The sequence below is a fragment of the Nocardia niigatensis NBRC 100131 genome (assembly GCF_000308655.1).
Classification (GTDB): Bacteria; Actinomycetota; Actinomycetes; order Mycobacteriales; family Mycobacteriaceae; genus Nocardia; species Nocardia niigatensis.
Genome location: NZ_BAGC01000002.1, coordinates 111,448 through 164,672, shown reverse-complemented (window position 1 = coordinate 164,672; position 53,225 = coordinate 111,448). Strand labels below are relative to the sequence as shown.

At 66.6% G+C, this 53,225-nt stretch carries 71 protein-coding genes, 1 tRNA gene, 1 other RNA gene and 1 pseudogene (2 of these 74 only partly in view); 13 read left to right on the top strand and 61 right to left on the bottom strand.

Annotated elements, in window-relative coordinates; translation table 11 throughout:
• Together ON33_RS01340 and ffs are read right to left on the bottom strand one after the other, a co-directional pair.
• On the bottom strand, window positions 1-559 hold the 5' end (the start) of the coding sequence (locus tag ON33_RS01340; protein WP_040853851.1) for an aspartate aminotransferase type Ic. Its footprint begins 731 nt before the window's first position; the window shows 559 of its 1,290 coding nt (coding positions 1-559); the start codon lies at window positions 557-559; its stop codon lies beyond the left edge, outside the window.
• Between the two features lie 138 nt (window positions 560-697).
• An RNA gene (gene ffs / locus ON33_RS38970) (signal recognition particle sRNA small type) lies at window positions 698-792 on the bottom strand.
• Between the two features lie 99 nt (window positions 793-891).
• Between ffs and ON33_RS37860 the strand changes: the two genes are divergently transcribed.
• The 3 genes from ON33_RS37860 to ON33_RS01325 all read left to right on the top strand — a co-directional run bounded on the left by ON33_RS37860 (window position 892) and on the right by ON33_RS01325 (window position 3,686).
• On the top strand, window positions 892-1,986 hold the full coding sequence (locus ON33_RS37860) for a hypothetical protein (protein ID WP_051151516.1): 1,095 nt from the start codon (window positions 892-894) through the stop codon (window positions 1,984-1,986).
• Between the two features lie 54 nt (window positions 1,987-2,040).
• Window positions 2,041-2,129: transfer RNA gene (locus ON33_RS01330), tRNA-Ser, on the top strand.
• 132 nt (window positions 2,130-2,261) lie between these two features.
• On the top strand, window positions 2,262-3,686 hold the full coding sequence (locus ON33_RS01325; RefSeq protein WP_083868509.1) for a tyrosine-type recombinase/integrase: 1,425 nt from the start codon (window positions 2,262-2,264) through the stop codon (window positions 3,684-3,686).
• A gap of 65 nt (window positions 3,687-3,751) precedes the next feature.
• Here ON33_RS01325 and ON33_RS39245 read toward each other — a convergent pair whose 3' ends face one another.
• The 3 genes and pseudogenes from ON33_RS39245 to ON33_RS44320 form a co-directional block, all read right to left on the bottom strand.
• The gene (locus ON33_RS39245; RefSeq protein ID WP_083868508.1) at window positions 3,752-4,081 is read right to left on the bottom strand and encodes a PCC domain-containing protein; all 330 of its coding nucleotides are present in this window, start codon (window positions 4,079-4,081) and stop codon (window positions 3,752-3,754) included.
• A 3-nt stretch (window positions 4,082-4,084) separates the two neighbouring features.
• Window positions 4,085-4,603 carry a hypothetical protein gene (locus tag ON33_RS01315; RefSeq protein ID WP_245550250.1) on the bottom strand — a complete coding sequence of 173 codons (519 nt, stop codon included), beginning with the start codon at window positions 4,601-4,603 and terminating at the stop codon, window positions 4,085-4,087.
• Between the two features lie 33 nt (window positions 4,604-4,636).
• Window positions 4,637-4,798, bottom strand: a pseudogene (locus ON33_RS44320) (helix-turn-helix domain-containing protein); the annotation flags it as partial.
• A gap of 147 nt (window positions 4,799-4,945) precedes the next feature.
• On the opposite strand from ON33_RS44320, the gene ON33_RS01310 reads away from it, so the two are divergent.
• Both ON33_RS01310 and ON33_RS01305 read left to right on the top strand, forming a co-directional pair.
• Entirely contained in the window at window positions 4,946-5,257 is a 312-nt protein-coding gene (locus tag ON33_RS01310) for a hypothetical protein (RefSeq protein WP_040853847.1), read from the top strand.
• Between the two features lie 194 nt (window positions 5,258-5,451).
• The gene (locus ON33_RS01305) at window positions 5,452-6,105 is read left to right on the top strand and encodes a hypothetical protein (RefSeq protein ID WP_157184375.1); all 654 of its coding nucleotides are present in this window, start codon (window positions 5,452-5,454) and stop codon (window positions 6,103-6,105) included.
• Between the two features lie 165 nt (window positions 6,106-6,270).
• On the opposite strand, the gene ON33_RS37855 is transcribed toward ON33_RS01305, so the two are convergent.
• The 30 genes from ON33_RS37855 to ON33_RS01140 form a co-directional block, all read right to left on the bottom strand.
• On the bottom strand, window positions 6,271-8,073 hold the full coding sequence (locus ON33_RS37855) for a hypothetical protein (protein WP_051151514.1): 1,803 nt from the start codon (window positions 8,071-8,073) through the stop codon (window positions 6,271-6,273).
• A gap of 50 nt (window positions 8,074-8,123) precedes the next feature.
• On the bottom strand, window positions 8,124-8,747 hold the full coding sequence (locus tag ON33_RS01280; protein ID WP_157184374.1) for a hypothetical protein: 624 nt from the start codon (window positions 8,745-8,747) through the stop codon (window positions 8,124-8,126).
• A 44-nt stretch (window positions 8,748-8,791) separates the two neighbouring features.
• Window positions 8,792-9,220: a phage fiber-tail adaptor protein gene (locus ON33_RS01275; protein ID WP_040853831.1), complete on the bottom strand. Its 429-nt coding sequence runs from the start codon at window positions 9,218-9,220 to the stop codon at window positions 8,792-8,794.
• Between the two features lie 3 nt (window positions 9,221-9,223).
• Window positions 9,224-9,586: a hypothetical protein gene (locus ON33_RS01270; RefSeq protein WP_157184373.1), complete on the bottom strand. Its 363-nt coding sequence runs from the start codon at window positions 9,584-9,586 to the stop codon at window positions 9,224-9,226.
• Window positions 9,583-9,888, bottom strand: coding sequence for a hypothetical protein (locus tag ON33_RS01265; protein WP_040853827.1), 306 nt, complete (start codon window positions 9,886-9,888; stop codon window positions 9,583-9,585). The genes ON33_RS01270 and ON33_RS01265 overlap by 4 nt, the downstream gene beginning before the upstream one ends.
• Window positions 9,885-10,760 (bottom strand): GH25 family lysozyme, encoded by an 876-nt coding sequence (locus ON33_RS01260; protein WP_051151512.1) that lies wholly within the window; start codon window positions 10,758-10,760, stop codon window positions 9,885-9,887. Before ON33_RS01260 ends, ON33_RS01265 begins: the two co-directional genes overlap by 4 nt.
• On the bottom strand, window positions 10,757-11,122 hold the full coding sequence (locus ON33_RS01255; protein ID WP_040853826.1) for a hypothetical protein: 366 nt from the start codon (window positions 11,120-11,122) through the stop codon (window positions 10,757-10,759). The genes ON33_RS01260 and ON33_RS01255 overlap by 4 nt, the downstream gene beginning before the upstream one ends.
• A 31-nt stretch (window positions 11,123-11,153) precedes the next feature.
• A complete protein-coding gene (locus ON33_RS01250; RefSeq protein ID WP_040853825.1) occupies window positions 11,154-12,572 on the bottom strand; it encodes a hypothetical protein in 1,419 nt (472 codons plus the stop codon).
• Complete coding sequence (locus tag ON33_RS01245; protein WP_040853824.1) at window positions 12,573-13,475, bottom strand: hypothetical protein; 903 nt, start codon at window positions 13,473-13,475, stop codon at window positions 12,573-12,575.
• 25 nt (window positions 13,476-13,500) lie between these two features.
• Window positions 13,501-15,174 (bottom strand): Gp37-like protein, encoded by a 1,674-nt coding sequence (locus tag ON33_RS01240; RefSeq protein ID WP_157184372.1) that lies wholly within the window; start codon window positions 15,172-15,174, stop codon window positions 13,501-13,503.
• On the bottom strand, window positions 15,171-16,172 hold the full coding sequence (locus ON33_RS01235; protein ID WP_040853822.1) for a hypothetical protein: 1,002 nt from the start codon (window positions 16,170-16,172) through the stop codon (window positions 15,171-15,173). The genes ON33_RS01240 and ON33_RS01235 overlap by 4 nt, the downstream gene beginning before the upstream one ends.
• Entirely contained in the window at window positions 16,169-21,124 is a 4,956-nt protein-coding gene (locus tag ON33_RS01230) for a phage tail tape measure protein (RefSeq protein ID WP_157184371.1), read from the bottom strand. Before ON33_RS01230 ends, ON33_RS01235 begins: the two co-directional genes overlap by 4 nt.
• Window positions 21,121-21,459 carry a hypothetical protein gene (locus ON33_RS01225; RefSeq protein ID WP_040853817.1) on the bottom strand — a complete coding sequence of 113 codons (339 nt, stop codon included), beginning with the start codon at window positions 21,457-21,459 and terminating at the stop codon, window positions 21,121-21,123. The genes ON33_RS01230 and ON33_RS01225 overlap by 4 nt, the downstream gene beginning before the upstream one ends.
• A gap of 56 nt (window positions 21,460-21,515) precedes the next feature.
• Window positions 21,516-21,947, bottom strand: a complete 432-nt coding sequence (locus tag ON33_RS01220) for a hypothetical protein (protein ID WP_040853816.1) — start codon at window positions 21,945-21,947, stop codon at window positions 21,516-21,518.
• An 82-nt stretch (window positions 21,948-22,029) separates the two neighbouring features.
• On the bottom strand, window positions 22,030-22,998 hold the full coding sequence (locus ON33_RS01215) for a hypothetical protein (RefSeq protein WP_040853814.1): 969 nt from the start codon (window positions 22,996-22,998) through the stop codon (window positions 22,030-22,032).
• Between the two features lie 9 nt (window positions 22,999-23,007).
• A complete protein-coding gene (locus tag ON33_RS01210) occupies window positions 23,008-23,478 on the bottom strand; it encodes a hypothetical protein (RefSeq protein WP_040853813.1) in 471 nt (156 codons plus the stop codon).
• Between the two features lie 4 nt (window positions 23,479-23,482).
• Window positions 23,483-23,854: a hypothetical protein gene (locus ON33_RS01205; protein ID WP_040853811.1), complete on the bottom strand. Its 372-nt coding sequence runs from the start codon at window positions 23,852-23,854 to the stop codon at window positions 23,483-23,485.
• Window positions 23,855-24,268 carry a hypothetical protein gene (locus ON33_RS01200; RefSeq protein ID WP_040853810.1) on the bottom strand — a complete coding sequence of 138 codons (414 nt, stop codon included), beginning with the start codon at window positions 24,266-24,268 and terminating at the stop codon, window positions 23,855-23,857.
• Window positions 24,265-24,756 carry a hypothetical protein gene (locus ON33_RS01195; protein ID WP_040853809.1) on the bottom strand — a complete coding sequence of 164 codons (492 nt, stop codon included), beginning with the start codon at window positions 24,754-24,756 and terminating at the stop codon, window positions 24,265-24,267. Before ON33_RS01195 ends, ON33_RS01200 begins: the two co-directional genes overlap by 4 nt.
• A gap of 4 nt (window positions 24,757-24,760) precedes the next feature.
• The gene (locus ON33_RS01190) at window positions 24,761-25,057 is read right to left on the bottom strand and encodes a hypothetical protein (protein WP_157184370.1); all 297 of its coding nucleotides are present in this window, start codon (window positions 25,055-25,057) and stop codon (window positions 24,761-24,763) included.
• A 47-nt stretch (window positions 25,058-25,104) separates the two neighbouring features.
• Window positions 25,105-26,070, bottom strand: a complete 966-nt coding sequence (locus tag ON33_RS01185) for a phage major capsid protein (protein WP_040853806.1) — start codon at window positions 26,068-26,070, stop codon at window positions 25,105-25,107.
• Between the two features lie 15 nt (window positions 26,071-26,085).
• Complete coding sequence (locus ON33_RS01180; RefSeq protein WP_051151511.1) at window positions 26,086-26,412, bottom strand: capsid cement protein; 327 nt, start codon at window positions 26,410-26,412, stop codon at window positions 26,086-26,088.
• A 46-nt stretch (window positions 26,413-26,458) separates the two neighbouring features.
• Entirely contained in the window at window positions 26,459-27,685 is a 1,227-nt protein-coding gene (locus tag ON33_RS01175) for a head maturation protease, ClpP-related (protein WP_373281002.1), read from the bottom strand.
• Between the two features lie 2 nt (window positions 27,686-27,687).
• Window positions 27,688-29,076, bottom strand: coding sequence for a phage portal protein family protein (locus ON33_RS01170; RefSeq protein ID WP_063710919.1), 1,389 nt, complete (start codon window positions 29,074-29,076; stop codon window positions 27,688-27,690).
• 15 nt (window positions 29,077-29,091) lie between these two features.
• A complete protein-coding gene (locus tag ON33_RS01165) occupies window positions 29,092-30,648 on the bottom strand; it encodes a hypothetical protein (RefSeq protein ID WP_157184368.1) in 1,557 nt (518 codons plus the stop codon).
• Window positions 30,623-30,952: a hypothetical protein gene (locus ON33_RS01160; RefSeq protein WP_051151509.1), complete on the bottom strand. Its 330-nt coding sequence runs from the start codon at window positions 30,950-30,952 to the stop codon at window positions 30,623-30,625. Before ON33_RS01160 ends, ON33_RS01165 begins: the two co-directional genes overlap by 26 nt.
• 152 nt (window positions 30,953-31,104) lie before the next feature.
• Window positions 31,105-31,425, bottom strand: coding sequence for a hypothetical protein (locus ON33_RS01155; RefSeq protein ID WP_040853802.1), 321 nt, complete (start codon window positions 31,423-31,425; stop codon window positions 31,105-31,107).
• 31 nt (window positions 31,426-31,456) lie between these two features.
• Complete coding sequence (locus tag ON33_RS01150) at window positions 31,457-32,137, bottom strand: hypothetical protein (RefSeq protein ID WP_040853801.1); 681 nt, start codon at window positions 32,135-32,137, stop codon at window positions 31,457-31,459.
• The gene (locus ON33_RS01145) at window positions 32,134-32,508 is read right to left on the bottom strand and encodes a DUF1003 domain-containing protein (RefSeq protein ID WP_051151508.1); all 375 of its coding nucleotides are present in this window, start codon (window positions 32,506-32,508) and stop codon (window positions 32,134-32,136) included. Before ON33_RS01145 ends, ON33_RS01150 begins: the two co-directional genes overlap by 4 nt.
• A 2-nt stretch (window positions 32,509-32,510) precedes the next feature.
• The gene (locus ON33_RS01140) at window positions 32,511-32,747 is read right to left on the bottom strand and encodes a hypothetical protein (protein ID WP_218001346.1); all 237 of its coding nucleotides are present in this window, start codon (window positions 32,745-32,747) and stop codon (window positions 32,511-32,513) included.
• A gap of 362 nt (window positions 32,748-33,109) precedes the next feature.
• Between ON33_RS01140 and ON33_RS01135 the strand changes: the two genes are divergently transcribed.
• The 3 genes from ON33_RS01135 (at window position 33,110) to ON33_RS01125 (ending at window position 34,659) form a co-directional block, all read left to right on the top strand.
• The gene (locus ON33_RS01135) at window positions 33,110-33,526 is read left to right on the top strand and encodes a hypothetical protein (protein ID WP_040853799.1); all 417 of its coding nucleotides are present in this window, start codon (window positions 33,110-33,112) and stop codon (window positions 33,524-33,526) included.
• A gap of 196 nt (window positions 33,527-33,722) precedes the next feature.
• Window positions 33,723-34,136 (top strand): helix-turn-helix transcriptional regulator, encoded by a 414-nt coding sequence (locus ON33_RS01130; RefSeq protein ID WP_040853798.1) that lies wholly within the window; start codon window positions 33,723-33,725, stop codon window positions 34,134-34,136.
• Between the two features lie 118 nt (window positions 34,137-34,254).
• A complete protein-coding gene (locus ON33_RS01125; protein ID WP_040853796.1) occupies window positions 34,255-34,659 on the top strand; it encodes a hypothetical protein in 405 nt (134 codons plus the stop codon).
• A 51-nt stretch (window positions 34,660-34,710) separates the two neighbouring features.
• Here ON33_RS01125 and ON33_RS01120 read toward each other — a convergent pair whose 3' ends face one another.
• The 23 genes from ON33_RS01120 to ON33_RS01020 form a co-directional block, all read right to left on the bottom strand.
• Window positions 34,711-34,983 carry a hypothetical protein gene (locus ON33_RS01120; protein ID WP_040853795.1) on the bottom strand — a complete coding sequence of 91 codons (273 nt, stop codon included), beginning with the start codon at window positions 34,981-34,983 and terminating at the stop codon, window positions 34,711-34,713.
• Window positions 34,984-35,200: 217 nt separating this feature from the next.
• The gene (locus ON33_RS37850; RefSeq protein ID WP_083868506.1) at window positions 35,201-36,103 is read right to left on the bottom strand and encodes a putative toxin-antitoxin system toxin component, PIN family; all 903 of its coding nucleotides are present in this window, start codon (window positions 36,101-36,103) and stop codon (window positions 35,201-35,203) included.
• Window positions 36,100-36,321 carry a hypothetical protein gene (locus tag ON33_RS01110; RefSeq protein ID WP_040853794.1) on the bottom strand — a complete coding sequence of 74 codons (222 nt, stop codon included), beginning with the start codon at window positions 36,319-36,321 and terminating at the stop codon, window positions 36,100-36,102. Before ON33_RS01110 ends, ON33_RS37850 begins: the two co-directional genes overlap by 4 nt.
• 264 nt (window positions 36,322-36,585) lie before the next feature.
• The gene (locus ON33_RS01105) at window positions 36,586-37,221 is read right to left on the bottom strand and encodes a hypothetical protein (protein ID WP_157184367.1); all 636 of its coding nucleotides are present in this window, start codon (window positions 37,219-37,221) and stop codon (window positions 36,586-36,588) included.
• 278 nt (window positions 37,222-37,499) lie between these two features.
• Window positions 37,500-37,670: a hypothetical protein gene (locus ON33_RS40850; protein WP_157184366.1), complete on the bottom strand. Its 171-nt coding sequence runs from the start codon at window positions 37,668-37,670 to the stop codon at window positions 37,500-37,502.
• Entirely contained in the window at window positions 37,670-38,134 is a 465-nt protein-coding gene (locus tag ON33_RS01100) for a hypothetical protein (protein ID WP_040853791.1), read from the bottom strand. Before ON33_RS01100 ends, ON33_RS40850 begins: the two co-directional genes overlap by 1 nt.
• Window positions 38,131-38,382 carry a hypothetical protein gene (locus ON33_RS01095; protein WP_040853789.1) on the bottom strand — a complete coding sequence of 84 codons (252 nt, stop codon included), beginning with the start codon at window positions 38,380-38,382 and terminating at the stop codon, window positions 38,131-38,133. Before ON33_RS01095 ends, ON33_RS01100 begins: the two co-directional genes overlap by 4 nt.
• Before the next feature lie 13 nt (window positions 38,383-38,395).
• Complete coding sequence (locus ON33_RS01090) at window positions 38,396-38,905, bottom strand: RusA family crossover junction endodeoxyribonuclease (protein WP_063710918.1); 510 nt, start codon at window positions 38,903-38,905, stop codon at window positions 38,396-38,398.
• 151 nt (window positions 38,906-39,056) lie between these two features.
• Window positions 39,057-39,836: a hypothetical protein gene (locus ON33_RS01085; RefSeq protein ID WP_040853788.1), complete on the bottom strand. Its 780-nt coding sequence runs from the start codon at window positions 39,834-39,836 to the stop codon at window positions 39,057-39,059.
• Complete coding sequence (locus ON33_RS37845) at window positions 39,829-40,965, bottom strand: hypothetical protein (RefSeq protein ID WP_051151506.1); 1,137 nt, start codon at window positions 40,963-40,965, stop codon at window positions 39,829-39,831. The genes ON33_RS01085 and ON33_RS37845 overlap by 8 nt, the downstream gene beginning before the upstream one ends.
• Window positions 40,965-41,144 carry a DUF6011 domain-containing protein gene (locus ON33_RS01075; protein WP_040853786.1) on the bottom strand — a complete coding sequence of 60 codons (180 nt, stop codon included), beginning with the start codon at window positions 41,142-41,144 and terminating at the stop codon, window positions 40,965-40,967. The genes ON33_RS37845 and ON33_RS01075 overlap by 1 nt, the downstream gene beginning before the upstream one ends.
• A gap of 263 nt (window positions 41,145-41,407) precedes the next feature.
• Entirely contained in the window at window positions 41,408-41,788 is a 381-nt protein-coding gene (locus ON33_RS01070) for a hypothetical protein (RefSeq protein ID WP_040853785.1), read from the bottom strand.
• A complete protein-coding gene (locus tag ON33_RS01065) occupies window positions 41,785-42,330 on the bottom strand; it encodes a hypothetical protein (protein ID WP_245550249.1) in 546 nt (181 codons plus the stop codon). Before ON33_RS01065 ends, ON33_RS01070 begins: the two co-directional genes overlap by 4 nt.
• A 136-nt stretch (window positions 42,331-42,466) precedes the next feature.
• On the bottom strand, window positions 42,467-42,994 hold the full coding sequence (locus tag ON33_RS01060) for a WhiB family transcriptional regulator (RefSeq protein WP_083868505.1): 528 nt from the start codon (window positions 42,992-42,994) through the stop codon (window positions 42,467-42,469).
• Window positions 42,991-43,287, bottom strand: a complete 297-nt coding sequence (locus tag ON33_RS01055; RefSeq protein ID WP_157184365.1) for a hypothetical protein — start codon at window positions 43,285-43,287, stop codon at window positions 42,991-42,993. The genes ON33_RS01060 and ON33_RS01055 overlap by 4 nt, the downstream gene beginning before the upstream one ends.
• Window positions 43,284-43,472 carry a hypothetical protein gene (locus tag ON33_RS01050; RefSeq protein ID WP_040853781.1) on the bottom strand — a complete coding sequence of 63 codons (189 nt, stop codon included), beginning with the start codon at window positions 43,470-43,472 and terminating at the stop codon, window positions 43,284-43,286. The genes ON33_RS01055 and ON33_RS01050 overlap by 4 nt, the downstream gene beginning before the upstream one ends.
• Window positions 43,469-43,879 carry a hypothetical protein gene (locus ON33_RS01045; RefSeq protein ID WP_157184364.1) on the bottom strand — a complete coding sequence of 137 codons (411 nt, stop codon included), beginning with the start codon at window positions 43,877-43,879 and terminating at the stop codon, window positions 43,469-43,471. The genes ON33_RS01050 and ON33_RS01045 overlap by 4 nt, the downstream gene beginning before the upstream one ends.
• On the bottom strand, window positions 43,876-44,070 hold the full coding sequence (locus ON33_RS01040; RefSeq protein ID WP_040853779.1) for a hypothetical protein: 195 nt from the start codon (window positions 44,068-44,070) through the stop codon (window positions 43,876-43,878). The genes ON33_RS01045 and ON33_RS01040 overlap by 4 nt, the downstream gene beginning before the upstream one ends.
• Before the next feature lie 66 nt (window positions 44,071-44,136).
• A complete protein-coding gene (locus tag ON33_RS01035) occupies window positions 44,137-44,487 on the bottom strand; it encodes an SDR family oxidoreductase (protein WP_040853778.1) in 351 nt (116 codons plus the stop codon).
• Complete coding sequence (locus ON33_RS40845) at window positions 44,484-44,624, bottom strand: hypothetical protein (protein WP_157184363.1); 141 nt, start codon at window positions 44,622-44,624, stop codon at window positions 44,484-44,486. Before ON33_RS40845 ends, ON33_RS01035 begins: the two co-directional genes overlap by 4 nt.
• Before the next feature lie 94 nt (window positions 44,625-44,718).
• On the bottom strand, window positions 44,719-44,928 hold the full coding sequence (locus ON33_RS01030) for a hypothetical protein (RefSeq protein WP_040853777.1): 210 nt from the start codon (window positions 44,926-44,928) through the stop codon (window positions 44,719-44,721).
• A 241-nt stretch (window positions 44,929-45,169) separates the two neighbouring features.
• On the bottom strand, window positions 45,170-45,451 hold the full coding sequence (locus ON33_RS40470) for a hypothetical protein (protein WP_040853776.1): 282 nt from the start codon (window positions 45,449-45,451) through the stop codon (window positions 45,170-45,172).
• Window positions 45,448-45,690 (bottom strand): XRE family transcriptional regulator, encoded by a 243-nt coding sequence (locus ON33_RS01020; RefSeq protein ID WP_157184362.1) that lies wholly within the window; start codon window positions 45,688-45,690, stop codon window positions 45,448-45,450. The genes ON33_RS40470 and ON33_RS01020 overlap by 4 nt, the downstream gene beginning before the upstream one ends.
• A gap of 116 nt (window positions 45,691-45,806) precedes the next feature.
• Between ON33_RS01020 and ON33_RS01015 the strand changes: the two genes are divergently transcribed.
• Complete coding sequence (locus ON33_RS01015) at window positions 45,807-46,178, top strand: helix-turn-helix domain-containing protein (RefSeq protein ID WP_157184361.1); 372 nt, start codon at window positions 45,807-45,809, stop codon at window positions 46,176-46,178.
• A gap of 23 nt (window positions 46,179-46,201) precedes the next feature.
• On the opposite strand, the gene ON33_RS40840 is transcribed toward ON33_RS01015, so the two are convergent.
• Entirely contained in the window at window positions 46,202-46,552 is a 351-nt protein-coding gene (locus ON33_RS40840; RefSeq protein WP_157184360.1) for a hypothetical protein, read from the bottom strand.
• Between the two features lie 848 nt (window positions 46,553-47,400).
• On the bottom strand, window positions 47,401-48,810 hold the full coding sequence (locus ON33_RS01005) for a WS/DGAT domain-containing protein (RefSeq protein WP_040853772.1): 1,410 nt from the start codon (window positions 48,808-48,810) through the stop codon (window positions 47,401-47,403).
• 97 nt (window positions 48,811-48,907) lie between these two features.
• On the opposite strand from ON33_RS01005, the gene qcrB reads away from it, so the two are divergent.
• Entirely contained in the window at window positions 48,908-50,662 is a 1,755-nt protein-coding gene (qcrB, locus tag ON33_RS01000; protein WP_083868519.1) for a cytochrome bc1 complex cytochrome b subunit, read from the top strand.
• A 59-nt stretch (window positions 50,663-50,721) separates the two neighbouring features.
• Here qcrB and ON33_RS00995 read toward each other — a convergent pair whose 3' ends face one another.
• The gene (locus ON33_RS00995) at window positions 50,722-50,931 is read right to left on the bottom strand and encodes a DUF397 domain-containing protein (protein ID WP_040853771.1); all 210 of its coding nucleotides are present in this window, start codon (window positions 50,929-50,931) and stop codon (window positions 50,722-50,724) included.
• A 393-nt stretch (window positions 50,932-51,324) separates the two neighbouring features.
• Here ON33_RS00995 and ON33_RS00990 point away from each other — a divergent pair, with 393 nt between their 5' ends.
• From ON33_RS00990 to ON33_RS43875, 3 genes are all read left to right on the top strand, one after another.
• Window positions 51,325-51,822 carry a DUF309 domain-containing protein gene (locus ON33_RS00990; protein WP_040853967.1) on the top strand — a complete coding sequence of 166 codons (498 nt, stop codon included), beginning with the start codon at window positions 51,325-51,327 and terminating at the stop codon, window positions 51,820-51,822.
• A 98-nt stretch (window positions 51,823-51,920) separates the two neighbouring features.
• Window positions 51,921-52,880: a tRNA glutamyl-Q(34) synthetase GluQRS gene (gene gluQRS, locus ON33_RS00985; protein ID WP_051151505.1), complete on the top strand. Its 960-nt coding sequence runs from the start codon at window positions 51,921-51,923 to the stop codon at window positions 52,878-52,880.
• A 51-nt stretch (window positions 52,881-52,931) separates the two neighbouring features.
• Window positions 52,932-53,225, top strand: partial view of an RDD family protein gene (locus ON33_RS43875; RefSeq protein WP_040853770.1) — the 5' end (the start) only. It continues 483 nt past the right edge of the window; the window shows 294 of its 777 coding nt (coding positions 1-294); its start codon is at window positions 52,932-52,934; the stop codon falls past the right edge of the window.

Below are 53,225 nucleotides of genomic sequence, written 5' to 3'. Positions count from 1 at the left end.
CCCACAGGCCCTTGATGCTAGGGTCCGAGGCCACCAGCTCCGCGATCAGATGGGTGTCCGGGCCGTCGCCCTTCATCGGGATCGGGATCATCTCGAAGCCGAGCGACTCGGTGATGGCGAAATGCCGGTCGTAGCCCGGTACCGGGCACAGGAACTTGAGCACCGGCTCGTCGGCCCAGCGGCGCTCGGAATCCGCGGTGCCGTGCAGCATGGCGAACACCAGCAGGTCGTGCATGATCTCCAGGCTGGCGTTGTTGCCGGCGAGCAGGTTCGATACCGGGATGCCGAGCAGCTCACCGAAGATCGCGCGCAGCTCCGGCAGGCCGTGCAGGCCACCGTAATTGCGCACATCGGTGCCGTTGCCGTCGCGGTAGTCGGCGGCGCCCGGCAGCTCGAGGAGATCCCGCGAGAGATCCAGCTGCTCGGGCGAGGGCTTACCCCTCGTAATGTCCAGCGTCAGCTTCTCGGTCTTGAGCTTCGCGTAGTTCGCGGTCTGCGTCTCATGTTCCGTCACGAGTTCCGCATGGCTCATCAAACCGAATTGCGTCTGCCGAGGCATCTGACAGCCTTTCCAATGGCGTGGGATGTTTGTCCAGGGTTGCGCGCACCGCGAACCCAACCGCCCACGTTACTAGCAGGCCGCTCCGATTCGGCAGGGATATATACAGTTCCGCCGCCGACACACGAGCCCGAAAATGAAAGGGGACCCAGCGCACCCGGCAGAGCCCGTTGACCCTTGCTGCCTTCCGGCCCTGGGGGAGTTCACAGGATGCGCGCCGCGCTGGATCCGTCGGCCAGTGTAGCGGCTCACCGCGCCCCGTGCGGCGCGGGGTCGATACGATGCCTGCGATAAGCGGGGTCGCCCGCGAAATTCCGGAGGGGAAAGACGACATGACGAGTTCCGATCCAGGACCGGGCGGGGCGCACGACCCGCAGAAACACCAGGAGACCGCGCAGTGGTGGGCCACCCCGCCCGCCGGCACCGACGCCGGTCAACCGGTCCAGGGCGCGGACCCGACCATGCTCAACTACAACGCCGGCGCCATGCCGGCGTACACGCCGCCCGCCCAGCCGCTTTCGTCCGGCCAGCCCTCCGGCGGCTTCCCGCAGCAGTCGGTGCCGGGCTTCCCACAGCAGCCGAACTCCGGGGGCTACCCGCAACAGTCGGTGCCGGGCTACCCGCAGCAGCCGAACTCCGGGGGCTACCCGCAGCAGCCGATGTCCGGCGGCTATCCGCAGCAGCAGTACACCCCACCACCGCCCACGGCCCCGCCCGGCTACGGCTACCAGGCGCAACCGCCACGCCCGGGCGGCAACAAGAACGGCTGGATCATCGGCGGCGTCATCGGCCTGGTGGTGCTCGTCGGCGTCATCATCGGCGCGGTCGCCCTCTCCGGCAGTGACGGTCCCTCGCCGCGCGGCGGTGACGACAAGAAGAAGAACGCCGGCAAGTACACGATGGACGGCGTCACCAACGGCTGCAGCGTGATCGACACCTCGGTGCTCAACAAGTGGGTCTCCACCTCCAAGGGCACCCCCGAGCACTCCGAGACCAAGCCCACCGACTACTCCGGCGGGCGCTTCGAATGCCGGGCCGGCAATGAAGAGGCCAGCAAGACCGACAAGTACACCACCAACACCGCCGACCTCACCCTCGACGTGTCCTTCCTGAGCGGTGCGTCGACGGCCTACAACAAGCCCGAATACGACACCTGGAAGACGTCCGACACCGGCACCACCGGCAGCGGCCGCACCGCGGGCGACGTGAACGGCATCGGAGAGGCCGGCTACTGGGCGGCCAAGGTCGACGACTGGACCTACTGGACCACCACCGACTACACGGTCGCGGTCAAGGACGACAACGCCTCGGTCAAGGTCAACATCAGCCTCCGCATGGCCAAGGGCCAGGACGTCAGCAAGGACGAGATCGCCCAGGTCTGCAAGGAGCAGGCCCGGAAGGCCCTCAACAATGTGAAGAAGAAGTAGCCGCCGACCACGGCATTTGCTTCCACCAGGGGGGCACCCGGTATATTGCTCGGCGGAGGATTCGCCTAGTGGCCTATGGCGCTCGCCTGGAACGCGGGTTGGGTTAACAGCCCTCAGGGGTTCAAATCCCCTATCCTCCGCCAGGATCAGCCCTGGCCGGGTCTGGTTTTCGCCAGATCCGGCCGGGGCTCGTCCACACCAGCGGTCCACACTCGGGACATCTGAGGGGATGTCGGCGGGGCTCCACGGAACCCCAACCCGAGAGAGCCCGCCATATGTCTTCGCTTCGCATGCGAATCAGCCAGGGCAAGCCCTGCTATCAACTTCGCTTCCGCCACAACGGCAAACAGACCTCCGAGACCTTCGAGGACCCGACCGCCGCGGCCCGCTGGCAAGAAATCCTCGACGCGGTCGGACCGGATGAATTCCTGAGACTGCTCGACAGCGAGCGGGGTGCCAAGGGCACCGGTGCGCCGCCACTTTCGGTCGCGGGTGAGGAATACATCACCAATCTCACGGGGATCGAGAACGGCACGCGCAAGCGGTACCGCGCATTCATGCGTAACGACGTGCTCCCGTTCTTCGGAGATATCCCGTCCTCGGCGCTCGGCGAGCTCGGGGTCGCCCGGTGGGTCAACTGGCTACAGCTGGAAGTCGGGAACAGTGCGAAGACCATCGCGAATAAGCATGGTTTCCTGTTCGCGTTGTGCGCGTCGCTGGTCAAGAAATCCATCCTGACCACAAACCCGTGCACCGATACCCAGTTGCCGGAGATCACGGCGGCCGAGATGTGTTTCTTGGACGCCGACGAGTTCGCCGCGCTGTGGCAGGAGATTCCCGAGCGCTGGCGACTGCTCGTGAAATTCATGGTCGCCGCCGGCACTCGGTGGGGCGAGACGACCGCGCTGCGCGTCGGCGACGTCAACCCTGTGCAGAACACCGTGCATGTGCACCGGGCGTGGAAGTACACCGGCGGTAAGCGGATCCTCGGCGCGCCGAAGACCAAGCGGTCGAATCGATACCTGAACCTCGACGCGGGCCTCGTCGCCGAGCTGCCGCTCGATGGGCGCAAGCGCTCGGAGTTCCTGTTCGTGAACGACAACGGTGATCCGATCCAGATCACGAGCTTCTACAAGGGCGTGTGGGTGCCCACGCTCGACACGATCCACCGCGACGCCCGAGATCCCCTGCACGGGAAACGGCCTCGGATTCACGACCTTCGCCACACCTGCGCGTCGTGGATGCTGATCGGCGGTGCGCCGCCGCACGTCGTTCAGGCGCACCTGGGGCACGAGAGCATCACGACCACGGTCGACCGGTACGGGCATTTCGATCGCCGGTCGGCGACCGCCGCCGCGGCCATGGTCGCCGCCAAGCTGCCCGGCGCGAGCGCGCCGGCGCCCGGCGGTCCGGCGCCCGACGAGCCGAAGCCCGTGACGCGCTTCCGGTTCCCAGGCCTCATCGAGGCGCGCACACTCGCCGCGTGGCTGACCGAGCGGATCGATGTGCATGTCGAGTACGAGCGGGTCGCGAGCACCGGCGAGCGTGGCCAGTGGCAGGACTGGATGTTCTCGTGGCGCGATGGGCCGACCGATGACGAGGTACGAGAGTTGATTTCGGAGGTCGTCGAGTCCTCGCCCTACGGCGGGGCCGCGGATATCCGGCTGCTGCGGGTTCGCACCCTGTTCCGTGTGAAGTAGGGCCAGAACGAGAACGAGGGCCGCCCCGGCGGGGGCGGCCCTCGTCGCGTCTGAATCCTGATGTGTCAGGCCGGAATCACATATGCCCGGCCGAACCACTCGCCGATGACAGCGGCATGCAGGTGTCCGGCGACCGCGCGGTCGCCCTGCACGGCCATCGTGGCGTGCAGGTGTACCTTGCCGTCGCGCACCTCGCCGCAGCCGTGCATTTCGGCAGGAAGAACGTACCGGTTGACGATGTCCGCGCTCGCGTCGTGCGCCGGCATCGTGGAGATGGTGAATTCGTCAGCGGCGCCGATGAGGGACACGATCGCGGCATCGGTGATGCCGGCCTCGCGAATCTGTGCCTCGAGCTCGCTGATCAGCTCGCCGTTCTTGATCTCGAAAACCTGCATCTCTCAACGCCTTCCGATGTGGGGAGCCATACGCGCCAGCATCGTAGCCGCGCACCAGCGGGCCCCGGCATCGTTCGGCGCAATCGCCTCGGTGGCGAAGCGTTGCGCGGCGAGCTGCACGGCGGGCAGCCGGGCCGGGTCTGCGACATAGGCGGCGGCCGTGGCGTGGTCGACGCCGAGGACGCGAGCGGCGACCGCGGCGAGGTAGAGGTCGCGCACGGCCTCGTCGTGCTCCAGCACGGTCGCGACGTGCTGCCCGAGCGATTGCCCGGGAGCCTTGGCGACGATCCCGAGAGCGTTCACGCGGGTAATGGCACTGGATTCGCCGACGGACCACCGGGCCAGCTTGTGCCACACCGGACGGTCGACGGCCGCGGCGATGGCATGGTCGAGTGCGTTCGATGTCTGGACGGAGGCCAGCGGGCCCGGGTCGCCGCCGGACAGCGATGCGCCGAGGTCGCCGATCAACGACCCGTTGGTAGCAGCGAGGGCGACGGCACCCAGAAACATCCGACGATTCACATCGTCATCATGCCCGCCGGACAGACCTACGCCTAGAACTCGTTCATATTCACCAATGACGCTCTTGGTCACAGGTTTTCGGCCGGTCTCGACCAGGCTGATATACGACCTGGACAGATAGCACCTCAACGCGAACGCGTCGAGGCTGAGCCCCGCCTCCCGACGCAGCTCCCTGAGTTGATGCCCCCTGATCACGGCGACTCCCGGAAGAAGTAGACGCGAGTAGACCCCGGCGGTCGCCGGATGTGCAGGACGCTACTCCTACGTCGAGCCGCCGGGGTGTTGATGGCCCCCTTTCGAATTCCCTGGCGGCCCGGCGTCCGATCGGGGACAGGAATAGCCATGCGGATACAACCAACGGCATTGGGCTGGCTTGACATTGGCGTGACGGAAACGCCGGATTGGGATCGGCCTCAGATTCGACGACTAGCCCGACATCTCGGCTACCGTCTGGAGTGGGCGCCGGAGGTTCTGACGATCCCGCTCTGCGATGTGGTGCGCGAGGCTGACGTGGACGCTCTGATCATTCCGCGCCCGGAACACCTCGACCCGCTCATGCTGAACGCGCTCTTGTCGCTTGTGGACGTCGAGTGTGTGCTGCCGCGGATGAGCTTCGCTCGCTGGGCGCTCGCGCAGCAGGGGAGTCGGAAATGACCGGTCTCGGACCGGCTTTCGTGATCAGACTCGCGCATTGGTCCTGAGGTTCGCGAGTCGGGTGAAGAGCAATGTCGGTGCCACTCCGACCGACATCGCGTGCCAGCCCGACCAGGACGGCTAACAGTGCGCGATTTTCGCGGGATACCTGATCTGCAATGTTCGTGCCCGCACCCACGGCTGATAGGGACAACATGACGCACAACCACCCGGACAGGTCCGGGCTCGACCCGGAATCTCTCGCCGCGCTGCCCACCCGGCCGCGCGGGCCGTCCACGGCAGACTTCAAGTCCAGGTTCGGCGGCGGTGACGGGCCCGGGCTATCCGGCGGCGTGGCGGGCGTGCACGAGGCCGTGACGATGCCGATGGCACCGGTGACGCCTGCCGCGCTGGCCACGCCGGGATCAGTTGCGCCCGAGAAGAAGAAGGGCAACCCGGTCGTCGGTTTTCTCGTGCTCGCCGTACTCGTCGCCGTGCCGATCATTGCGTTCACCAGCTGCGGATCGGACAACCACGCCTCGCACTCGGCCGAAGCGACTATGCCCGCGGCGAAGGCCGCGCCGTCGATGAGCGCGGTCCCGGATCCGTTGGACCGGGACGCCACACCCTCACCGGGGTTGTCGTGCGCGGATGTCGGCGGCGTATTTGAGAAGCACGGAACCGATGGGCGCGGTAGTTGCATATCGGCCGACCCTCGGCCCGAATGCCACGTGCGTACCGACGCGCAGCCTCCGAATTACCTTGCGGAGGTGACGCTTTCGCCGCCGTTTCCGAACGGGACGGTCAGCTATCCATTCCTGATCGGAATGGCCAGCAACGCGAACTGTTGGAAAGTGCCCGCGAACTGACAGTCGGGCACGGGAGGCAACGCAAAACAGCCGCCCCCGTAGGTAGCGGGGGCGGCTGTTTTGTCCGCTAGTGCGGAGTACGGGAGGACGGTATCACGCGCGGCCGTACGTGCTGAGCATGTAGAAGGCCAGGATCATTTGCAGGAGCCACATTTTCGCCTCCTCTCAGCTGGGTACGCGGTAGGCGGATGGCACGACGTAGATCAGCAGGTCGGGGGGCACGACGATGCCGACGAGCTCGCCGACCGCGGTGTCGGATCCGGTCCCGGTGTCGAAGCCGTGCACGCCCGGAGTCCCGGCATCGATGGCGCTGCCGGTGTCGGTGGCCGGGATCTGGACCGCGACAATCGATGCGTCCAGGCCGCTGCCGGTATCCGGTGCTCGGACGGCGAGGGACTGCACGTCCGAACCGGTGCCGGTGTCGGCGGCAGGGGTCTTGGCCGAGACCGTCGCCGATTCCGCGGCGCTGCCGGTGTCGGCTGAGGTCGGCCCTGACAGCTGGGTGTCAACGCCGGTGCCGGTGTCGGTGACCGGCACGGCCAGCTGTGCCGCGTCGGTACCCGCGCCGGTGTCGGGGGCGGGCAGGAGCTCGGTGAGGGTGATCGATTCCGTGGCCGATCCGGTGTCGGCCGACGGCGCACCGATGCTCTGGCTTCCAGTGCCCGAACCGGTGTCGGCGGCGGGGATCTGCGCGGCCCCGACCGCCGAGTCGGCCCCGGCCCCGGTATCGGAAGCGGGGGTTGCGATCGTGGCCGCGTCGGCACCACTGCCGGTGTCGCCCGATGCCAGGCGCACAGCTTGGGCGTCGGCGCCGCTGCCGGTGTCGGAGCTGGCGGTGATCGCGACGACGGTGGCCGCCTCGGCGCCTGATCCGGTCTCGGCCGCCGGGATCACGGCCAGGGTGGCCGCGTCGGTGCCGGTGCCTGTGTCGGCCGTGGCGATCTGCGCGGCGGCGAGTGCCGAATCCGCGCCAGCGCCGGTCTCGCCGGAAGCAGGGACGGCGACGGTTTGTGCGTCCGTGCCGCCGCCGGTCTCCGCGGCGGGGATGGTCGCAGTGATGCTGCTGGCCTCCGCGGCGCTGCCGGTGTCCGATGAGGTCGGCCCCGACAGCTGGGTGTCGACGCCGCTGCCGGTGTCGGCGGTGGACACCCTGGCGCTCTGAGCCTCGGCTCCGGCCCCGGTATCGGCGGCTGGGATTGCGATCGTGGCCGTGTCGGCGCCACTGCCGGTCTCGGCGGCGGGAATGGTGGCGACGACGGCGACGCTGCCCTCGGTGCCGGTGCCGGCGTCGGGTGCGTTCGGTCCCGCGGTCGCGGTATCGCTGCCGCTACCGGTGTCGGAATCGGGGATCGCGGAACCGGCCGGCGTCAGGATGCCGATGAAGGCGATAGCGGGCAGGAAGACGTAGTTGGAGCTCGGCAGGGTGCCGGTGACGCTCATGCTGCCCGTGCTGACAGACCCGTTGGTGTCAGTGAGGGCGATCGCGTACGAGCTCGTGTTGGTCGCGCCGTGGATGGTGTCGGCGGGGCTGAATGTGGACCAGGCGCTGACGCTGGACAGCGAGGAGTCGCCGATACCCCACGCGCACAGGCGCCAGCCGCCGCTCGTGGTGTCGCTGACCGATGGTGTCGCGATCGTCGAGGCTTGGCCGCCCAGGGTGTAGTTGGTGACCTGGAACGGGCTATTTGTGGACGCGCCGCTGTAGGCGGTGCAGGTGAGAAGCGTTGCGCCGCTGAACGACATGGACAGACCGCCCGACCATGGCGCGGTCGCCACTACCAGGCGCAACGTGCCGTATGGGGCCGTCTGGGTTTGATTACAGGCGGTGGTCCATCCCGTGGGGACCGTGATCGTCGTGGCCGATGGTGCGATGGCGACAACGACGAGAAGATCGCCGGTGGTCGATCCGGTGGGGGCGGTGGCCGTGGACGTGCCCGTCGTGGCTGTTCCGCGTAGTGCGATCGCCATATGACCACCACCTCAATCTGTCACCGAAACCTACTGTGCGAGAGACTGATTCAGCTCTCGGTGATGGTGCACTGCGCCGTCCAGGACGCGCCGGACGTCTTGGTGCCCAACGAGGCGATCTTGTGGTTGATCATCACCACACCGGTCGCGACGGAGGCCAGAGTGCCACCGGCCGTGATGCCGCCCGACCCGTCGCCCAAGCACCATTCGTTCCACGCGAAGTTCGCATTACCGCTGCCGAACGTGCAGTAGCAGGTGATGAGCCCGTTGGACTGGGTGGGGTAGGAGGTGTCGGCCTGCTGGTAGTAGGCGGTGGTCGTGCTGCCGTTGCCGCCGAGTGCGGTGTCGCCGACGAGGGCCGCGGTGGACGAACTGCCTACGCCCACAATGGCATCGGTGTGGTTGAAGGCGTTGCCGCCCGCCCCTTCGAACAGCTGCGTGAGCAGGTTGAGCCCCGCGGTGGTCATGAGGTTGCCGACCTCGTGCGCCCAATCGTCGGGCTGCACGCCGTGGCGGGCGAAGTCCTCCCAGATCGGCTCGACGCCGCCGTTGAGGTCGTGCTGGACCTGGCGCACGGTCTCGGCGTGGAACTTCGCGACCGTCATCTCGGTCTGCCAGCGGTCGACCTCGATCGGGCGGCCGTCCATGTGCAGCCAGCTGTGTGCTACGGGCATGACAAATTCTCCTGTTTCATTGCGTGACAAAGTGATTCAGCGGCTCAGCGCTGCTGTACGACGACATTCACCGACTGGTCGTCGGTGCGGCCGGCGCTCGAGGTGATGCGGTTGGTGACCAGAGCGGTTCCGACCGAGAAGGCGGTGATCCACGTCTTCGTGGTGGTGGGCGTCGCCGACTGGCTCGACAAGCCCAGCGATTGGCTCCCGGGGATCCACAGCGATGAGGCGATCGTCTCGCCGCCGGTCAGCCACTGCGACCAATCCAGCTGCCACGGGCGCACATCGCTCGGCGACATGGTGATGGTCGGGATCTGGTCCGCGGTGAGCGGGGCGACCGGCGCACCGAACGGGAGCCGCCAGCCGTAGAGCTGATAATCGGCGAGCTGGGAATCGTCGATCCACATCGGCGTCGACACGGTCATGCGGCCCAGCGCGTCGAACACGTCACGGACCACGGCGATAGCGGTCATGGGCTATGTCGAATCGCGCAGTGCCGCACGGTAGGGCGTCGTGTCCGCCCCGAGTGCGTCCAGATGGCGCAGGGTGTCGCCGCAGACGCTGGCCAGCGCGTCGAGTTTGCGCTCGACTCCGGCGAGCTGGGTTTTGACCTCCCGCAGCTCGCCCCGCAGCACCCGGTTGTCCTCTTGGAGGGCCTTTGCCAGGCCGCTGTGCATACCCGAGACGATCTGCGCCTCGGTGGCGTGCTGGACGTCGACCTGCGCGTCATCGAGGCGGCGATGGCGAAGCGCGGCGATGGCCTGGCCACCGACACCCGACAGGATGGCGCCGCCTGCACCACCCGCGCCCAGGTCGAACAGGGTGGTCCACACGCTCACTGTGGACCCCCGGCCGGTAGCTCGTGGGCGAGGGCGCCGGCGGCGTGTTCGACCTGCTGCACGACTGGCGCGGCTTGCGTGACGGCGGTATCGATGTCGTCGACCAGCGGCTCGTTCGCCACGAGGTACACATATGCCGGTTTCGCGATGCCGAGCACGCCGATCAGCACCGACGCGCCGACCGCGACGCCGTGATACTGGTCGGACACGAGTGTCAGAAGCGACACGATAGCCGTTGTCGCGGTGACCAATTCACCGAGACCGGCGGTGACGGCCTTGTAGTACGGGGCGATTTTGATCACGGCTTCTGTCCCTTCAATTCCGCGACGTCGGCCGCGATCTGGCGCACCATCGACAGCACGACACCTTCCTCGGTGATCAGTTCTGCCTCGCCGTCGACCGGGCTGAGGTTCTGGCCGGCTGGGTTCTTGCCCAGCTGCTGCCAGCCCGTCCCGCCGGGCCCGCGGAGCTGGTCCCAGATATCGCGCACCTTGGTGAGCAGTTCGGTCTGTTCGGCATCGGAAAGGGCCATGAATCCTCCTCTGGGTTGGCCAGTGAGCAGCGCGACCAGATCGGCCGTGCTGCCGCGAAAAGCGTTAGCGTCCAACGTGGTTCCATTGGTGAGCGCGCAGTCGGTGAACTGCCACATCACCGGCGATCCACCGCCGTACGGGTTCCATCCCTCGCCGGAGTCGCCGCCGGCCTGCTGGTAGAGGACCGACGCGTATCCGGCCGAGGAACTCGGGTACGCGGATGCGATCAGGCCCGGCACCTGCGAGAGGTCGGGGCTCCCGATCTGCTCCCAATACCATTGGGGCAGATAGGAAAGCACCACCGTGATTCCGACGGCATTGAAGGCCCGGACCAGGTCCCAGTAGTCGGTGAGAGTGCCCGAGTTGGCCTCGAAGTCGATCATCACCACGTTGCCGCCGCCGTTGGCCGCGAACTTCGCCACCTGCGCCGCTGGCGCACAGGAGGCGATCGCGTAGTGGTAGCCGATGATCGGCATTCCGCACGCGTCGGCCTGCGCCTTGTATCCGGCCCAATCGGGATCGGCGAAGTAGTCGCCCTCGGAGACTTTCATCTCGCACCAGGCGAAGCCCTCGCGCTGGATCTCGGCGAGGCTCAGGCCCGGGCCCTGATTGTTCGATATGTCGAACCCGTAGAGCGTCATTGGGTCGCCGCGGTGAGGAACTGCTCGGCGATCGAGGTGAACGCGCTGCCGAGGGTGGTGCCGATGAGGGTGCCCAGTGCCGCGCCCGCGGTGCTGCCGAGGCCGGTGCCGACCGGGCCGCCGATCGCGGTGCCCAGCGCCGCGCCGGCCGCGGTGCCCAGCGTGGTGCCGATACCGGCCGCGCCGGTGGTGATCGCGCCGGAGCGCAGGGCGTCCTCGGCGCTGGTGACGATTGCCTGCGCCAGGGCCTCGATCGCAGGCTCAGCCGGGACGATGGACAGATGCAGCTCCGGTGCCCACTGGTCGAGCGCGGCCTGGACCGCGGCGAACATCTGCTGTTCCAGGTTGGTGAGATCGCTCATGGGAGTGCCCTTTCTATGATGTTTCGTGCGGTCAGGCGGCGCTGACGAGCGCGCCCTCGAAATAGGTCAGGTAGCCGGATCCGGCGCTGGCGGAGCCGGTGAGGCTGCCGGAGTGGGTGACAAAGAGTGCGGGCGAAATCTGGTCGCCCGCTTGCAGATAGACGACGTTCGCGGTCTGCACGTCGCTGGTGTAGGTGTTGTCCGAGCCGCCGCCGTTGGGGATCACCATGCCGCAGCGGACCACGCTCGATGACGAGCTGCCCGATGGCCGCAGATACAGCCCGGCCGCGCCGGTCAACTGCGTCGCAGCCGAGAACGCGCCCGCGAAAGTCACTGTGTACCAACCGGTTTTCTGGATGGTGACGATTCCGCGCCCGGCGTCGGTGAGCGTGACATTCGCGTATTGGCGGATGGCGTCGAAGGTGCCTGCGCCGACTGGTGTCCATCCGCTGCTGCCCGGGAACGCCGTGGCGGCGTTGCTCTGGTAGATCGACCATCCGGTGCCGATCGTGGGCGGTGACGATACGTCCGCGGCGGCGAAACTCTGGATGTCCCAACCGGTCCAGGCGGATCCGAAGATGTCGACGGTCTGCTGGCTGAGCATGCCTACGGAGCGGTTCGACGAGCCGACCGTCAACTGCCCCGCGCTGTCGAGGTGCGCCAGCAGGGTCGCGCCATTGAGGGTCGCGGTGTACTGCTGGCCTGAGGCGGTGAGGGTGAGAGTGTTACCGACCGCGAGGCTGATCGCGATATTGGCCCCTGGCCAGTCGTGGAAGGTGAACGCACTGCCATTCCACGACCCGTATCCGAGATAGGCGTGATTGCTGAATACGTTGAGGTAGACAAAACTCGACATGTCCGCTGCGGCGCGCACGATCAGCGACGTCATCGCCTGCGTCGATCCGGTGGTGCCAGCGACCATGGTGACGGAGTGGTCGTCGGTGAGCATCGTGGTCGTGTTGACCGCGTACCGGGTGCCCGAGCCGTAGGCGTTATTCGGTTGGATACCGGCTACGTTGTTGCCCTCGGCCCACAGCGCGGTCGACATTCCGCCCAGAGTCCAGCCGGGCCCGATGTTGCCGAGCTGGGTGCCGGGGAACGTGACGGTGACCGATGCGCCGCCGACCTGGGACTGTTGCTGCTGGGTTTGCAGTGCGCTGATGGCCGCGGAGTTGGCGGCGATGTTGTTCTGGATGCCGCCGACGGTGCCGGCCACCTTGGTCGGGTCGCTGCTGCCGCCGGTGATGCCCGAGGCGATGGTGCCCGCGTTCTGGAGCGCCGTCGATGCCTGGTTTTCCAGGTTCGTCGCCCATGCTTGCAGGCCCGCGAAAGGATGCAGGTCCACACCGAACACGTTGATGTCGACCCCGGCGACCGCTGAGAGCACCCGGGCGAGCACCAGCTCGCCGAGCGCTGTCCCCGCGGCGGCCATGAATTGTGAGCTGGGCATTTATACCGCGTCGAGGTACACGCGAAGCTCGCCGAGGGTTTGGGTAGTCGTCCAAGCGGCCGAACCGTACTGCCGGACAGCCGATACGACCAGCTTCATCGCCGGTGTCTGCGCGGGCGATCCGGTCGGCACCACCACGACCGCCGGACTCGTATCGGTGGGTGCCATCGCCACGCCATAGAGCGGGGTGATGCTCACGTGCACTGGATTCGACGTGCCGGCCACCGATGGGTCGGGCCCGCGGCCGTAGGCGACCTGGGTGCCGGAGCTGGCGATTGTGGCATCGGCGGTCGTCGCAAGTCCCATCATCACCTGCGCGTCGATCCGCATGCCGGTCGCGCCGATCACCTCGAGATCGCCGTTCACCCTCGGCCGGTACCGGAAGGTCTGCGCGGGGATGGTGAAGTCGCAGATGATGCCGGAGGCCTGCGCCGAGGTCATCGACAGCGCGGTGAAGTTCGAACCCGGCACCACGAACAGCGGGACCGGCGGATAGATCGTCGCCCATGCACACAGCCCGGACGTCGAGTTGTACACCGGCACTTGACCATTGGCGGGGCTGTTGCTGAAGCTCGACGAGTTCAGGATGCTGCCCGCCGCACCCGCCGCGCCCGGACTGCCGACGGGCAGGCCAAGGGCGAGGTTGTAGGTCGAGGAGACACCGGGCGCGCCCGGGTCGGTCTCGGTGAGGATCGCCGTGGGCGTCGCACCTGCGGACAGGGCGGTCACGCTGCATGTCAGCTGCGGCGGCATCCCTGGCTGGCCATTGAGCCCCAACGGCATGTTGCTGCTGCCGCCCAGCGGCGTAATCATGATCGTGAGGATGCCGGTCTCGAGGAAGCTGTCGAAGTCGCGGCAGTTGATCTGCGCGTTGATGGTGTAGCTGCCATCGGGATTCTGCATGAAGCTGGTAATCGCCGTGTCCTCTCTAGTTCTGCGCCAACATGGCTGCGTTCAAAGCCTTTTGGGCGCCGTCGATGAACCGGAACGCGCGCACCATGGGCATCTCCTGGCCCTTCCCGTCGCCGACGGAAGCAACGATGGACGCGCGGGTCGTGCGATCGTCCTTACCGACGACCTTGGAGACGTAATCGGTGTAGAGGCGACCGCGTCTGATCACACTGACCGGTGTGTAGATGCCGTAATCGCGCCCGTAGACGTACTGGCGCTGATCGGTGATGGTCAGCTCTATCGCGCGGAAACCTCTTGTGTCGTACAGCCCTTGGGCACCGGCGACCAGAGTCGACGGTGTGAATGCCTGCGAGCCGGCGGCGATGAGCTTCTCGGGCCGCGCGAACTTGCCGAGCTCGTGCTGGCGGGCGAAATCAGGGAAGGGCTCGAACGCGAGCACCGTGTCGTCGAACACACCGCTCAAAATGTCGGGGGCAATGCCGGATGCACCCAGCACGGCCAGCAATTCCGAAAGCGCCAGCTCGAGCAGAAAATCGATGCCCTTGTTGACCCAGGTAGGACTTTTCCCGCCGGCGACGAGATTCCATGCCAGCGGATGATGACTGGTGACCCTGCACTTCTCGATGCCCGAGTACTTGGAGTCAGCGTCGAAAACAACCCAAGCCGGTTTGGCCAGCAGACCCAATGCTGTTGCCAGCGGCCCGTTTCCGTACGGGTCGGTGGCGTTGGGATCGTTCTGCTGCTGCTCGGCCGCCTGGACGCCGATCACCTGCATGATCTCGCCCAGAACAGTGTCCGCGAGCGCGACGGTTTCACCGATGAGCCCGGTGAGGAACCCCGCATCGAAACCGGTGACGTTCGAATAGTCCTGGCAGTCCATCACGATGCACGGCGTACTCAGCGTGAACCACTGCGGGCACGGCTGCGGGTCGCCCGGTTTCCAGAACACGGCGGTCGGCAGCACGCCGGTGCCCTTGATGGCCGGCTGTTGGAGGGTGTCGATCTCCTCCATGCGCGCGACGATCGCCACCCACGGCGAGGAGTCGGTGAGCGGGTTCAGCGGTACGACCACTGCGGGCAGCTCGTTGCCCTCGACGATCCCCTGTAGCCATGCGAGCGGATCGAGGATCTCCTCGAGTAGCTCGACCAACCCGAGAGTGACTGCGTAGCGGCCGATCTGCTCGGCCCACATCTCCTTGAGATTGGTGCAGGCCGGGCCGATGAATATCGCCTCTTTCGGCTCCTGCAGGATGCAGGGCAGCGTGAAATTCGGGTACACGCAAAAGGATTGGAACCAGGCCGTGTGCGCTTGCAGCTGCGCGGTGACGGTGCCGATGCCCTTCTCGTCGATGTCATCGCAGTCGTGGACGAACCCGGTGAACACCTTGTTGCCCTGGTTGTCGTAGATCAGGACCGTGACGACGGTGTAGTCGCAGGCCGCACACAGTGGCGCCCACGGATCGTCGCCTTTGAGCACCAGCGTCGCGGTGCCCAGCACCGTGTTGTTCTCCCACTCCAGGTCCAGATAGTCGTCCGCGACTCCCAGCGGATAGCCGTTGCGGTCGAGGATCTCCACCACGTATGCCGGTGTGCTGTAGTCGGGTTGCGCCGCGGCGATCGCGGCGTCGGCCTGGTCGAAGATCCTCGCTGGGTTGACCGTGGTGAGGTTGACCGGCACCGGCAGCGTCATTGCGGCCACCTGCGCAGCGGCGTGAGCCGGGTCAGCGCCGAGGTGACGCCCTGCTGAGATCCGGTGACAGAGATCGGGATACGGATCTCGTAGCCGCCCGGCGCGGCCGGAACCGGCCGCGAGAACCGGCCCGTGATCGACGGGTACAGGTTCGCGCCGGTGTTGATCTCGGTGACGGTCTGCACCGCCGGGTCGGTGGTCACGTGCACCAGCTGTCCGGCCCGTACGGGGATGGTGACCGTGCCGCTGCCGCCGTTGTCGCCGAGGGTGAACACGCCCGGACCCTGGAGCAGGTGTGTGGGGAATGCGGGCTGGTCGCCCCAATTCGTCACGCGCATAAAGCCATTCGGTGCGGCCAGATGCGGTTGCGTCGCCTTGATCGGGTCCACGAGGTTACCGGCACTGTCGGCAGTCATCACCGGCGAGCGGCTGTCGAAACTGCGGAACCAAGGGAAATCCGCGCGGGCTGCCCAGTTCATCTCGAAGCTGAGGTGGTTGCCCGCGGGCATGTCGTCGCTCATCGTCTCGAGATGGCGCATGTTGATCCACCAGTTGCCCAATTGCGAGGTGAACCAGGCCATCTGGATTTCGTTGCGCGGGTCCCAGCCGGTGAGCCAGTTGCGGAACACCCGCCGCGCGGCGCCGGGAGTGCGGCCGATGAACTTCAGCGTCATCTCGACCTCGGCCGCGTCCCAGGTCGTATCCAGCCGAGTGACACCGATTTGGTGTGCCCCCGCCTGGTCGAGGTGCTTGAAGAGCGGTTTGAACTTGATCTTCAGCAGCCGCACCCCTTCGCCCTGCGGCGGGCGCGGAGCCATGGGGCCGTCGATCTGCCAGACCTTCGCATTGGCGTCGTAGACGCGCACCCAGGCCAGATCGTCGAACTCGACGGACTGGCACACACCCAGTGGTGCGGGCCGCGTCAGCGCCACGGGCCGCGCGACACCAGCGGAGTCGGCACCCGAGCCGGTGTCGGGCGCTGAGACGGGCGTGCTCATCGGCCCCTCGCGTACTGGCCGACGGTGCGGCCGAGCCGGTTCGCCTCCGCCTGGTCGTCGCTGGCGGCGACCCAGGTGCCGATGCTGACCAGCGGGCCGCTACCGCTGTCACTGCGTCCCCGGCTCGCTCCCACCGGTTCGGGCGAACGCTGTTGCGCCAGTTGCGGATTGATCACCAGCACCTCGTTGCCCCCGGTCTTGTTGTTCACCAGCGACAGTCCGGGTGGGATGAGGCCGCCCAGGTCGTGGGTGGCGGGCAGCAGATCCGACAGGTCCTCGTCGGTCTTGGTCGATGGCAGGAACGGGCTAGCACCCCAGTTTGGTTGCTGGCCAGTGGTTTTCACCTGCGTGAGCTGCTTTCCGATACGCAGGACCGCGGACTTGTTCGGGTCGGCGACGATCGTGTTGCCCAGGCCGGTGCTGTCGAGGAACATCGTCGCGGCCAGACCGCCGGCCTTCTCCCCGGCCTGCTCGAACGTCATCCAGCCGCCGTTGGTGTCGTCCTTGGACTTCTTGCCGGTCGACGTTGCAGCCTTGTCCGCTTTTTCCAGATCCTCCTTGGCCCGCTTGCGCTCGTCGGCAGCCATCTGGCGGGCCTTCGCCGCCGCGTCGAGGTACTTCTGCGCCTTGCCGCCGACGTTGCCGGCGGCGTCCTGGGCCGACTGCGCCAGCTCCCGATCGTGCTTCGCGGCGTCCAAATGCTTCTGTTGCTCGGCGCCAGTGGTGAACGACGCGAGCTTGTCGGCCTCGGCCGCCGCATCCAGGTGGCGCTTGACCGCGTCGAGATGCTTTTGCTTCTCGGCGGGCAAGCCCTCCTTGTATTTGGCGGCCTCGGTCAGGAACTTCTCGGCCTCGGCGTCATGCTTCTTGGCGAGGTCGAGCTCTTTCTGTGCCGCCTGCTTGTACTTGGCGGCCTTGTCGGTCGGGCTCGCGCTGGTGAGCGGGTCGTCGCTCAGCCCTGGGTGATATGCCGGCTCGATCAGCGTCGGATCGAGGTGCCACTGCTCGACGAACTGGGCATCGAACGGGGACGCCGCCGACGAGCCCATACGGAGTTTCTCGCCGGTCTGACGCGCCTCGAAAGGCGTGCCCAAGATAGAGCCGGACATGTGGTGGTCGTTGACGCCCGCGACGAAGTAGTCATCTTTGGTCGCGCCCTTGATCATTCCGGGCCAGCCACCCGACATCATCGTATCGGTGGTGCCGACCCGGTGGTCGGGCTGTTGTCCGGTCGCGAGCAGTTGCGCGTCACCCACGAGGCCGGAGCAGTCCACACCCGAGCTGAGGTCGGTGCCGCCCCACTGGTACATCGTGGAGAGGTGGTCGCGGATCGCGTCGAGCGCGACCTGCAGCCCGCTCGATGCCCCGCTCGTCGCCGACAGGCTCGGATCTGCGGACATGCCCGTGTCGCCAGAGAATACGGAGTCGGGAGTCACGACCGGGTCCACAGACGCCGTCGGGCCAGCCGACAGCCCCGTGTCCGCCGAGATGCCTGAGTCAGCGGGCATGCCCGTGTCGACGGACAGATCCGGGACCGTCTCCGGTGCCGGCGTGAGTCCGCTGACGGACTCGGCCGGACCGTCGGCGTAGATGCCGCCGCGGGCGAAGCCCAGCACGTGCCCAACATCGCTGACCAGGTCCTTCGCACCGTGCACGACCGACCCCAGCTTGTCTTTGCCCCAGTCGACGAGCTTGCCGATCATGTGCTCGGGCAGCTGGAGGAGCAGCTTCTTCCACATGCTGTCGCTGCCGACCATGGCCTCGGCGCCCGTGACAGCGCTGCGGAGCTTGGTACGGAGCCACTCGGCAGGGTTGCTGGCACCGGAGAAGAAGTCGCCGACACCGTCGAAGATGCCGCCAGGCGCGAAATGGAATCCGTCGCCGCCGGAGCGACCGGAGAAATACCTGTTCGCTGCGTGCCAATTGTCGACGCCAAACCATTTCACGAATCCGGGTACCGCGATACCTTCGTCTTTCGACAATTTCGCGTTCACGTCGTCGTTCGGCCAGCCTGAACCCTGCGACACAATACCGGGCCCGGAATACACGCCACCGGATGCGAAATGCGGAATGCGCTCGATCTCGTTGCTGAGGTCCGGCAGATGGCCGAGCGCGCCACCGACTGTATCAGATGCTGAATCCCACATTTTCCGGATGCCGTCCTGGTAGATGTACCGCATCACCAGATATGTGGGTTCACCGAGGCCCTTTTCCAGATCATGCCAGGCATCGATCGCGACCTTGGCACCCCATTGGAATGCCTCGCCGACCGCGTGACCGGCATTTTTGATCTTCTCGGAGTTGTCGTGTACGAAGTCTCCGAGTTTGTGCCAGATGTCCATGAATTCGTGACCGATCCAGTCACCGGCCTTCTTCATCCAGTCCCAGGCATCCTTCACTGCATTCCGGAACCAATCGAAATGATTCCAGGCATATATGACACCGCCGACCAGCGCCGTGAGTCCCACGATCACCAGGCCGATCGGGTTGGCGTCCATGGCGGCGTTCAATAGCCACTGGGCCGCCGCCATACCCTTTTCGGCCACGCCGGCAGCGATCGACGCGCCCTCGACGAGCACGAAGCTCGCGACGACCTTCGCGTTCTGGACCACCCATGCCATAGCGGTCTCGCCCGCCGAGAGGACGGCGCTGGCCTTGGTCGCCAGGAACGCGCCGGCAGCCTTGGCCTGCATGCCGACCCAGCCCGCACCCGCGCTCGCCTGCGCCGCCAGCCACGCCCCGCCAGTTTCCACGGCCGAGGCTGCCGCACTCGCCTTCGTCGCGAGGAACGCGCCAGCAGCCTTGGCCTGCATGACCACCCACGCCCCGGCCGCCCGGGCGCCTTGCGCCACCCACGCCGCGGCCGACTGCACCGCCTCGACTCCGGCCCGCACTTTCGTGGCGACGAAATTCTTGATCGCAGTGGCTCTCGCCTTCCCGGTCCACTCCCACCAGCCCTGCGCCATGAGGCTGAGCCTCCTCGCGCCATTGGCTGCCGAGGAGAGCATGTTGGCCCCGGCTTTCGCTCCCTTCGCGACACCGCCGATGACACCCTTCACACCGCCGATCACGGTCTTCAGGCCCGACCAGGTGCCTTGGGCGACCTTGATCGTTGCCCAGGCACCGGCGAGGGTGCCGATAGTGGCGACAACACCATCGGCGGCGACCTTGTGCTTGTCGAGCCACCTGGCAGTGTCCTGGAGAACGCCGAGGAACTTCGTCGCTACCGGTAGGAGATCGGTACCGACCGCGATCGCCATCGACCCGACCGACGCCTTGGTCTGGGCCAGCTTCTGGTTGAAATTGCCTTGGACATCGGACCATCCGGCGATGTCGCCGGACGCTTCTGGCTTCGCGCCCTCGATGCCGGCTTTCGTCTTCTTTGTGTCGTCGGCATTATCGGCGGTGATATCCATTGCCACCGTAGCCCCGGCGACCGTGCCGGTTACCTTGCTCAGTGCATCCTGATAGGTCTGGATATCGGATTTACCGGACTTCAGCACGGAATTGAAGCCGTCCGCTTTCTTCTCCAGCGCCCACCATTGGTCGACCATGTTCTTCTGATCGACCGCCAGGCCGCCGCCCGTTTTCCGGAACTCCGCGAACGACAGCGTGCCGTCCTTGACCGACTGTGCGACTGCCTGCGCCGCGGGCGGGAGGCCGTCGAACATACGCTTCGCGTCTGCGACTACCAGCTTGTTCTGGTTGAACGTGTCGATGACGATCTGCTGCGCCGGAGTCATCTTGTCGTGGATCGCCTTGGCGAGCATGTCCATCGTGCCCGTGAGTCCGCGCTCGCCGAGGTGCTGCTGCACGTCCGCCGACGAGATGCCGAACTGGGCCATCTCGTCGGTCATCTGCTGCGTCGGGGACGACAGATGCCGGATGGCGTCGGTCATATTCTCGGTGGACTGCTGGGCCGACTCGCCCGTGCGGGTCATCATCGCCAGCGTGGCGTAGGTGTCGTCGAGCGAGATGCCGGCCGCGTGCGCGGCAGGCTCGACCGAATGCAACGCGCCGGAGAATTCACCGAGGGTCGTCTTGCCGTTGCTGACCGCGGCGATCATCTTGCTCATAACCACGGCCGACTGGTCCGGGGCGATGTTGAAATCGTGCATCGATGTCGTCAGGGCATCGGTGACGTCCTTCAGGTCCGCGTTCTCCTGCCGCGCTCCCTCGCTGGCGGCCTTCAGCAGCTTCAGGCCCGCTTCGCCATGAAATCCCGCGGACTCGATCGTGTACATGCCCTTGGACAGTTCCTCGGCCGACACACCCACTTGGCCGGCCATGTCCAAGATGCCCTTGGAGACCTTCCCGAGCTCGTTCTGATCCTCACCGGCGGTGGTGACGAGGCGTGTCTGGCTGGCTTGGAAGTCGCCCGCAGCCTTGATCGACTCGCCCATGCCGAAGATCAGGCCGCCGACACCGACCGTCGCGGCAGTCTTGAGTGCCGTGGACATGGTGCCGGACGACCTCGCCAGCGCGTCCTGATTGGCCGCGAGCGCGTCCTGTTTGGCCGCGAGCGCTTCCATGGCGCGGGTCTCGTCGAGCGCCGCCGTCTGCGCGACACCGCTCGCGGTAGCGGTGTCGCGCTTGGCTTTTGCCAGATTTTCCTCGGCACGGATGTATTGCACCGAATCCTCTGAGAACTTCATGCGGACGTCGTTGAGCGCGGCCTCTTTGATGCGGACGCGCCCCGCGGCGTCGGCAGCGGCGTCGTGCGCTTTGACCGCCCGCGCCGAGGCTTGCTCCAGCACTGAGATGCCCGAGTTGACCTGCGCCTTCATCGTCTCGACGGACTTCGCGGTCGCGGAGGTGGCCTCGCGGGAAAACATCCCGGAGAACGCCTTACCCGCCTTCTCACCCGCTTTTTCGGACTCGACGACGATCTTGTCGGCTTCCGCCGACATGCCCACCATGCGGGGCAGGATGTCGAACCAAACGCCTTTCACGCCTCAATCCCCTGTTCTGCGCGGACGCGCCGCGACAGCTCGAGCATGGTGAGCTCGCCCCGGAACAGCGCGGTCCCGATGTCGTGGGTGATCACAGCGGAGTTCTCCTCGATCTCCCGCTGCCGCTGCTCCTCGAGGCGCCGCTGTTCCTCTTGGGCCTGCTGCTCGGGCGTGCGCTTGCACTCGGGCGCCGGAATCGGCTCGAACTTGCGCGGATCTGTCTTCTCGCGGTCGCGATAGACGTTGAACAGCAACGCATCTGACGAGCGCCCAGAGTTGGCGATGTCGCGCAGCAGATGCTGATCGAGCGTCCATGGATCCGCGCCGAGCTCCACCCACGTGTCGCATGTGTCCGGCAGTCCCTGTATGAGGACGTGCAGCCGCCGGGAGGTCAGCTCTCCTGTACCGGCGACGACAGTTCGCCACCATTGATGGAGAGGTCGGCGCTCGCCGGGATAGCGATGCTCGAGGTCAGATTCGAGCTGGCGTGCGCACCGGCGGACCAGGGGATAAACGCGCTCAAGGTAGGGTCCAGCGTCACGCCCTGCTGCATGATCTTGTACGCCATCATCACGTCACCAGCCCGGCCGCCCGCCGCGACGAACCGCGCGTAGACCGCCGAGCCGCCGAGCAGCACCGAGGCAATGGCCATCGCCCCCGAGGCGATCTCCAACTCTTTGTTCTTGTCGTCGTCGAGCGTGAGCGGGTGCGGCACCGTGAAGATCTCGCCGCCCTGGCGGGGCTGGAACGGGATGCCGTTCTGAGCGCCCAAGGCTTCGAGGGCCTGGTCGCGCCATGCGGTGAGGTCGTAAACGGTTTCCATGGATCCTCCTTCGGGATGTGGCTGTGTGGCTGGTCCCGGCGCGGCGTCCAGCCACAAGCCACCACGCCGGGGTATGCGGGAATCAGGCGACGGTGACCGAGTTCGACGCGGCCGACTGCGGCGAGGTGGTGCCGTTGGAGCCGATGGCCTGCACGGTGTAGGTCGCCGCGCCCGTGGCCTGCCCGGACAGGGTCAGGATCGGGTTCGCTGCCGTGCCGCCGACCGACGCCGGGGTGATCGGAGTCGTCGGCGCAGACGTGCGGAATGCCTTGTAGGTGAACGGGCCGTTCGGCGACATCGGCGCGGTCATCGAGAGGGTGACACCACCGCTGCCGGTCGCGGCCGCCACCGGGGTGCCCGGCGCGAGCGTCGCGCCGCCCAGGGCACGCCAGCCGGGCCCGTCCTCGAGGACGAACCGCGCCGAGCCGGAGACCTGGCACTCGTGCGGCTCGAAGGTGAGCACGGTCTTCTCACCGTTCTCCGCCGCCCATTCGGTCTCGCCCGGCTTCAGCATGGTGGCGCAGGGGAAGAGCCGCCACTTCATCCACAGCAGTCCAGCCCGGGTGACACGCATTCCCATGAACGCGACCGTCCGATAGACGACCTGCGGGAATCGTGGCATGCCGTAGCTGTAGCCGATGGTGCCGACGGACGGCATCGAGGCCAGCGGCAGGCCGTCCTGCAACGCGTCGATCACCGGATTCGACTGCAGCGCAGTGAAAACGCCGGACTCGGACTGCTTGGTGATGTTCGGGTCTTCCTCGCGGCGCGACTGCCACGGATCGGCCTGGTTCACGGTGATGTTCTGCGTGAACTTGATGCCGCTCTTGTCGCCATAGCCGAGGTCGACCCAGCCGTCCGCGAACTGCCCGTTCGTGTAGAACGTCGACTTGATTTCGCCGGTCAGTGGGTCGAACGGCGTCCAGTTCGCCCAGTTGGTCACGCCGTCATAGTCTTTGACCAGGCAGCTGCCGAACTGGCCGCGGAATATCTGGTCGAAATTTCCGCCGAAGAAGCTGTCCCACGGCAGCAGAACATCGGTGGTCGTCATCGAAACTCCTTACAGGGGTTGGGCATCGAAATCGCTGCGCACCTCGTACGAGGCGAGGACGCGATGCAGCAGAGGGTCATCGGAGTAGTTGCTATAGCCGGGCAGCTGCAGCGTCGTGATCAGGCCGATCGGCACCGGCCAGCCGCCGACCGTGACGACCTTGTTTTGCAGGGCGAGCATCCGCGCATGCATGCGCCGGCCGAGGGTGACCGCCACGCCCGGGTCGTTGGCGAACAGATCCAGGCAGACCAGGCCCCGGGCGGTCACCCGGTTGTCGGCGCCGCCCGGGAGCTGGGTGACCAGCAGATACGGCAGCGGCGTCGGATTGGGCATGTCGATGCCGACGTCGGTGAGCCAGTCCTGGCCGACGAACCAGGCGATCACGACTTGGCTCAGGTTCGCGAACGAGAATTCGGTCGGCTTCCCCTGCGCCGAATCTGCTCCGGATGCGGTGTCGCCGAACGTGATCGGTGTGCTCACCGGATCATTCCGTGTCGTTTCCGCGCATCTGCGCCGCGGTGCGCAGCATGATCGCGTGCTTGGGCCATTTCTTGGTGCCGTCCTCGATCCAGTGCGCCTTCCAGTCGTCGTTGACCGTCCGGCCGCGCCACATCCCCTTCTCGAACACGGCGATCCCGCGGAAAGCCTTGGCGTAGTCGCCCGGCTCGTTCACGTAGCCACCCTTGGTGACATGGCGCCGGGAATGAGTGAGCTCGGCCTCGGCGATGCCGCGACCGATCTCCGCGCCCTGCTCGGCGGCCCGCTTCACCCCCTCGCGAACCTCCTCCGAGGTCGCCATGAACTCTGCGCCGAGTAGCTCCAATTGCGCTCGCACAGCGGCGATATCGACACTCATCTATCCACTCCTCAGTCGGGTGATGAACACGATGTGGTCCAGGTCGCCGGCCGGGTCCTCCACCAGACGCGCGGGGCCTTGCAGCACATACGATTTGCCGTTGCGCTGCCAGGTCACCGGCGTATCGGCCTCTGGTATCGGTGTCGGCAGCCGGACCGGCACGACCGTTGTGTCCGTCGGATCCGGGTAGGTCGGCGGCAGCATGCCGCGGGCCACCACGTCCGTCGGGTGGAGATCCGAGTCGTGCTCGGTGCTGCTGATCTCGCGGAAAGAGCAGCCCGGCACTGCGGTCGGCACCAGCTGGTACTGCACCTTGTTGTAAGCGTCCCGAATCGGGTTGCCGTTCGAATCAACCAGCGGCACACGAGCATTGACGATCACCGTCTCGTCGCCCAGCGCGGTGAACGGCTTCACTGCGACCAGAACTGACTGCGGTCGTACAGCGGGAATGCCACCCCGCCCAGGACGATCGGATCCACGGGCCGCATCGCGTTGCCGAACTGTCCGACCGGTTGCGTCGGCTTGAACAGCCCGAGCAACTGCTCGTGATACGGCGCGAACACCAGTGTCCGCGCCGCGTCGTCGGTGGTCGCGGTACGCGGCCCGGACCACGAGTCCGATCGCCCGTCGACCAGGTGGGTCCCGGAGTGGATACCGGGATATTGCGCCCGCTCCATCGCCGCCCGGACCACGTCGACGCTGACGATGAAGCCACGGGGATCGGTGAGCGCGATCGTCTGGCCGATCGACGCGAACCGCTGGGTGATCCACATGCCTGCGGCGTCCAGCAGCGATTGACACCATTTCTGGTCCGCGGTGCTCTTGAACGTGCACCAGTTGTTGGCGACGTCGGTCGTGGTGGCGAACGCGTAGGTGTCCGGGCTCGGGCTAGGGGAGGTCATGCCGCTATCCGGTGGTCAGCCCGATCAGCTGGTCCTTGGTCAGCTGCTGCGCCTCCTCGGCCGTGGCCGCGCCGACGGCGACGGTGTAGGCGACCCAGGTGTCCTTGCTCGCGGTCGGCGACGGCCGCTGCGGCGCATCGGATCCCGGGTCGGGGGCCGGCGCGGCCGGTTCCGGGTCGGGAGCAACGCCGGGAGGCAGCGGATCGGGTACCGCCTCGACCATGCCCAGCCGCAGCAGGTGCTCGCGCTGGACCGGGTCGGGGATGGCCGCGATGATGCGCCCCTGATAGATGTGGGGCACGGACACACCGGCGAGATGGACACACGGTGCCAGGACTCGATACGCCATCAGGCACCCACTCCCGTGATCGCCCAGCACGCATGGGGCTCGACGACGATCGGCACGGTGATGCGGCGGCACATCACGTCCCAGCTGTCGGTCTTGTCGTTACGGACGGTCTTGCACTGGATCCGCTGCGCGCCGGGATCATCGGACTGCACCCAGCCTGGACCAGGCACGCGCTCGTCAACGAACGACCCGAACACCTTGCTGTCGAGCACGTAGACAGTTCCGCTGCTCGTCGGCAGGTTCGGCGAGCAGATCCAGGTGAACCCGCCGATCTGCCGCATGTACTTCGAATCCCACCCGGCGGCCACCGGTGCGTTGCCGATGCCGGGCACCTCACGCGGCAGCTGCGACAGCAGAGTCGGGTCCGACACTGCATTGGCGAACGTCAGGACGTCGCAGAACACAGTGTCGGGCTGGTAGCCCTGCAACAGGTCGACGATGTTGGCATACGCCAGCATCACATCGCGCATGATCTGCGCGCTTCCGCTGGTGGTCCATGGAGCGATCGCTGCGGTGGTCTGGGTGACAGCCGACGCGATCACCGAAAGAGCCACCGAGTCAACGGCTTTCACGTGGCTATTGGCCAGCTTTGTGAACTTGCGCTTGATCGCGTCGTAGTTCAGCCGCGAAATATCCTCATCGGTGATCGTGGACTCCTGCGCCCACTTCACCGTGTTGGCCATGCTCGCGGGGCCCCTGCCAGTGGTCGTCCGGGGGTACGGGGCCCCCGGCGACACGGCCTGCGGCGCGTTGTCGGCGTAGATGTTTTCGGTCTGCTCGTAGCCGATCGAGCCGGACTCGGTCCACAGCTGGCCAGTCAGGATCTTGTCACTGACGAACATCTGCTCCGAGATGGTGCGCAGCACACGCATCACCCAGAGCGGATCCTTGAGGAACCGATTGATGGAGAGGGTATCGCCCGACAGCGTCGGGGGTGCAGGTGGGAAAGTCGCGTTCCCGGTCATTTATCTGCGCCTTTCTTACAGCGGCCGAAGCGAGACGAGGACGAGGCCGCCGGACGCCGCCGAGACGGCCTGCCCGCACACCTGGTCGTAGGTGGTGTCCGCGCCGATCGTCGCGACAGCGCCGCCCGTGGCCGGAATGACCGCGGCACCTGCGGCGATCGCACCGGACGCGGCGAGCTGGCAGATGCCGCTGCGCCACACGGTGATCACGTTGCCGCCGACCGCGTCGTCCATCGCCGCGACGCCGAACGCCAGCGTGGACGCCGACGAGGTCGGTGCGACGGTGTTGTTGCCGGAGATATACACCAGCTGTCCGCCGGTGACCGGCGCGCTGGTGGTCATCGGGACCGGCGTACCGCCTCCGAACCGGGGCAAGAAGTCAGCCATGTCACGCCTCCCACTTCTGGCCGGTGAGCTGCGTGAACACGCCACCCAGCTTGTCCATGTCGGCCGCGGTCGGATGGAACTCGGTCGCCTCGTCGTGGCCGATCTCGGTGCCCACGACCGGGATCGCGCCCGGGGCGAGCGAGGCGAGCAGCGCGCGGCCACCCTCGAGGTCGTTCTTCAGCACGTTCTCGTAGGCGGCGCGAGCGGCCGGCGGGATCTTCCCGGCCCGGATCGCGTCGTCGAGCAGCCGGTTTCGGTCGTCGTCGGCCTGGCGCACCGCGGCGGCGGCACCGGCGGCGGCCTGCGCCTGCAGGGTGGCCAGCACGGTGGCGTCGATGGCGACAACGCCGTCGGGCAGCTTCGCCGCGGCCTGCGGCTTGGTCGCCTCTTCCAGCGCTTCGTCGCGCTCGGCGAGCGCGGCCTTCACCTTGTTCAGCAGGGCGCCGTCGTCTGCGTCGGCGCCGACGCCGAGCAGCTGGCGAAGCCCATCGTCCAGAGCAGCCACGGGCTGGTCCTTTCGGTTGGGGGTTGCCTCCGCGCTCTTGCCGGAGGAAGTTCGAGGTGCCGGGGCGGCAGCGCGCCCGGCGTAGTTGAAGATCGACAGGTCCCACGCGGCTTTCGCCACGGCCTTCTTCTTCGGCAGCTTCAGCACGCTGTCGGCGAGCCCGGCCTCGACGGCTTCGGCTGCGCTGTACCAGGTTTCGGCCTTCATCGCCGCCAGCCAGTCGTCCAGCTCGCCGCCCGCCTTGGCGTGGTAGATGCTGGCCGCGTTCGCGTTGGCCCGATCCAGCCGCGCCGCCATATCCCGCATGTCGTCGGCGTCACCGATCGACACCGCCCACGCGTTGTGGATCATCAGCTCGGAGTTCTCGGCCATCTGCAGAACATCCGCGCCGCCGACCGCGATGAACCCGGCCGCGCTGGCCGCCAGGCCGTCGATCGTGGCCGTGACGGTCGCCTTGTGCTGGCGCAGCGCGTTGGTGATCGCGATAGCGTCGTACACATCGCCGCCTGGCGAATTGATATGCAGCTGAATGTCTTCCGCGTCGATCGCGTTCAACTCCGACACGAAATACTGCGCCGAGACACCCCAGAACGGGTCGATCTCGTCGAAGATGTCGATGCGCGCGACGCCGTCGCCGCTATCGGTCGAGTTGTGGATGCGGTACCAACTGCGCGGGGCAGCATCGACCGCCGCGGCGCGGGCGCGCTCGCGGTATCGGGACATTTTCACTTGTTGTCGTCCTCCGGGTCGTCGTCGCCGTCGATCGCCGGGCCCGGCGGCGGAACATCAGCGGGCGCGGCCGGTTTCGGCTCGGCCTCCGGCGAGCCCGGCTCCTTCTGGGGCAGCCCGTACTGCACGCGCACCGCCCGCTCGAGCACGCCGTCGGGCAGCAGGACACCGGCGGCGACGAGCGTCGCGATCGCCTCGGCCGTGGCGTCGTGCATGGAGCCGATCTCGTCGCAGACGAGCCTCGGCACGGCCTCGTCGGGGCCCCAGTTCAGATCGACCAGGTCCTCGATGATGTGCGCGTTCGCCGTATCGCAGACCGAATCGGCGAGCGTCTGCAGCGACATGACGAAGAAATCGGCGAAAGTGCTTCCCAGCGCCCAGGATCCGGTCTGCGTGCCCAGGTTCAGGAAGTGCGCGAGGACCGCGCGGGCCATCTGCTCGTCGTGGTACCGGATCGGCACGTCCGCGTTCGGGATCTGGCCTTGGATGCCCTCCAGGCGCAGGTTCGCGCCGTTCGGGATCGCCGCGCCCGAGCTGTCACCGGCGCGCAGGCCGGTAGCGATCGCCTGTCCGGGCGCGGTGTCGGTCTCCTGCGGCGCGAGCTCGTAGACCGGCACGCCCATGCCGTTGCGCTCGATCGTCTGCGCCTGGACCCTGAGCAAGCGGTCCTTGATCATCCAATTCTTGTAGACCGGCCTCAGCACGCTCTGACCGATCCACTGGCCGCCCTCGGGCTCATGGATGTAGGCGACAAGCCGGTTCGCGGGGATCGGCGTGCCGCCGCCGGCCGCGCCCATGCCACCGCCGACATAGAAGCCCTGCAGCGTGCCCATCGCGTACTGGGAGATGCTGACCAGCTCGCCGTTCTTGTCGAGCGTGATCGCGGCGAGCGACTGCGGCATCCGCGGGCCCAACTTGGCCAGGCGAGCGCGGCCCTGATCGTCGATCCGATAGACCTGCTCGAAGTACATGTGCCCGTACTGGACCATGCACGTAATCGCCTGCCGCACATGAGCTTTCCAGTTGAACCGGCCACGCTGGCGCGGGCGGCGCTGGGCGACAGGGTTGCCGTCCTCGTCGGTCTCCTCGGCGTCCTGGCCGACGATCGGCAGCCGCAGATCATCGGCGACCAGCTCGACAACCTCGGGACGCGCCCCGTTCGGATCGATACGCCAGCCGGTACGGATGACGGGCAGGGTGAGAGCCTTCAGGATGCTCGCGACCTGCGCATCCTGACGGCGCATCACCTCGAACACGCGAATGTTCAGCGGCCAGCGCAGCTCGGGCGTCGTCTCGTTGTCGACCCACCAATAATTGCCGGGATACTGGTCGGCATAACCGATTTCGCGTTTCGCCAGCACCGGTTTCAGATCGGCTTTCGCCATACTCTCACCTCCTCGTCAGAATCCGGCGACCATCAGGTCGCCCGTGTGGATGTAGGTCCGTTCCGCAGGCACCGCGGCCGGTGGCAGCGCGGGCGGAAGTGCCCGCGCGCCGAAAGTCAGTAGCCCCCAACGGGCCAGCGTCGCCGCTTCGAGCGGCGAGAGGCCGGCGCCCTGCCAGGCCCAGCCGCCGCCCTTCACCTCGCGGCGGCCGGCCGCGCCCACCGCGTCGGCGAGCAGCGGGTCGCCGGTGTGGACGAGCTTCGCGTCGACGGCGTCCTGGTAGAAGCCACCGCACGCGGCGACTTTCTGTGCCGCCGAGGTCGTCTCGGGCTCGATATCCGCGGCAAGCAACTCTGGAACCAGCGACATCGCCGGGTCCGTCGAATCGACGATCAGCGCGCATGGCTGCAGCCGCGCCACGATGCCCTTGATCGCGGCCACGGCGCCTGTCACCACGTCGTGGTAGCCGACCTCGACGTGGATCCGGTCATCGGTCGTGTGCGACGCCACAGCGATGCTGAGTTTCTGTGCCCGGCCTGGCGACAGCGGCGTCATCGACATCGCCATCGCGACCGGGCCGACCAACGTCTGGTCGCGATGGCCCATGTCTTCCCACACCTTCGCGGAGATCACCGCGGGGACGGCCTGTTTTTCCACCGGCCAGTCCCCACGGCCGAGCGCCTCGACGTCGAAACCCTTCTGGCCCGCCTCGGTCCGGAGGTTGTCCATGATGTCGGCGATCTTCTCGGCCGTCATGATCACGCCGTACGACGGATTCGCGTACTCCCACGTCGCCTCGTCCTCGCGGGCCATCGGAATGATCCCGAGGCACACAGGGCAGTCGCACGAGCCGTCCGGGGCCCAGAACTCCATGAACCCCAGCCGCGGTTCCTTGCGGATCCCGCGCGACCGGACCGACGACAACACCAGGCCGTTCGGGTGCTGGTCCTGGTTGACCGCGCTCGACGCATATACGCGCTGCGGGTTGGGTGCGGCCATCTGCGTGAACGCCAGCGCCGCAACCTCGCCGTCGGTGAGGTTGTATGCCTCGTCATAGATCAGCAGGTCGACGTCCGTCAGGCCGCGGCCCGTGTCGTTCGAGCGCGTACCGAAGTAGATCGCCGCTTCTGTATCGAGCTCGATAACGCCCTCGCCCTGTGAACAGGTCGCCTTGCGGACGTGCTTGCGCAGCCAGGGCCGGCCCTTGATCAGCGCCATGAGTCGGCGCCACGCATCCCGCGCGGTCTTCCAGCGCTGTGCCGTGTAGAGGATCGTCTCGGTGAGCTTGAACAGCCCGTACAGGCACCGGTGAATCAGGATTTCGGACTTGCCGTTCTGCCGCGCGCACAGGACGCAGAACGTGGGATGTACCCAGCGGCCGAAATCAGTGGTCGCACAGAGCGACAACTGTGCCGACCTCTGCCACGGCATCGACAGCGCACCGGCCCGCCGCGCCAGCTCGACCGCCTTCTCGCCGTGCGTCGAATCACCAGGAAATACCGACAGGTGATGCGGCTCCTGACGTCCGGTCAGAGTCGGGAAGTCGTCACAGAGTGTCGAGAGGGTCATCATCGTCCGGTCCGGGGTCCGAATCGCCGCGCACGCGCCGGATCTCCGACAGCAGCTGCCGCAGAACCGTCGCCTGCTGCCGCGCCTCGGCCATGGCGCCGTCGACGCGGACCTCCAGCACGTCGTCGCGGCCCGATTGCAGCCTCAGCCACGTGTCCTCGTCGCCGGACAGCACACGGTCCAGCTTTTCGAGCCGATCGGCCACCCGCCCGGCCTCGATGATGAGAACTTCCAGCGAAAACGGGTCAGACGGCCCGGAAAGCGCTCGAACCAGGCGCGTTCCGGCCGATTCGGTCTCGATTTCCACCGGTCGGGCCTATGTTCCGGCCATTTCGGCGCCCCGTACAAAAAAAATCCTGACTAAGGCGGGGTCAGGAGGGCGGGGGGTCTGGATTTTTCGGACAATCCGCCCCCTGGTCCGGGTCTCTACCAGGACAGGGCGACCATCCTTGCCGGCGGTCACCATGGCAGCAGGCACCAGGCCGCCCGGTCACCCTCGTCCTGCTCCAGGGCCTTCCCGGTGAGCGCCGGCCGCTGGTCGTCCCGCGAACCGTCCCCACGTTCGCGGTTGCACCAGCTGTGCAGCAGCCGATCGGCGACCGCCCCTCCCCGGCTGCGGGGCTGGGAGTGGTCGGCGTCGAGCGTCTGCGTGCGGTACATCGGCTTGGCGCACCACCAGCACGGGGTGCCGTCGGAGTGCCGCGCGAGCAGCTGTGTGCGCACCTGCTGGTGTCGCCAGCCCAGCTGCCGCTGAGTGGTCGTCTTACGCTGTGCGCTCATCTGCACACACCGAAGCGACGTGTCGGTCCTGCTACGCGCCAGCGCCGGTGTCGCTGGCGCTGACCGGGGTGGACCAGGAGGAGACGGTCGACGGCGCGGTGGTGTCGGGCACGGTGGTGGCCTCGGGCGCGGTGGTGGCGGGCACCGGGGTGGCGTCCGGCACGGTGACAGCCGGTGCGGCGGTGCTGGTGTCGCTGGGCGCAGCCACGCCGGTGCCGGTGGCAGCGGTGGTGGTGCCGCTGTCCGGGGTGGCCGGTGCGGTGGTGGCCGGCGGTGTGGTGGGCACGGCGGGGGTGATGGTGGTGATGGTGGACGCCGATGCCTGCTGGATCTGCGCAGTGAAGTCGTTGAGCCGAGACAGGTCGGTCATGCTGACCGGATCTCCGCCGGTCGCGAGCTGAGCCTGCAGGGCGGCGATCTGGGCGAGCATCTGCTGCGCGTTCTGCTTGTTCGCGGTGTTGACCGCGACGAGCTGGTTGAACGCCGCCTGAATCGCGTCCATGTCGCCCTGGAACATGGTGTGCAGGGAGATGGCCTGTGTCATGAGGAGAACTCCTATCTGGTTGCGCAGATCGGCGACTTGTTCGCGCAGGTCTGCGTTCTGTGCGATGAGAAATCCGGCCCAGATCGGGATGGGCTCGATGTGGACCGTGCTGACGTGGCCGCCTTCGAGAAACTCGCGCCACGCCTCGGGGACGAAATGATGGCTCACGACGCGCTCCGGGCGGCCTGCTCGTTGAATCGGGCGTGCAGCTGGTCGACGGTCTCGGAAACGTGCATGAGAGCCTCGGCGTTCTTGGCGTCCTGCCGTCGTTGCGCCAGCAGGATCAGCGGTGTGGCGTAGGCGGCCTGCGTGGAGAACGCGAGGTTCAGCAGGATGAACGGGTATGGATCCCACTTCAATACGAGACCGAGGGTGTTGACGGCCACCCAGATGGCGACGAGGACGGTTTGCGCGGCGATGAATCCGAGTGATCCCATTCCGCGCACGATGGCGTCGACGGCACGCTCGGCGGAGGTCAGTTCGTCGCCGGTGCGCACGGCCGGGTGACGATGCCAGATGCGGTGCGCGTCAACGATCATGGTCAGACTCGCGGGGGCCAGTTCCAGTGACCGGGCGTCGGCTCCTCCGCGAACGGCACGCGCTCGTTGAAGAACATCCCGGTCGGGTTGAGCACGGCCAAGCCCACGACCCCGCCCTCACCAACGGTGGTGATGACGGCCGCCCGAGGCTCGGGCAGGTATTCGCCGCCCGGTGTGCCGTAGCTCTGGTAGTGGACGTTCCGCCCGACGGTGGGCATCTGTTGAGCCATCCCGGTCATCCGAACAGGGTTCCGAACAGGGTGGTGAGGACGGGCACAAGGGCGCTGAGCGCGGTGCCACCGGCGGCGGACAGGCTGCTGAGCATAGAGGTATCTCCTGTGGCTGAGAGGTGAGGATGCGGCCGAAATGCCGCAGAAATGACTCGGGACGACCGTGCCGGGCCCAGTGAGGGCAGCACAGATCGTCCCGAACGGCACTATACCTGAGCTCGGACATATGGCGGCGATCTTGTTCGGCCGCGCGCAAGGCCGATTCTAGTGTTGCGTTTCATGAGGTGAGTGCTGTAATATATGAGGAGTCGGAGGGAAGGGGTTCCCACCGGCAAGCACATCGAAAACACAACAGTGACAAGGAGATCCAGATGGATCACGAAGGCTGGTACGCCGAACTGCGAGTTCGCACGATCATGGCGTACGTCAAGCTCGCCAAGCTGCTCTCTCGGCTCGATGTCCCGATCGGGCTGGCAGTACTCGACCTGAACCACTTCAGCATCGAGCACTACGAGTCGATCGCCCAGGCGCAGAAGCTCGTCAACGACGCGCCGATGTCGCACCACCTCCGGGCGGCACTCTCGACAGCGTGCCTCGACTGGCTGGCGGCGATGTCGCTCGCGGCGCTGACCACCGAAGAGGACAGCCTGCACGAGAGCGAGGAATGGCTTTACGACGCCGTGATGCTCGCCTGCGGCCGCGTCAACGCCGAACTCAGCCTGGCCGAAGCGTTCCTGGATGGGAAGATCCGGTTTGACGAGGATCGCGCACAGGACGAGAGGGAGTAACTAGCAGCGAAGGCCCGGCCGAACGGCCGGGCCTTTCGCATGTCCCACGACTCGCCTGCGGCGAAGTGTTGCAATTCAAGAGGCAAGTGTTGGAAAATGTGAGTCAAGATGGTTAGGCCGACGGAGCAAGGGCAAGGCCCTCCAGGGGGTACTCCGTCGGCCAGCACATCGACCACAACTAAGGAGGTCGAAAGCCATGGTATCGCAGAATCGCAAGCTCACCGCCCCGGAAATCGCCGAGAAGTACGGCCGCGCGCTGTCGACCGTTCAGCGGCAGTGGAAGGTGTCGCCCGACTGGCCCGAGTCGATCGGCAAGCGTGGCCGATGGCTCGAATACGACGAGGTGGCCGTGGACGAGGTCGTCCGGTCGTGGTCCGGCCGGCCGGAGTTCGATGCGGCCGATCGCGGCGCGCTCGGCGGCCCGGACGATCTGCTGACCATGCAGGAGATCGCCGCGTACACCGGGCTCGCGTACGGCACCGTGCGGGCCGACGTGTCACTCGGCAAGTTCGGCGAGCCCGAGCCGGACGCGGGCCGCGCGAAGCGATTCCGCCGGTCGACGGTCGACCAGGCGATGCGGGCGCGGCGGCGGTACCGCAAATCCGAGTAGGAAATTCTCCGCGCAGTGTTGTGTTTTATGAGGCCAGTGCTGTAATGTATGAGGAGTCGGAGGGAAGGGGTTCCCACCGGCAAGCACATCGAAAACACAACAGTGACAAGGAGATCCAATGTCGAACTTCAAGGCTCTGCAGGTCGAGTTCGCCAAGGAATCGGGCCACGCCTTCATGCAGATCGCGAAGCTGCTGAAGACTCTCGACATCCCGATCGAGATGGCTCCCGGGCGGCTCGGCTCGGGCGAGGAAGTCCTCGAGGCCATGGTCGCCTCCCGCGACCTGGTCCACGTGGCCCCGATGCCGCAGGAACACCGCGCGGTGCTCAACACCGTCATGACCCTCTGGCTGGCCGCGATGTTTGTCGCCAGCCACGCGGATGCCGAGGACGGGCAGTGGCTGCTCGAGGCGGGCCTGGTCCAGATGATCCGACTGAACCATGAGTTGAAGATCAGCGCCGCCGTACTGCGCGGTGAGGTCGAGGTCATCGACTACCGCGACCTGCACGACGACAAGGAGTAACCAACACAGCGCGGCCCCGGTCATCCGACCGGGGCCGCGCGCCGTTTCCGGTCAGATTCGAGGGTCGTTGACCAGCTTGAAGTCTCGCAGACCGTTCTCGTCACCGGTCGCCGTGAACTCACGGCCCGGGAGCTCGTTCACCGGAATATCCGCGTCGCGGGCGATCTCGGCGGCCGGCAGGATCATCGGACTCCGGCCGGTGTGCCACGGCGTCACAGCGTGAGCCTCGTCGCCGTAGGTGAGCATCACGCGCAGCATCGCGCGGCCGTCCGGCTGCACCTCGTAGGTGCGGGCGGGGGCCTTGAAGTCGAACCGTTCGGTCATGTTGTCGATTCTCCTGCTTCCCCTGCGTAGTTGTCAGAGAACCCGCCATGGCTGAGCTCGCAGATTGCGGTCGCGCTGGTATGCGCAAGTAACTTGCCGCCTACCTCGGCATCGGGTACAGCACGCTCATGAGCTATATCTCGCGGGCAGTTCCCCCGCACGGCGGATGAGAATGGACTCTGACGCGCTCGGTAGCCGTGCGCGGTCCGCTTCGGCTCTATGCCACCCCACTTGCAGTTTCCGGCCTCGGCGGAATCTGCTGGATCGGAACTGGCTGCCCAATCCCAAAGACTCGCCACCCGTCGAAGTCCGTGCCGTCGATCGGAGGAATGTCCGAACACCGCACCATTGTGGCGAAAATCGTATCGGCTGGCAGGTACATCGGATCCATTGCCCAGACATTGTCTCCCGGGTTTGGAGGCAATTTGAGGTAGGCCACTTCAGGAGATGCGAACTCAGGGCGCGAGGCCAAACCTCGATCACTCAGCATTGCCCGCAACTCCACAATGCTCGAGACAAAGGCGGATACCGTCTCGGGCACGACAATCATAGGCAATAGATTCTCCGCGTCCGGCGAATCAATTACGTTGATAAATGTCGAATACGCCGAAAAGATCCCTTGGTTACCCTCTGCGGCAACATCCCGGAAAGCCTCACCCTCAGCGCCACGTACCAGACCTGGCCCCCAGTCATGTTCGAAGGCGATATCATTAAACACGTCATTTACCGACCGCACGTGTACGCGCGGGTAATCAATCGCCAAAACGGCCTTGTCGCCACTCACGAGGAAATGCGCTTCTGAATCCTGATATAGCGCAACAAGATAATTGTCGTCTGGATCAGCACAAACGCTCGGTATCTCGTTCTCCGGACGATCATCTACCCAGTGACCAATAATGCACAAGGCATCAACCCACTGTTGCGCTTCGTCCTCGCTCAGATATTTTCGGAATTTATTCCGGGCCAGCCGGGTCTCGGTTTCGTCGATGAGCTTCTCGGAAATCACCATCTGGATGAGTCCGCGCTGAGCCAAGTCAACAAGTTGAGCTGGTCGGCCGTTCGGAGAAATTGCGGCGCTGATAAGGATATTGGGATCCAGAACGAGCCGTCGCACCGTCACCCCTGCTCGATAGTTACGCGGCCGCGCTTCTCCTGCCGCATCTTCTTTGTCTCAGCCTCGACCAGCGCCATCGCCTCATCGTCGTCCAGGGCACCACGCTCGGTCACCTTCGCATGAACACTCGCCAGAGTCCGGAGCGCGGCCTCTTCCACGGTCACCGCGCCCGTCGCTGCGAGCAACCGATCGCGGGCGGCGGCCTTGCGAGAACGTGCACCCATTTGGTCGCCTCCTTCGATAGTCAAGGGCTGTCGCCTTCGACGATACGGGAAAGGCCGCGCCTACAGACGTGGATCGTTGACGAGTCGGAAGTCGTGCAGCCCGTTCTCGCCGCCGCTGGCGGTGTAGTCCTTACCGACCACCTCGCCGCTGGGCGTGGCGCAGTCACGCGCGATCTCGGCTACCGACAGGGTGGCGCGCCCATCGGCCAGTCATCATCTTGGAACAGAACTCCTTGAATTCGATGGGAACCTGGCTATCGCCGCTCATGCTGTCTTCCCCTTCCCCGCACGGCTTTCCGCGCGGACTCTGCGAACGTCGGCGAGCCGGTACATGGGCGGTTCGCCGGGCCGCGCGTCGGCGGCCGTGGTGGTGATGGTGCCGTCGGGCCGCTGCCATCCGGCGGCCTTGATCCGGCCTGCGCGAATCCACGCGGACAGCGTCCGGTCGGTGACGGGCTCGCCGAGCTCGCGCAGGACACCTTGCAGCCGCGAGAACCGGAAGAGCATCTGTGACAGGTCAGACATGTAGCGGTCCTCGAGTTTCCCCGCGTCATGGCTGGTCTTGCAGCGGCGGCACTCGACGATCGCGGCGCGGCGCGGTGCGTACAGCGGGTTATCGCAGCGGACAGCCTTGCCGCCCGCCGCGGACCGCACGAGCGTTGGGCACGGGCCGCGGTAGACGGGGACGGTGCCTCCGGCGGCGAGCGTGAGGCCGTGCTCGAGGAAGCGGTGGACGTCGAGCGCGGTTTCGCCGGCGGATTCGAGCATGCGCAGCTGCCGGATGTGGTGGCGCAGCCACAGGGCGATATCGCCGGTCGTGGCGATCCAGCCACGCGGCAGATGCCGAATACCTTGCGGCAGTGGTCCAATCAACTCACGCTCGGCGTATCCGAGTGGCATGAACGGTATTTCACGGGTTTCCATGAGATCGCGAGCGCACGCCACGAGCTTCGTGTGCAACTCGTTCCCGAATGCGGACATATCGGCGTCGAACGGCAGCGGTGGGTAATGCGGTCTACCGCCATCGCCGGTGTTGTGTGTGGCGCGCGTGGCCGTGGCGAGCAGGTCGGCCAGGTCTGGGAGCTGGCCGAGCTCGTCGGCGAGCCGACGTGTGCACTCCCAGCAGATCGGGTCCGGGCTCGGCCGCCTGCACGCCGGGTTGCCGCAGCTACCGCGGGTCAACGCTGCGGGCTTTCGTGCGGTGACGGGCTGATGGTCACCACCACGGTGCCGTCGGCCCGGTACATGATGTGCATCCAGGGGTAGTGCCCGTCGCGCAAGTTGCACAGCAGCTTCACCAACTCGCGCATCGTGAGCCCGACCTTCCCGCCAGGGAGGAGTTGCGGCATCAGATAAGTCCTTTCCTGGTCAGGGCCTCAATCGCCCCCTCGGCGATGTGGCCGGCGTGGGCGTAAGCGCGCACCTTCTGACCGCCTTTGAGCGGGTGTTGCAGGTGGTAGGTCAGGGCCGCAAGGTCGGGCCCGTTGGCCTTGATGTGGTCAGCGATGGTCTTCGCGTAGTGGCGCGCGTAGTCCTCGCGGCCGACAAGGTTCACCCCGGTATGGGTGACCTCGCCGTCCTTGCGCAGCTCGGCGCAGCGCATCCACTCCACCAGCGCTTCTTCCATCGGGCACGGTGGCTCCTTGCGGAACCGGATGCCGGTCGGTTCGGGTGCCGCGACGCCTTCGAGCTGGTGCGCCCACATCGACCGGCCGCGGGCGGCCACCCGCCGGGGACCGCACGGGCAGTCGGGCGATTGGGAGTGCTCCTGGGTGTCCTCGGGCGGGATGACGTGCAGGTCGGGTAGCGTCATTGCGCGCTGCCCGGGTCGCCGATGTATTCCCGCCTCGTGACCGTCAGCAGACCCAGCTGGTGGTTGTTGTAGCCGCCGATCACGGCCTCGTCGGGCCAGTCGGTCAGCTCGGCGAGGAACGCGCGCAGCTCGCCGAGGTTGATTCGGTCCACCGCGAGCCGGTCGAGATAGACGGTCCTGTGGACCAGATAGCTGGAAGGCGTCGGGAGTCGCCGCTCGTTCGGGTCGATGTCGCTGAAGGAGATCATCGCAGGTACCTACCTAATCCTCGGGTTCGGAATCCGTTGCGCCGCATGATGGGTCGCGGCATTCGTACTGAATTTGGCCGTCGGTGACACCGAGGCAATCCCAGTCGTGCTCGTGCTCTTCCCAGCTGACCTCGAGCCAGAGCGCGCCGCGCTTGCCGCGCTCGGCCTCGTGAATGATCGGCTCGGGTTTGGCCATATGGCGCGGGATGTCGTCGGGAACCATCCCGTAGCCGGGGTGGGCGCGAGTGCCAGCCGCGAGCGCATCGCACGCTGGTTTGAGCGTCGCGACAAGGTTGTCGGTATCGCGGCGCCGGTTGTCGCGCGGCCGGTAGTGCAAGAGCACGGTGACGCGATCGAGGCCGCGCGGGAGCTGAGCGGCCCGTGCCAAGCGGTGAACCGTAGCGCGGACCTCGGCGACCCGGCGCGCGTGTGCATACCGCGCGCCGGGTGTGCGCCCTCGATCGTTGAGACTCAAAGGCGGTGCGGTCCACGGCAATTTGAGAATCGCCCGGCCGAGCTTCACGGCTGATATCCCATGAACTTGTCCCATTCGGACGTATCGACCCAGGGGCAATAGCAGGCGATCCCGGGCCCATCCTTCGCCAGGCACTCGCCGCGCCCGTCGCGGTGCACAGACGGGGCATGACCACAGTCGCAACGCTTTTCGGTGACAGTCACCGCCCGCTCACCTCCGGCCAGAACAGGGCTGCTCCGCTGTCGAGCTCGGCGTGATGCATCCCGGCATGGTCGTTCGGCAGCCCGCACCAGGCAGCCCGCTGGTCGGCGGTGCCGAAGAGCCGGTTCGGGTCGGTGGTGGTGGCCTGGCACCGCCAGGGCACCGGGCCCGCGGCGTGCTCCTCCAGCTCGACGATGCGGGCGTCTCGCGCCGATACCTGCGCCCTCAGTTCGTCGTTGCGCGCGGATACGGCGAGCTGATTACCAACCGCTCTGCCGAGCTCGGCGCGAACGTGATCGCGTTCGTCGAGCAGCTTGATCACGAGCTCGGGATGCGCTGCGGCGCAGTATTTCCCAGCCGGTCCGTCGGGCTGAACTATGTCGATGCACTGCGACCATGCGCTCGGTCCGAATGCGCCGAAGAGTCCCGGCCGGTGAGTTTCTGCGATGGCCTCGATGGCGGTGACGCGCAGCTGGGCGAGCTCGTCGTCGGCCACGGGCACCGGCGAGTACGTGCGCTCGAAGGCGTCCGCGGTGAGCGAGAAATACATTCCCGCCAGGCGGATGATCCAATCGCCGGGGCAGACGCCCTGCCATGTCTGGTGGTGTCCGGTGAGCAGCTGCCCGGACGCTTCGGGGTCGTCGGTCCGGTCCTCGGGGTCGACCGGCTGGAATGCGCCGGCGGTCCAGGTGGCGAGGGCCTCGGCATTGACGCCGGTCCACTGCATCGCCTCGACCTCGCGCAGGCGGGTACGGAACTTGCGGGCCTGCTCAGACATCGGCGGTCTCCTCGGTGTAGACGTCGGGCGTGTGTTCGGTGGGTCGCTTGGCCATCGCCGCGCGCACCTTGGCCATGCCTTCGCGGCCGATTTCGGCGGTTTTGGGGTTGTGGTCGCAGCGAGTGCCGGCGGTCTTGCCGTACTCGCCGCCTCGGAAGCCGTCGGCGTCGCACAGCGTGCAGTCAGCGATGGCCCGCTCGCGGTCCTCACCAGCCCGCTGGATCTCGGCGGTGTGCTTGGCGGCCTTGGCCCGGGCGACGGCGGCGTCGTGCGCCTGGCATTCCTTGCGGGCGGCGCCGCATGCGCGGCAGTTGGCGTCGGTGCCGTCAGGGTGGTCGCGGCAGAACGGCGAGGGTGGTTCGGCGTCGGCTACCCAGTCGCCCAGGAACTCGATCCGGGCGTCGAGGACCTCGGTGCACTCGGCGCAGCGGCGTTCCCATCCATCCGGGTGCTGCGAACAATGCTTCGGAGGAGGGGGCGATTCGAGTGCGTTCGCGTCTACGTTTCGTACCGATTCCCCCCCTGCGCGCCTATAACTACAGGGTTCAGGGACAGGGGTTGCGTTCTGCTTCGGTTTTGCTTCAGCACTTGCTTCGCTACTGCTTCGCGTCTGTGCAGGTGGGAGCCAGTCCGAGTGCTGAATTTCTGTTTTTTCTCCGTTCGTCGGGGACGATTGCACAAACGTCCCATTTTCGTTATCCACAGGTTGGGGATGGGAAGCACTTGCTTCGGCTTTGCTTGAAGCACGTGCTTCGGCATTTGCTTCGGCGATAGCCCGGCGTGTGCGCCCGGATCGCACCCCGCCGAGACGGCCGGCCTCGGCGCGCTTGCGGCGACGCTCGAGGATCTCCTCACGCGACATCTGACGCGGTCGCTGCCCGTCGTGAAGCCACTCGTGGAACCGGTAGCCGCCCGGCTCCTCGACCCACAGACGCACGGCGACGAGCTTGCGGATCTGGGCGAGCGTGCCCAAGGCGAGCGCGATCTCGCGCGGGATGAATCCCTCGGTGAGGTTCTGCGGCTGCTGCGACCACGCGCCAGCACGGACCCACAGCCCAACCGCGGCATTTCCGGCCGCAACGATCTTGGCGTGGAACGCCATACCGTCGTCGACCATGAAGTGAGGCATCAGAGCACCTCCGGAATGTCGAAAAGGGCGATCTCGGTCGCTGCGCGGCGTGCGTCAGCGCGGGAATGGCGGGCACACACCGGGCCCAGGCGCGCCGCAACGGACTCGGCCGCGACGAGCCAGCCGCCGCAGCGCGCGCACTGCACGGCCAGCCGCATGCCCTCGGGAAGCTCATCCATCGGAGCCCCCGAGCTCGAACAGTCCGGGCGCAGGATCGGCAGAGCCACGGCAGCTGGCGCACAGGAGATCTCGCGGCACCTCGATGTCCGGGTGGAACGGCGTGCGGCATATCCGGCAGTCCATGAGGACGACCGGCCCGTGCTTGCCCACCTTGTAGCGGTGCGGAATCGGCTGCGGCTGTTCAGGTTTCGTCGTGCGAGCGGGGGCCGTGGCCCGACTGCTGTCAGGCCACGGCCCCGGCACGACGTTGCTGTCGCTCATGTCACGTCCGCGAGACGATGTCGGCGATCCGGTCGCGGATCCAGTCGCGCGCGGCGTCGAGCTCCGGCCCCGGCGCGAAGCCGAGGCGGGTGACGTCGGCGTTGATGACGGCGTTCAGCTCCAGGGCAGTAGCCAGCCTGTCGAAGAGGGCGACGCCGGCCGGGCCACACTCGACCAGCTGGCCGAGGTGCTTCTCAATGCCCATGAACGTCTGGACCTGTGCCGCCGAGAACAGCAGGATCGCCGTATTGGCCATCTCAAGACGGACAGCGGGGTCCTGACCGAGGCGCATGGAATTGACCAGGTACTCGTGGCCCACTTCCCAAAGGTGCGAGGGCGACCGCTTGTCGGTCGCGGGAATTTGATCGATGGGTCGATTCACTGCGCACCGCCATCGGCCGCGGCGGTGATCTGGTCGTACCAGCGCATCGCCCAGCGGGCATCGCCCATCGCGGTGTGCCGCTCGTCGACGCCGGGCGGCTCGACACCGCAGGCGAGCGACACCTCCTCGGACTTCCAGCGCTGCGCGAGCACCTCGCGAATCGACTCGGGCATCACGGCTTTCACCGGTGCCGCTGCGCCGTGCAGCCAGCCGGCGCCCATGTCCACAACGTCGGTGAGGTGGTAGTGCCACGCGGGCGTGAGGCGCTGGGAGCGCAGCAGTCTGGCGAGTACCCCGGTATCGAAGCTCGGGACGACGCCGACGATGGTGGCGCCGTGGGTGTGGCGCGCTACCAGCTGCGCAGCATGGGCGGCGCTCAATGCCGTGCCGGACACGGAATTGTCGAGTCCGGACAGGAACCGGCCGAGCGGGTGGCGGTCGTAGAACCGGCCGACCCTCAGGCCGGCGGGATCGGCGGTGCTCAGGTCGATCTCGACGAAGAACTCGATGCGCCGGGTGCCGGATTCATCGCGGCGGATCATCGCGATCTCATACGGCTGACACTCGGGGTGGAGGCCGTCGGTTTCGCAATCCAGGAAGCAGATAGGGGCATTCATGCTACGAACTGGCCTTTCATGTTTCGGGGGCTGCGATGCGCGGTGAGGGCGCGAATGTCGTTCATGCCGGCGCCTTTTCGGTGTCCGGTTGGACGGCGCGGATTCGTTCGGCGATCTCGGACTTCACGTACGGCTTCTCGGGTTTCATGAGACTCGTCAGCGTGGCCCTGGACACGTGCGCCAGTTCAGTGATCTGCGCCCGGGTCATGGACGCTTCCAGTCGCTCGACGTGGGCGCGTACGGGCCCGGCGTCGACGAGCCCTTGCATGCACGGCACGCACCTCGCGAACGGAGACGCGAACTCGCGCCCGCACTCGCACACCCGCACGGTCACGGGCTTTTCCACGGTCACGGGCTTTTCCACGCCGAGCCACGCACGCAGGTCGCGCCGCCCGGCCGGGGTCGCGCAGTTGAACCCGGCCCGGATGCTGTATTCCTCGCCGGTGCGGTGCGCGTCCTTCCCGCATTCCAGGCGAACTGGACAAGCCTTGACGCAGACGCGCTTCGCGCGCTTCTGCGCTTCGTGGTCTCCCGTGACCACCCAGTCGGCCGGAGACCCTCCACACGCCGCTCGGGCATGCCAGTTCATTCTGCGGCCCCCACCCTCACCTCAGGGTCGGCCGTGCGCGCGTTCGCCTCGGCGACCGTCTGGTCGAACAGCTTCCCGCGCAGCTCCTTTCGCTGCTCACGAAGGTTGGCGATCTGGGTCTTCGCGGCCGCGATCTGCTTCAGCAGGCCCGCGTTCCTCTCCTGGAAGCGCGTGTTGGCCGTGTCGAGGATCGCGATCTTCGCCTCGGCAACGTCGAGATCCGCGCGCAGCTGGGCATTCTCGGCGCGCAGCTGCTCGACCATCTGCTCGTCGACTGTCTCGGGATCGGTCACCATTGCTCCCCCACAAGGTTGCGGAGGCGACCGGCGATCTCCGCGTTCGTGAGCCCCGCCCCGTCTGTCGCGTCCAGCTCGTCAGCGAAATCGAGCACGGAGGTACGCAATTCGGTGCAGTTCTGCAGCGCGTGCTCGGCGAGTTCCGCGATCGCGGTCCCAAGGGCGGTGTGCGGTGCGCTCATTCGGTCACCGCCTCACCGGCCGGCGCCTGATCGGTCTCGTCCTGTGCCGCCCGTGCGTGGTGGCGCTCGCGGGCGGCGTCGAACTTGGCCCGATCGGCGATGTACCAAACCTGGATACGGCGCATGGACCCATCGGGGAACGGGCCGTGGAGCCTGCGCACACCGTCGTCTGAGGTTTCATCGTTGACGAGGCCCAGCAATCCCGCCCACTGCTGCGCGACCGCCGCAGGATCGGCGTGATCGTCCTCGTCAACCATTCCGGACAGCTCGGGAAGTTCCCGGCTGAACGACAATGTCCACCACAACGGAGGAGCGTCCGGTGCGAGCGCGTTCATGAACTCTGCGACAGCGGGCCGGATCGCGTCCTGCAGGGTCCAGCGGTCCATGGTGATCGGTGCTTGTGTCACCAGTTCACCGCCTGACCATTGTCGAGCAGGCGGGGCCGGTCGACGCAGACCTCGAGGCGCTCGTCGTAGATGGGGTACGTCTGGGTCGGTGCTTCGGCGAACGCTTTCGCCTGCAGTGCGGCGGCGACAATGGGGTCCGGGTTGCGGCGGAATCGCACCCAGGCACGCCAGCCGCGACGATGCTTGACCATTACAATCTCCTTGATCTCTGGAATGCGCCCCGCTCGAGCTGCTATCTCGGGCGGGGCGCGGTGATGTCAGGGGTTTGGCAGGTCGCCCAGCGCGGGGAATTCATCACCCGCGCTGGGCTTCCCGATCCCCCGGTCCGCGACAACCCAGCGGCCGGAGGACGGATGACGGCCGCGCGCCGCGCGCCGCTGGTAGGTGCGCTGCTTGCGGGAATCGGAGATCAGCGCGGCGCCGAGCCAGATCCCGATTCCGATCGCGATCACCCCGCAGACGCCCAGCACGATGACGACCACGGCGAAAAGCTGCATCACGCCGATCCAGCCGGTCGCGTACAGCAGCCAGTTGCCGACCAGGGCGGCGAACCAGGGCCAGGTGACGTGCATGAAGGCGTCGGTTGCCTGCCCGAGGCGATGCCTCATGGTGTCCCTCCCATGCTGGCGATCAGGCCGAGCACGACCATGGAGGCGATGACCAGGGCGCCGAGGGCGACATCGCGCAGCAGGGCGAGCGTGTCGGGGTCCGGGTGCGGGATGTGGTGCGGGATGTGGAAGCTCATCGTGGAATCACCACCAGGCCAAGCCATCCCAAGGTGAGGACCACGAGCATCGTCACGACCGCCGTTACCAGCAGAGTTCGGGTGTCGATGATGGTCACTGCGGCCACGCTCCGGCCACGAGATCCCAGTGCGGCAGCAGGATCGGCGTCGGCGTGGGCTGCGGGAGCTCGCGCACCCACGCGTAGACGGTCGGGCGAAGATGATTCGACGGCTCGGGCACGCTTTCCGAGCACGCGAGACGAATCAGCGAAGGCAGCGCGGCGATGGCCAGCGCCCACAACCCCACGAAGAGCGCGACGATCATGCCGGGCCCCAGGGCAACACGCCGATCGGGGTCTGCATGGGCAGGGGCAGGATCTCGGGAATCGGCTTCGGGGCGGGGTGAATCAGCGAGCAGATCCAGGTGAGCAGGTCCACAGGTATCTCCTTGTCTGCGTTGGGATTTGGAGGTGCGCCTGCGCCGGGCAGAGTGAGGGCTCTGGGATCCCGGCCCGGGCGCGCACTCGGCAGCGCGGCGGGGCGGATACCGCCGAGTGGCTCTGGGGTCAGGCCGACCGGCGACGATTCAGGCGGCGGCGGCTCGCGGGGGTCAGGCCAGCGGGATCGGGCACCACGACGATCGCCGGGCGGGCGAGCAGCTCGATCGAGCGCGCGATGTCGCTGTCCGTCATGCGCCAGGTCCGGCCGACCAGGCGGCCGGGGAGCTCGCGGCGGCGCAAGCGGCGCAGCAGCCAGTCAATCGACGGCGCGCCGATCCGGTCGGCGGCGTAATCGAGTGCGTGCGTGCGCGTTTCGGGCTCGGTGATTTCAGGTTCGGTGGTCGTCATGCTGCCTCTCCTTCGTCCAGACCGGCGGCGGTCGCGAGATCGGTGAGCGACTTGCCGAGCCACCGCGCGGTGGCGGCGAGCTCGTCGACGGTGAACGGGAAACGGCCGCTCAGGCGGTTGCGCGCCGTGGGTTCGGTCCTGCCGATGACCTGCGCGAATTCGCGTACGCGTTTGCGCTGACGGCCCATTTCAGCGCGGATCTCAGCGGCTAGTCGCTCCGTGTCGGTGATGCCCTTCACGCTCGTCACCATACACGTATTTACGTTCAGAGAACTTCGTTACGTTTGTGGCGTGTCATTTACGTTCTACGCGTTCTAAAGGTACGCAGCGAGCGTTTTTTGCTACCCTCGCGGGCATGGGTAGATCCACCATCGGCCCAGCGGGGGTTGCCGGCCGCGCGGTCTCGCGAGAGATACGCGCCGAACTCGCGCGCCGGAATATGAGTCAGCTCGACCTAGCCAAGGCGGCCGGCCTCGGGCCGACCTACCTGAACGTCAGGTTGCGGGATGACTTGCCACTGAACGTCAACGACCTCGAGTCGATCGCCCGCGTGCTGAGCTGGTCGATGGTCACGCTGCTACGCCCGGCCGACGAGGCACTCGTCGAGGCCGCGGGCGTGCGCGAGGGAACCAGGTCGGCAGGCGTCGAGACGTTCACCGGCGAAGGCGACGCCGACCGCGCGGCCGAGCTCCAGAAGCGCGCCGAGGCGCGCCAGCGCAACGCTTGAGGGCGGCGCGCTGGCGCGTGCTGCTATCGAAGTTCCTCGAATATGGCTACGTGCCAGCCATATCCGGGAATGGCGGTCCAGCCTCGCCGACGCTCAGGCGTGCCGAGCTTGGCGCGAATCGCCTCGCTATCGAGGGCGATCAACTGCTCCAGGGTGGTGTCCTCACACGGCACGATCTCGATGACGCCGTCGTTGTGCACCATGAGCGATCCGATTTCGACGCGATGTCGGTCCGGGTCGATGCGGACGCGTCCCAGCGGTTCGCCATGCTCAATGCCGAGCTCGTGCAGAGCGCGAACGTGTCGAGCAAGTGCCTGTTCCAGGGGTGCGGGAATCTCCGCGCGCCCGATTCCAAACTCGATGGGCTCGCTCAAGGACGGCCCCTGTGAAATTGATGCATTGCACGCCTCTTCCCCGCCCAGCGTGGCCCCTCGCCAGGTCATGAACTGACTATTCGATTGAAGAGTCCACGAGACGCGCCGCCGACATGGGCGAGCGCTTGCTTCCGAGGTTAGCGCCGCGAATCAATGGGCAGATCGATTTCATTCGGGAGTGTCGCGAATGAACGTCAGGGATGCCGTACGCCGTTATCTATCAACATATTTCAGGCGCAAACGACTTTTATCGAAGCCCGTCAACCAGCTGTTACGCGAGATCCACAGTCTGACACGAATTGTCGGATATCTATAGTCCGACAGATACCGGTCAGTTTGACCGTGCGGTCTGTTTGTGCAGGATAGACATGGTATCCGTCAGCAGCAGAGTCCGACTCACAGCAAATTCACAGCCGAGCCGCGAACTAGAACCTGTGCTCACATCCACCCGCCGTCGGTGGCCAAATATTCCGAATGGAAATTATTTCGTGAGGGTGGATTGTCTAGAACGCGCGAATTGTGATGAATTTCTAGCTGGCACATTAAGTCATATTGATGGCACGCTGATCGGCCCTGTCGCGGCCCTGCCGAGGGCCTCGCCGGGGCCTGTGTACGACACGTTCGACGGGTCGCCCGCCGTGCCGCCGAGGTGTGGACCGCGTCCACACTCGCGTCTAACATGCAGGTCAGGAGCCGCGCTGAAATTCACTGAGACGCGCGGAACCGCTGGTCAAGGAGAATCAGCAGCTCGATAAGCGGGGTTCAAATCCCCTATCCTCCGCTTCGAAAGCCCCGGCCGGACTCAGTCCGGCCGGGGCTTTCCGCATGTCGGCGCCGGGCGACCCCGCTCAGCCCTCGGGTTCGGATTCCCGCAACGCGTGGGCGACCTCGTCCAGCGCGGCCTCCAGCGCTGCCGCGTAGGCGTCGATGTCGGGGATGACTGCGGGGTCGGCGTGGAGGGAGACGGTCAGGGTGTCGCCGAGACCGTGGAGGCCGTGGGTCAGGTGCATGACGGCGCCCAGGGCGGGGAAGCCGGCTGTGAAACGGGCCGCGCCGCCGCCGAACTCGAGGTCCGCTGTGCCGCGGTCGACGCTGGAGACGACGGTGTGACCTGAAACTCGTGGGGGGAGTGCGTTTATGGGGGCGCGCGTCACCTCACGGTGCAGGAGGGGGGCGGGGAGGACTGCGGTTACGGCGTCCTGGGCGTTTTGGAGGGGGTGGGCGGCGCGGTGACGGCGGGCGGCGAGGTCGGCCGCGATGCGGGTGGCCCGGGCGCGCGGATCGGGTTCGGAGACGGACAGATCCACCGAGAGGTCGCGGTAGCCGTTGTGGGTGTCGCCGGGCGCGGCTGTCGCCATGGGGACCTGGGCGCGGAGTTCGGGCGGCAGCGCGCCGCGGGCGCGGAGGTGGCGTTCCAGTGCGATCGAGACGGCGGTGAGGGCCACCACGGTCACCGAGTGGGACGGGACCCGCAGGCGATGCTTGTCGCACACCAGCATTCGCACGGTGTGGGCGGCGGGCGGCCCGCCCTCGCCGTTCAGGATGGTCGGGTCGGCGTCGGGTGCGGGCGGGGGTAGTTCACCGGCGGCCGTGAGCTCGGCCAGCTGCCGCTGGGCCCGGGCGGCGGCCACGCCGCGAACGACGGTGCGCGCCATATCGATCGGGATGGCGGGCAGGGCGATGGTGGTGGCGAGGGCGCGCGTGGCGGTGGCGCGGATGGCGCGCGGGAGGCGGTGATCGACGAGCCGGCCGGCGGGCACCGGGGCCGTCGATGCCGGAAAGTCACTGCGGCCGAACAGGGCGCGCGCCATGGCGGCGGCGCGGCGGCCGTCGGCCAGCGCGTGCGATAGCTGGAGCACCGCTATGAGCGCGGTCTCGCCGGTAGCGAATCCCGGCACATCGCGGACCTTCCGGAAGACGTGCAGCCGCCAGGGGCGGTCGCTCGCAATCAGGCCCGTGGCGAGCAGATCGCCGAGCGCGGCGGTGACACCGCCCCAGGTCGCATCGCTCCGGTGATGGTCGACGAACTGCTCATCAGTGAATTCGCAAGTCACCCAAATCGGATACGCAATGTTTGCAGGAGTATCCAGCACGCGCACCAGCAAATCCGGAATATGGAGTACCCGGTCCGCGACGTCCGCCCGCAGCTCGCCCGCCTCGCGTCCGGTGTCCGCGAAGCAGTAGAGCAGGAACAGATCGTTGCGGGTACGCGCGGACAGCCAGTACATGGTGGCGTCCCGGGCGGCCAGGGATTTCACCCGACGACCATAACGAAACCCCGCCCTGCCCAGCGGCTCTGGGTGCTACCGTTTGTAGTAGAAGCCTTACCATTCTCCCGGGGGCGGGGTGACCGCGATGGCAACCACCAACAGGTTCGCCGATCGACTTGCGGAACAAGCCGATGACATGGACCAGCGCTACAAAGGCGCCGCATTCCTGAAAAGATCCATCAACAAGGTATTTCCGACCCACTGGTCGTTCCTGCTCGGTGAAATAGCGCTGTACAGCTTCGTCATTCTGCTGCTGTCCGGCATCTATTTGACCTTGTATTTCGACCCGTCCATGCAGGACGTGACCTACAACGGGGCCTACCAGCCGCTGCGCGGGGTCACCATGTCACGCGCCTACGAGAGCGCGCTGAACATCTCCTTCGACGTCCGCGGCGGACTCTTCGTCCGGCAGGTACACCACTGGGCCGCACTGCTGTTCACCGCGGCCATGATCATCCACATGTGCCGGGTCTTCTTCACCGGCGCCTTCCGCAAACCCCGCGAGGCCAACTGGGTGATCGGCGCGCTGCTGTTCATCATGGCCATGTTCGAGGGCTTCTTCGGCTACTCACTCCCCGACGACCTGCTCTCCGGCACCGGCCTGCGCGCCGCCTTCGCCGGAATCACCTTGGGCAGCCCGGTGATCGGCACCTGGCTGCACTGGCTCATGTTCGGCGGGGACTTCCCCGGCAGCATCATCATCCCGCGGCTCTACATCGCGCACGTCCTACTGCTGCCCGGAATCATGCTGGCGCTCATCGGAATTCACATTGCACTGGTCTGGTACCAGAAGCACACCCAGTACCCGGGCCCGGGACGCACCGAGAAGAACGTCATCGGTACCCGGATCGTGCCGGTCTTCTCCCTCGATCAGGGCGCGTACTTCGCCTTCACCCTCGGCGTGCTGGCGCTCATGGGCGGACTGCTGCAGATCAATCCGATCTGGAACCTGGGGCCCTACAACCCCTCTCAGGTCTCCGCCGGCACCCAGCCCGACTTCTACATGATGTGGACCGACGGATTTCTGCGCCTGTTCCCGGCCTGGGAGGCCTATCCCTTCGGGCACACCGTCCCGGGCGCGTTCTCCGTGGCGCTGTTCATGCCGCTCATCTTCACGCTGATCATCGCCTACCCGTGGATCGAGAAGCGGCTCACCGGAGATCGGGCCCGGCACAACCTGCTGCAGCGGCCGCGCGACGTGCCGGTGCGCACCGCCATCGGGGCCATGTCGCTGAGTTTCTACCTGATCCTCACCCTGGCCTGCGTCAACGACATCATCGCCTTCAAGTTCGACATCTCGCTCAATGCCACCACCTGGGCCTTCCGCATCGCGCTGCTCACCGTCCCGGCGCTGGCCTACACCATCGCCTACCGGCTGTGCGTGGGCCTGCAGCGCGCCGACCGCAGTGTGCTCGAGCACGGCATCGAAACCGGTGTGGTGCGGCGGCTTCCGCACGGCGAGTACATCGAGGTGCACCAGCCGCTCGGCCCCGTGGACGAACACGGCCATCCGATTCCGCTGGAGTATCAGGGCGCCCGCGTGCCCCGGAAGATGAACGAACTCGGCGTCGCCGGACGGCCCGGCACCGGCGCGTTCTTCTGGGCCGATCCGCCCGAGGAACGCGAACTCAATGCCGCCAACGACCAGGCCGCCGAGCACGCGCGGCTGGCGGTGCTGCGTAACGCTCAGAACCGCACCCACAGCAACCAGAACCCACAGTTCGCGGCCCGGCTCGATTCTGGACTGACGGAGCGGGGGAGCGAAGCGGATGAGCGGAGGAGGGAAGAAGCGAGCTTCCAGGGCCGCGAACCCGCCCGAAGCGAAGCGAAGGGCGGATGAACAGAGCCCCCGAGTCTCCGGGACTCGGGGGCTTCTCGTTTTTCCCGGTGGAGCAGCGGTCAGGCCCGCTTGAACTCGCCATCGGAGACGCCCGCTACGAAGGCGTCCCATTCGCCGGGGGTGAAGGCCAGGATCGGCCCGCGCCCGTGCTCCTTGCTATCGCGGACCGCGACATTGCCGTCGCCGAGAAAGGCGACCTCCACGCAGTTGCCGTTGGGGCCGCTGTGTTTGCTCTTGCGCCACACGGCGCCTGTGAAATCCACCTTCACGGTACTAGCTCCTTTTCTGCGTCAAGCTTGGAATCCTGCTGGCATCGATCTCGGCGACCTCGGGATCCGTCGAAAATCGGGAATCCCGGGCGCGCCACGGGTTGCACGCAAACGCTCCGTACAACCTGTCTCCGCACTTCGCGATGGGAATGCACCCCCGGTGGCCGTTCCCGCGCTAAACCCTAGCAGGCTTCGTCATAGGGAGATCGCATTCTTTCGTTTTCAATCAGCAAATTTACGGCAAGGTTTGCCAGCTAATTATTTGCACTGAAATAGCCGTAATTTGAGGCTATGTGATTTCAGAAGTCCGAATTCCGTTATCCGGCCATTCGCGCACCCCCCGGCAAACTCCGTGCACGCACCCGTCACCCGTGATGGGGAATCATGGAGAACATGCCCCAGCCCACCCAGGACGACACCGGACGGGACCGAGACGAGAACGGACGTGCCCGGAATGCCCGACCTCGTGACCGTTTTGGGCGACCTCTCCCATTCGGCAGCGCCGGTGTCGCCCGCATCCCCGATGATCTCGACCTGCCACCGGCCGAAACCCTCGACTACGCCCAGCGCCTCCTCGACGACGGCCTGGCTTTCAACGCCCACGAGGTACTCGAGGCCGCGTGGAAGAACGGTCCGTTCGCCGAGAAGTCGCTGTGGCAGGGCCTCGCGCAGTTTGCCGTTGGACTCACCCACATTCAGCGCGGAAACCCCAAGGGCGCCCGCACCCTGCTGGAGCGCGCGGCACAGCGTCTCGCCGCATACGGTCCCGCGCCCTACGGCATCGACGCACCCGGTCTGCTGGACCGCGCATACACCCTGCTGACCGCACTCGACCAGGGAAAAACCATCTCCGACAACGATCTTCGGCCGCGTCTCACAATCCCCCACTGAATTCGCAGTCCAGCTGTCACACCACAGCCCGGATATGCGCCCGCGACAGTGCGAAGGACCAGCGGGAGTGCGAAGCATGCGAACTACCATCGAGAACCGTGCCCACCGACCCCGCCACAGCGACCACCGACCGTCGGGATCCCCGCCCCGGCCACGGCCGCTTCGCGCCCAGCCCATCCGGCGACCTGCACCTGGGCAACCTGCGCACCGGACTGCTGGCCTGGCTGTTCGCCCGGTCCACCGGACGCGGATTCCTGATGCGGGTCGAGGATCTGGACCGGGTGAAAACGGGTGCGGCACAGCGGCAGTTGGAGGATCTGTCGGCCATCGGCCTGGACTGGGATCCACCGGTGGTGTGGCAGTCCCAGCGGCTGCCGCTCTACACCGCTGCCATCGAGCGCCTGACCGCCGCGGGCCACACCTACGAATGCTTCTGCACGCGTAAGGAGATCCAGCAGGCGGTGACCGCGCCGCACGGTCCGATGGGCGCCTACCCGGGGACCTGCCGGAATCTCACCGAACGCGAGAAGCAGCGGCGGCGCGACGAGGGCCGGCCCGCCGCGCTGCGATTGCGCTCCGGCGTCACCGAATTCACCGTCACCGACCGCTTGCTCGGCGAATATCGCGGCGCGGTGGACGATCTGGTGCTGCGACGCGGCGACGGCACCCCCGCCTACAACCTCGCGGTGGTGGTCGACGACGCCGACCAGGGCATCGATCAGGTGGTGCGCGGCGACGACCTGCTGCCCTCCACGCCGCGGCAGGCGTACCTGGCCACCCTGCTGGGCCTGCCGATGCCCGAATACGTCCATGTCCCGTTGGTGCTCAACACCTCCGGGCAACGCCTCGCGAAGCGCGACGGCGCGGTCACCCTGCGCGACCGGATGGCCCTCGGCGAATCCCCGCACCAGGTGCTGGGCGCGCTCGCCGCGTCATTGGGCTACGCAGGCGCGACTACGCCGTCCGCCGTGCTGGCACAATTCAACCCGGAGAACCTGCCACGCGAACCGTGGACACTCGACCCCAACGGGTTGTTGCAACCCAGTTCGTGTCCGTAACGTACGCACTCGACCCAGATCCCGAACGAATTCGACGAGGACGGCGAAACAATGACGAGCGGTGGGTACGACCCCAACCAGTATCCGCAGGGTGGCCAGCCGTACGGGCAGCCGCAACAGCCCCAGCAGCCGTACGGGCAGCAGCCCTACGGACAGCAGTCCGACCCCTACGGCCAGCAGCCGCAGCCTTACGGCCAGCAGTCCGACCCCTACGGTAAGCAGCCGGAGCAGCCGTACGGCCAGCAGCCCTACGGCCAGCAGTCCGATCCCTACGGCCAGCAGCCGCAGTTCGGTCAGCAGTCGTTCGGTCAGTCCGACCCCTACGGCCAGCAGCAGCCCTACGGC

Bases quoted from the DNA above. Each gene is read 5' to 3' on its own strand.
- ON33_RS37860 (WP_051151516.1), top strand. From the start codon at position 892: ATGACGAGTTCCGATCCAGGACCGGGCGGGGCGCACGACCCGCAGAAA.
- ON33_RS01325 (WP_083868509.1), top strand. From the start codon at position 2,262: ATGTCTTCGCTTCGCATGCGAATCAGCCAGGGCAAGCCCTGCTATCAA.
- ON33_RS39245 (WP_083868508.1), bottom strand. From the start codon at position 4,081: ATGCAGGTTTTCGAGATCAAGAACGGCGAGCTGATCAGCGAGCTCGAG.
- ON33_RS01310 (WP_040853847.1), top strand. From the start codon at position 4,946: ATGCGGATACAACCAACGGCATTGGGCTGGCTTGACATTGGCGTGACG.
- ON33_RS01305 (WP_157184375.1), top strand. From the start codon at position 5,452: ATGACGCACAACCACCCGGACAGGTCCGGGCTCGACCCGGAATCTCTC.
- ON33_RS37855 (WP_051151514.1), bottom strand. From the start codon at position 8,073: ATGGCGATCGCACTACGCGGAACAGCCACGACGGGCACGTCCACGGCC.
- ON33_RS01280 (WP_157184374.1), bottom strand. From the start codon at position 8,747: ATGCCCGTAGCACACAGCTGGCTGCACATGGACGGCCGCCCGATCGAG.
- ON33_RS01275 (WP_040853831.1), bottom strand. From the start codon at position 9,220: ATGACCGCTATCGCCGTGGTCCGTGACGTGTTCGACGCGCTGGGCCGC.
- ON33_RS01260 (WP_051151512.1), bottom strand. From the start codon at position 10,760: ATGACGCTCTACGGGTTCGACATATCGAACAATCAGGGCCCGGGCCTG.
- ON33_RS01255 (WP_040853826.1), bottom strand. From the start codon at position 11,122: ATGAGCGATCTCACCAACCTGGAACAGCAGATGTTCGCCGCGGTCCAG.
- ON33_RS01250 (WP_040853825.1), bottom strand. From the start codon at position 12,572: ATGCCCAGCTCACAATTCATGGCCGCCGCGGGGACAGCGCTCGGCGAG.
- ON33_RS01245 (WP_040853824.1), bottom strand. From the start codon at position 13,475: ATGCAGAATCCCGATGGCAGCTACACCATCAACGCGCAGATCAACTGC.
- ON33_RS01240 (WP_157184372.1), bottom strand. From the start codon at position 15,174: ATGACGCTGCCGGTGCCGGTCAACCTCACCACGGTCAACCCAGCGAGG.
- ON33_RS01235 (WP_040853822.1), bottom strand. From the start codon at position 16,172: ATGAGCACGCCCGTCTCAGCGCCCGACACCGGCTCGGGTGCCGACTCC.
- ON33_RS01220 (WP_040853816.1), bottom strand. From the start codon at position 21,947: ATGGAAACCGTTTACGACCTCACCGCATGGCGCGACCAGGCCCTCGAA.
- ON33_RS01215 (WP_040853814.1), bottom strand. From the start codon at position 22,998: ATGACGACCACCGATGTTCTGCTGCCGTGGGACAGCTTCTTCGGCGGA.
- ON33_RS01205 (WP_040853811.1), bottom strand. From the start codon at position 23,854: ATGAGTGTCGATATCGCCGCTGTGCGAGCGCAATTGGAGCTACTCGGC.
- ON33_RS01195 (WP_040853809.1), bottom strand. From the start codon at position 24,756: ATGACCTCCCCTAGCCCGAGCCCGGACACCTACGCGTTCGCCACCACG.
- ON33_RS01185 (WP_040853806.1), bottom strand. From the start codon at position 26,070: ATGACCGGGAACGCGACTTTCCCACCTGCACCCCCGACGCTGTCGGGC.
- ON33_RS01180 (WP_051151511.1), bottom strand. From the start codon at position 26,412: ATGACCACCAGCGCGCCGGTCACCGGCGGACAGCTGGTGTATATCTCC.
- ON33_RS01175 (WP_373281002.1), bottom strand. From the start codon at position 27,685: ATGTCCCGATACCGCGAGCGCGCCCGCGCCGCGGCGGTCGATGCTGCC.
- ON33_RS01170 (WP_063710919.1), bottom strand. From the start codon at position 29,076: ATGGCGAAAGCCGATCTGAAACCGGTGCTGGCGAAACGCGAAATCGGT.
- ON33_RS01165 (WP_157184368.1), bottom strand. From the start codon at position 30,648: ATGATGACCCTCTCGACACTCTGTGACGACTTCCCGACTCTGACCGGA.
- ON33_RS01155 (WP_040853802.1), bottom strand. From the start codon at position 31,425: ATGAGCGCACAGCGTAAGACGACCACTCAGCGGCAGCTGGGCTGGCGA.
- ON33_RS01145 (WP_051151508.1), bottom strand. From the start codon at position 32,508: ATGATCGTTGACGCGCACCGCATCTGGCATCGTCACCCGGCCGTGCGC.
- ON33_RS01140 (WP_218001346.1), bottom strand. From the start codon at position 32,747: ATGACCGGGATGGCTCAACAGATGCCCACCGTCGGGCGGAACGTCCAC.
- ON33_RS01135 (WP_040853799.1), top strand. From the start codon at position 33,110: ATGGATCACGAAGGCTGGTACGCCGAACTGCGAGTTCGCACGATCATG.
- ON33_RS01130 (WP_040853798.1), top strand. From the start codon at position 33,723: ATGGTATCGCAGAATCGCAAGCTCACCGCCCCGGAAATCGCCGAGAAG.
- ON33_RS01125 (WP_040853796.1), top strand. From the start codon at position 34,255: ATGTCGAACTTCAAGGCTCTGCAGGTCGAGTTCGCCAAGGAATCGGGC.
- ON33_RS01120 (WP_040853795.1), bottom strand. From the start codon at position 34,983: ATGACCGAACGGTTCGACTTCAAGGCCCCCGCCCGCACCTACGAGGTG.
- ON33_RS01110 (WP_040853794.1), bottom strand. From the start codon at position 36,321: ATGGGTGCACGTTCTCGCAAGGCCGCCGCCCGCGATCGGTTGCTCGCA.
- ON33_RS01105 (WP_157184367.1), bottom strand. From the start codon at position 37,221: ATGCCACTCGGATACGCCGAGCGTGAGTTGATTGGACCACTGCCGCAA.
- ON33_RS40850 (WP_157184366.1), bottom strand. From the start codon at position 37,670: ATGCCGCAACTCCTCCCTGGCGGGAAGGTCGGGCTCACGATGCGCGAG.
- ON33_RS01100 (WP_040853791.1), bottom strand. From the start codon at position 38,134: ATGACGCTACCCGACCTGCACGTCATCCCGCCCGAGGACACCCAGGAG.
- ON33_RS01095 (WP_040853789.1), bottom strand. From the start codon at position 38,382: ATGATCTCCTTCAGCGACATCGACCCGAACGAGCGGCGACTCCCGACG.
- ON33_RS01085 (WP_040853788.1), bottom strand. From the start codon at position 39,836: ATGTCTGAGCAGGCCCGCAAGTTCCGTACCCGCCTGCGCGAGGTCGAG.
- ON33_RS37845 (WP_051151506.1), bottom strand. From the start codon at position 40,965: ATGCCTCACTTCATGGTCGACGACGGTATGGCGTTCCACGCCAAGATC.
- ON33_RS01075 (WP_040853786.1), bottom strand. From the start codon at position 41,144: ATGGATGAGCTTCCCGAGGGCATGCGGCTGGCCGTGCAGTGCGCGCGC.
- ON33_RS01065 (WP_245550249.1), bottom strand. From the start codon at position 42,330: ATGATCCGCCGCGATGAATCCGGCACCCGGCGCATCGAGTTCTTCGTC.
- ON33_RS01060 (WP_083868505.1), bottom strand. From the start codon at position 42,994: ATGAACTGGCATGCCCGAGCGGCGTGTGGAGGGTCTCCGGCCGACTGG.
- ON33_RS01050 (WP_040853781.1), bottom strand. From the start codon at position 43,472: ATGAGCGCACCGCACACCGCCCTTGGGACCGCGATCGCGGAACTCGCC.
- ON33_RS01040 (WP_040853779.1), bottom strand. From the start codon at position 44,070: ATGGTCAAGCATCGTCGCGGCTGGCGTGCCTGGGTGCGATTCCGCCGC.
- ON33_RS01035 (WP_040853778.1), bottom strand. From the start codon at position 44,487: ATGAGGCATCGCCTCGGGCAGGCAACCGACGCCTTCATGCACGTCACC.
- ON33_RS40845 (WP_157184363.1), bottom strand. From the start codon at position 44,624: ATGAGCTTCCACATCCCGCACCACATCCCGCACCCGGACCCCGACACG.
- ON33_RS01030 (WP_040853777.1), bottom strand. From the start codon at position 44,928: ATGATCGTCGCGCTCTTCGTGGGGTTGTGGGCGCTGGCCATCGCCGCG.
- ON33_RS40470 (WP_040853776.1), bottom strand. From the start codon at position 45,451: ATGACGACCACCGAACCTGAAATCACCGAGCCCGAAACGCGCACGCAC.
- ON33_RS01015 (WP_157184361.1), top strand. From the start codon at position 45,807: ATGGGTAGATCCACCATCGGCCCAGCGGGGGTTGCCGGCCGCGCGGTC.
- qcrB (WP_083868519.1), top strand. From the start codon at position 48,908: ATGGCAACCACCAACAGGTTCGCCGATCGACTTGCGGAACAAGCCGAT.
- ON33_RS00990 (WP_040853967.1), top strand. From the start codon at position 51,325: ATGCCCCAGCCCACCCAGGACGACACCGGACGGGACCGAGACGAGAAC.